Source organism: Sorangiineae bacterium MSr11954, assembly GCA_037157815.1.
In the GTDB taxonomy this organism is placed as follows: domain Bacteria; phylum Myxococcota_A; class Polyangia; order Polyangiales; family Polyangiaceae; genus Pendulispora; species Pendulispora albinea.
In genome coordinates, this window is the sequence record CP089984.1 from 10,827,793 (window position 1) to 10,885,463 (window position 57,671).

Annotated in this window: 45 protein-coding genes (2 of these 45 only partly in view); 13 read left to right on the forward strand and 32 right to left on the reverse strand. The window is 67.4% G+C overall.

Annotated elements, in window-relative coordinates:
* Positions 1-1,201: the 5' portion of a radical SAM protein gene (locus LZC94_42420; protein WXB14468.1), read on the reverse strand. Its footprint begins 662 nt before the window's first position; the window shows 1,201 of its 1,863 coding nt (coding positions 1-1,201); it begins with the start codon at positions 1,199-1,201; its stop codon lies off the left edge, out of view.
* 131 nt (positions 1,202-1,332) lie between these two features.
* Here LZC94_42420 and LZC94_42425 point away from each other — a divergent pair, with 131 nt between their 5' ends.
* Together LZC94_42425 and LZC94_42430 are read left to right on the forward strand one after the other, a co-directional pair.
* Positions 1,333-1,746, forward strand: coding sequence for a secondary thiamine-phosphate synthase enzyme YjbQ (locus LZC94_42425; protein WXB14469.1), 414 nt, complete (start codon positions 1,333-1,335; stop codon positions 1,744-1,746).
* Positions 1,743-3,149 (forward strand): hypothetical protein, encoded by a 1,407-nt coding sequence (locus tag LZC94_42430; GenBank protein WXB14470.1) that lies wholly within the window; start codon positions 1,743-1,745, stop codon positions 3,147-3,149. The genes LZC94_42425 and LZC94_42430 overlap by 4 nt, the downstream gene beginning before the upstream one ends.
* 1 nt (position 3,150) lies before the next feature.
* Here the strand turns inward: LZC94_42430 and LZC94_42435 are convergent, their stop codons facing one another.
* From LZC94_42435 to LZC94_42515, 17 genes are all read right to left on the reverse strand, one after another.
* The gene (locus tag LZC94_42435; protein WXB14471.1) at positions 3,151-4,215 is read right to left on the reverse strand and encodes a branched-chain amino acid aminotransferase; all 1,065 of its coding nucleotides are present in this window, start codon (positions 4,213-4,215) and stop codon (positions 3,151-3,153) included.
* A gap of 55 nt (positions 4,216-4,270) precedes the next feature.
* On the reverse strand, positions 4,271-4,693 hold the full coding sequence (locus LZC94_42440) for a nuclear transport factor 2 family protein (protein ID WXB14472.1): 423 nt from the start codon (positions 4,691-4,693) through the stop codon (positions 4,271-4,273).
* A 10-nt stretch (positions 4,694-4,703) separates the two neighbouring features.
* Positions 4,704-5,645 carry an MBL fold metallo-hydrolase gene (locus tag LZC94_42445; GenBank protein WXB14473.1) on the reverse strand — a complete coding sequence of 314 codons (942 nt, stop codon included), beginning with the start codon at positions 5,643-5,645 and terminating at the stop codon, positions 4,704-4,706.
* A 2-nt stretch (positions 5,646-5,647) separates the two neighbouring features.
* Positions 5,648-6,895, reverse strand: a complete 1,248-nt coding sequence (fabF, locus tag LZC94_42450) for a beta-ketoacyl-ACP synthase II (protein ID WXB14474.1) — start codon at positions 6,893-6,895, stop codon at positions 5,648-5,650.
* Between the two features lie 13 nt (positions 6,896-6,908).
* Entirely contained in the window at positions 6,909-7,163 is a 255-nt protein-coding gene (gene acpP / locus LZC94_42455) for an acyl carrier protein (protein ID WXB14475.1), read from the reverse strand.
* Positions 7,164-7,194: 31 nt separating this feature from the next.
* Positions 7,195-8,628 (reverse strand): thiolase family protein, encoded by a 1,434-nt coding sequence (locus tag LZC94_42460; protein ID WXB14476.1) that lies wholly within the window; start codon positions 8,626-8,628, stop codon positions 7,195-7,197.
* A gap of 7 nt (positions 8,629-8,635) precedes the next feature.
* Positions 8,636-9,235, reverse strand: a complete 600-nt coding sequence (locus LZC94_42465) for a hypothetical protein (GenBank protein ID WXB14477.1) — start codon at positions 9,233-9,235, stop codon at positions 8,636-8,638.
* Positions 9,236-9,396: 161 nt separating this feature from the next.
* A complete protein-coding gene (locus LZC94_42470) occupies positions 9,397-10,632 on the reverse strand; it encodes a hypothetical protein (protein ID WXB14478.1) in 1,236 nt (411 codons plus the stop codon).
* Complete coding sequence (locus LZC94_42475) at positions 10,629-11,339, reverse strand: phenylacetate-CoA oxygenase subunit PaaI (GenBank protein ID WXB14479.1); 711 nt, start codon at positions 11,337-11,339, stop codon at positions 10,629-10,631. The genes LZC94_42470 and LZC94_42475 overlap by 4 nt, the downstream gene beginning before the upstream one ends.
* 173 nt (positions 11,340-11,512) lie before the next feature.
* Positions 11,513-11,884, reverse strand: a complete 372-nt coding sequence (locus tag LZC94_42480; GenBank protein WXB14480.1) for a hypothetical protein — start codon at positions 11,882-11,884, stop codon at positions 11,513-11,515.
* A gap of 428 nt (positions 11,885-12,312) precedes the next feature.
* Positions 12,313-13,362 (reverse strand): DUF4340 domain-containing protein, encoded by a 1,050-nt coding sequence (locus LZC94_42485; protein WXB14481.1) that lies wholly within the window; start codon positions 13,360-13,362, stop codon positions 12,313-12,315.
* Between the two features lie 20 nt (positions 13,363-13,382).
* On the reverse strand, positions 13,383-15,221 hold the full coding sequence (locus tag LZC94_42490; protein ID WXB14482.1) for a GldG family protein: 1,839 nt from the start codon (positions 15,219-15,221) through the stop codon (positions 13,383-13,385).
* 26 nt (positions 15,222-15,247) lie between these two features.
* Positions 15,248-16,213 carry an ABC transporter permease subunit gene (locus LZC94_42495; GenBank protein ID WXB14483.1) on the reverse strand — a complete coding sequence of 322 codons (966 nt, stop codon included), beginning with the start codon at positions 16,211-16,213 and terminating at the stop codon, positions 15,248-15,250.
* Positions 16,210-17,331: an ATP-binding cassette domain-containing protein gene (locus LZC94_42500; GenBank protein WXB14484.1), complete on the reverse strand. Its 1,122-nt coding sequence runs from the start codon at positions 17,329-17,331 to the stop codon at positions 16,210-16,212. Before LZC94_42500 ends, LZC94_42495 begins: the two co-directional genes overlap by 4 nt.
* 529 nt (positions 17,332-17,860) lie before the next feature.
* Complete coding sequence (locus LZC94_42505; GenBank protein WXB14485.1) at positions 17,861-18,931, reverse strand: YiiG family protein; 1,071 nt, start codon at positions 18,929-18,931, stop codon at positions 17,861-17,863.
* A 158-nt stretch (positions 18,932-19,089) separates the two neighbouring features.
* The gene (locus LZC94_42510) at positions 19,090-19,713 is read right to left on the reverse strand and encodes a nitroreductase (protein ID WXB14486.1); all 624 of its coding nucleotides are present in this window, start codon (positions 19,711-19,713) and stop codon (positions 19,090-19,092) included.
* A gap of 67 nt (positions 19,714-19,780) precedes the next feature.
* Positions 19,781-21,763, reverse strand: a complete 1,983-nt coding sequence (locus tag LZC94_42515) for an ABC transporter substrate-binding protein (protein WXB14487.1) — start codon at positions 21,761-21,763, stop codon at positions 19,781-19,783.
* Between the two features lie 49 nt (positions 21,764-21,812).
* Between LZC94_42515 and sdhA the strand changes: the two genes are divergently transcribed.
* The 5 genes from sdhA to LZC94_42540 are packed head-to-tail and all read left to right on the forward strand — an operon-like array spanning position 21,813 to position 26,281.
* A complete protein-coding gene (gene sdhA / locus LZC94_42520; protein ID WXB14488.1) occupies positions 21,813-23,852 on the forward strand; it encodes a succinate dehydrogenase flavoprotein subunit in 2,040 nt (679 codons plus the stop codon).
* Positions 23,853-23,901: 49 nt separating this feature from the next.
* Positions 23,902-24,699, forward strand: coding sequence for a succinate dehydrogenase iron-sulfur subunit (sdhB, locus tag LZC94_42525; protein WXB14489.1), 798 nt, complete (start codon positions 23,902-23,904; stop codon positions 24,697-24,699).
* Between the two features lie 21 nt (positions 24,700-24,720).
* Entirely contained in the window at positions 24,721-25,206 is a 486-nt protein-coding gene (locus tag LZC94_42530; GenBank protein WXB14490.1) for a hypothetical protein, read from the forward strand.
* The gene (locus tag LZC94_42535) at positions 25,203-25,445 is read left to right on the forward strand and encodes a hypothetical protein (protein WXB14491.1); all 243 of its coding nucleotides are present in this window, start codon (positions 25,203-25,205) and stop codon (positions 25,443-25,445) included. The genes LZC94_42530 and LZC94_42535 overlap by 4 nt, the downstream gene beginning before the upstream one ends.
* Positions 25,446-25,447: 2 nt before the next feature.
* Positions 25,448-26,281: a hypothetical protein gene (locus LZC94_42540; protein WXB14492.1), complete on the forward strand. Its 834-nt coding sequence runs from the start codon at positions 25,448-25,450 to the stop codon at positions 26,279-26,281.
* Between the two features lie 60 nt (positions 26,282-26,341).
* On the opposite strand, the gene LZC94_42545 is transcribed toward LZC94_42540, so the two are convergent.
* The 6 genes from LZC94_42545 to LZC94_42570 form a co-directional block, all read right to left on the reverse strand.
* Positions 26,342-27,355 carry a hypothetical protein gene (locus tag LZC94_42545; protein WXB14493.1) on the reverse strand — a complete coding sequence of 338 codons (1,014 nt, stop codon included), beginning with the start codon at positions 27,353-27,355 and terminating at the stop codon, positions 26,342-26,344.
* A gap of 25 nt (positions 27,356-27,380) precedes the next feature.
* On the reverse strand, positions 27,381-28,367 hold the full coding sequence (locus tag LZC94_42550) for a GNAT family N-acetyltransferase (protein ID WXB14494.1): 987 nt from the start codon (positions 28,365-28,367) through the stop codon (positions 27,381-27,383).
* A gap of 2 nt (positions 28,368-28,369) precedes the next feature.
* Complete coding sequence (locus LZC94_42555) at positions 28,370-30,463, reverse strand: beta-galactosidase (protein WXB14495.1); 2,094 nt, start codon at positions 30,461-30,463, stop codon at positions 28,370-28,372.
* A 47-nt stretch (positions 30,464-30,510) separates the two neighbouring features.
* Complete coding sequence (locus LZC94_42560; GenBank protein ID WXB14496.1) at positions 30,511-32,388, reverse strand: ABC-F family ATP-binding cassette domain-containing protein; 1,878 nt, start codon at positions 32,386-32,388, stop codon at positions 30,511-30,513.
* A gap of 15 nt (positions 32,389-32,403) precedes the next feature.
* Positions 32,404-33,588, reverse strand: coding sequence for an STAS domain-containing protein (locus LZC94_42565; GenBank protein ID WXB14497.1), 1,185 nt, complete (start codon positions 33,586-33,588; stop codon positions 32,404-32,406).
* Between the two features lie 154 nt (positions 33,589-33,742).
* Positions 33,743-34,792 carry a phosphotransferase gene (locus LZC94_42570; GenBank protein ID WXB14498.1) on the reverse strand — a complete coding sequence of 350 codons (1,050 nt, stop codon included), beginning with the start codon at positions 34,790-34,792 and terminating at the stop codon, positions 33,743-33,745.
* 97 nt (positions 34,793-34,889) lie between these two features.
* Here LZC94_42570 and LZC94_42575 point away from each other — a divergent pair, with 97 nt between their 5' ends.
* Positions 34,890-35,492 (forward strand): 16S rRNA (guanine(527)-N(7))-methyltransferase RsmG, encoded by a 603-nt coding sequence (locus tag LZC94_42575; GenBank protein WXB14499.1) that lies wholly within the window; start codon positions 34,890-34,892, stop codon positions 35,490-35,492.
* Here LZC94_42575 and LZC94_42580 read toward each other — a convergent pair.
* The 3 genes from LZC94_42580 to LZC94_42590 all read right to left on the reverse strand — a co-directional run bounded on the left by LZC94_42580 (position 35,422) and on the right by LZC94_42590 (position 40,643).
* Positions 35,422-38,580: an efflux RND transporter permease subunit gene (locus LZC94_42580; protein WXB14500.1), complete on the reverse strand. Its 3,159-nt coding sequence runs from the start codon at positions 38,578-38,580 to the stop codon at positions 35,422-35,424. The two genes, LZC94_42575 and LZC94_42580, sit on opposite strands and share 71 nt — an antisense overlap.
* 10 nt (positions 38,581-38,590) lie before the next feature.
* Positions 38,591-39,832, reverse strand: coding sequence for an efflux RND transporter periplasmic adaptor subunit (locus tag LZC94_42585; GenBank protein ID WXB14501.1), 1,242 nt, complete (start codon positions 39,830-39,832; stop codon positions 38,591-38,593).
* Positions 39,833-39,923: 91 nt separating this feature from the next.
* Entirely contained in the window at positions 39,924-40,643 is a 720-nt protein-coding gene (locus LZC94_42590) for a TetR/AcrR family transcriptional regulator (GenBank protein ID WXB14502.1), read from the reverse strand.
* 1,256 nt (positions 40,644-41,899) lie between these two features.
* Here LZC94_42590 and LZC94_42595 point away from each other — a divergent pair.
* On the forward strand, positions 41,900-43,510 hold the full coding sequence (locus tag LZC94_42595) for an ATP-dependent Clp protease ATP-binding subunit (GenBank protein ID WXB20320.1): 1,611 nt from the start codon (positions 41,900-41,902) through the stop codon (positions 43,508-43,510).
* A 93-nt stretch (positions 43,511-43,603) separates the two neighbouring features.
* Here LZC94_42595 and LZC94_42600 read toward each other — a convergent pair whose 3' ends face one another.
* The 5 genes from LZC94_42600 to LZC94_42620 form a co-directional block, all read right to left on the reverse strand.
* Positions 43,604-44,491: a nucleotidyl transferase AbiEii/AbiGii toxin family protein gene (locus tag LZC94_42600; protein ID WXB14503.1), complete on the reverse strand. Its 888-nt coding sequence runs from the start codon at positions 44,489-44,491 to the stop codon at positions 43,604-43,606.
* Positions 44,488-45,051 (reverse strand): type IV toxin-antitoxin system AbiEi family antitoxin domain-containing protein, encoded by a 564-nt coding sequence (locus tag LZC94_42605; GenBank protein WXB14504.1) that lies wholly within the window; start codon positions 45,049-45,051, stop codon positions 44,488-44,490. Before LZC94_42605 ends, LZC94_42600 begins: the two co-directional genes overlap by 4 nt.
* A 142-nt stretch (positions 45,052-45,193) precedes the next feature.
* Positions 45,194-47,854 (reverse strand): hypothetical protein, encoded by a 2,661-nt coding sequence (locus LZC94_42610; GenBank protein ID WXB14505.1) that lies wholly within the window; start codon positions 47,852-47,854, stop codon positions 45,194-45,196.
* Between the two features lie 210 nt (positions 47,855-48,064).
* A complete protein-coding gene (ppk1, locus tag LZC94_42615) occupies positions 48,065-50,263 on the reverse strand; it encodes a polyphosphate kinase 1 (protein ID WXB14506.1) in 2,199 nt (732 codons plus the stop codon).
* Between the two features lie 311 nt (positions 50,264-50,574).
* Positions 50,575-52,272 carry a hypothetical protein gene (locus LZC94_42620; GenBank protein WXB14507.1) on the reverse strand — a complete coding sequence of 566 codons (1,698 nt, stop codon included), beginning with the start codon at positions 52,270-52,272 and terminating at the stop codon, positions 50,575-50,577.
* Between the two features lie 299 nt (positions 52,273-52,571).
* Here LZC94_42620 and LZC94_42625 point away from each other — a divergent pair, with 299 nt between their 5' ends.
* The 4 genes from LZC94_42625 to LZC94_42640 all read left to right on the forward strand — a co-directional run.
* Positions 52,572-53,768, forward strand: coding sequence for a DHH family phosphoesterase (locus LZC94_42625; GenBank protein ID WXB14508.1), 1,197 nt, complete (start codon positions 52,572-52,574; stop codon positions 53,766-53,768).
* Between the two features lie 165 nt (positions 53,769-53,933).
* The gene (locus LZC94_42630; protein WXB14509.1) at positions 53,934-54,671 is read left to right on the forward strand and encodes a hypothetical protein; all 738 of its coding nucleotides are present in this window, start codon (positions 53,934-53,936) and stop codon (positions 54,669-54,671) included.
* Positions 54,672-54,810: 139 nt separating this feature from the next.
* Entirely contained in the window at positions 54,811-55,848 is a 1,038-nt protein-coding gene (locus tag LZC94_42635; protein WXB14510.1) for a PilZ domain-containing protein, read from the forward strand.
* A gap of 126 nt (positions 55,849-55,974) precedes the next feature.
* Positions 55,975-57,671: the 5' portion of a hypothetical protein gene (locus LZC94_42640; GenBank protein WXB14511.1), read on the forward strand. Its footprint extends 1,273 nt past the window's final position; only the first 1,697 of its 2,970 coding nucleotides appear in the window; its start codon is at positions 55,975-55,977; its stop codon lies off the right edge, out of view.

A 57,671-nucleotide genomic window follows, 5' to 3' on the forward strand; every position in this document is an offset into this window, starting at 1 on the left:
GCGCGCCGAAGTCCGACTGATCGCCCATGAGAAGGTCGGTCAGATCGCTGAACGGCCCCATGGCCGAGAGCGGGAACCAGTCGCGCAATGGCTCGGTGGCGCCGGTCTGCGCTTTCACGTCGCGGGCGAGGTGGCTCAACGTGTAGCGCTGCGCGATGCGCGTCTCGTCGCTCACGTCTTCGTCGCGGCCGGTGAAGCTCACGGGCTGAAAGCTGATGACCGTGATCTTATCGGCGTTGGCGATGGCAAAGTCGACGATGGGACCCACCTGGTCGTTATTCACGCCGTTGACCACCGTGACCACGAGCACCACGTCGATGCCGGCGGCGTGCAGGTTCTCGATGGCGCGCAGCTTCACGTCGAACAGGTTGCCCACCTTGCGGTGCGAGTTGGCCTCGTTGGTCACCCCGTCGAACTGCAGGTAGGCGAGCCGCATGCCCGCCTCTTTGGCCTGCCGCGCGAACTCGGGATCCTGCGCGAACTTGACCCCATTGGTCGCAGCTTGCACACAAAAATAGCCGACCTCGCGCGCGTAGCGGATGGCGCGCAGGAAGTGCGGGCTCAAGGTGGGCTCCCCACCCGAGAACTGCACGCTCATCTGGCGGCGCGGCTGGATGTCGAGGGAGTCGTCGAGGATCTTCTTCGTCTCTTCCCAGGAGAGCTCGTGCACGTAGCCCACCTGGTTGGCGTCCATGAAGCAGGGATCGCACATCATGTTGCAGCGGTTGGTGAGATCCACCGTGAGCACCGAGCCGCGGCCGTACTTGACGCTGGAGCTGCCGTGGTCGCGAAGCTTGGTGAGCGGCGCCAGGTAGTCGCGCCCGGGGTAGAGCTTCTCGATGCGGCGCAGGAACGCGGCGTCGACCGCCATCACGTCCTCGAAGCGGCCGTGGGTGGGGCACTCCTTGGTCATGAGCACCTGCCCGTCGCGCTCGATGATCTCGGCCTTGATCTCGCCCGGCTTGCCGTCGATCAAGGTGCGCAGATCGCGCTGCCCGGAGAGGATCTCGGTGCGCACTTCTTTGACGCACTTGGGGCAGAGCGAGTCGGTGGTGCGCGGGAAACCGAGCTGGGGATAGGACCGCTCGCGGCGCTTCAAGAGCGGGGCAGGCGCCCACTTGGGGCGCTTTCCAGGCCGCTCGATGGCACGATTGAGCTTCTGCACATGGGGCCAGGCGGAGCGAGCCGCGTGCGCGAGCACCCGCTCGGCCTGTCGTACCGCCCGATCGAGAAACCTTGTAGAAGTGGAGGAAGCGACCGAAAACGACGTGGCGTATTTCATGCCGATGGATGGTGAGGGTAGTACACCTTTCGCGAAGCGGGGAGATCACGATGAAGTCGTTCACCGAGTACATGACCATGCACACGCGCAACCGGCGCGAGCTGGTGCACTTGACGCCCACGCTGAAGACCATCCTCGACCGGACCGATATCAGCGAGGGGTTCATGCTCGTTAGCGCCATGCACATCACCGCAGGTGTCTTCGTGAATGACAACGAGCCCGGGCTGCACCACGATATCTGGAAGTGGCTGCAGGATCTGGCGCCCGCCGGCCCCGACTACGAGCACCACCGAACGGGCGAGGACAACGGCGATGCCCACCTGAAATCGCTGCTCATCCACCACGAGGTGACCTTGCCCATCACCAAGAAGAAGCTCGACTTGGGGCCGTGGCAGGAGGTCTTCTACGCGGAGTTCGACGGTCAGCGGGACAAGCGGGTCATCGTGAAAGTGCTGGGATTTTGAGGTTCACGCGTGCGGTCTCCGCGGTTGCCGCTGCCCACGCCCTGGGCCTCGCGGCTCTGGCCATGCTCGATACCGGGTGCGCCGCGCGGGCGCCTTCCCGAACCCCCGCGGCCGCTACCGAGCCCGGAAGCGAAAACACCGAGCGATTCGCGCGCGACGAGGAGGCGATCCTCGGCGAGCTCTCGGCCCTCGACGCGCGGCTGGCACGGCGCACGGGCATCGCGGCCAAGGAGGCCGACGTGCGCAAGAACGTGATGGGCGCCATTTTGGCGGAGGATTCGACCTTGAAGGTGGGCGACGAGGGCGCGCTCGACCTGTTCTCCTTCGAGGCCCGCGCCCGCGGCTTGTCGGGCGCCTCGCAGCGCGCGCGGGAGTGGTCGTATCCGCTCACCCGGGGCAGCGAGCTGGAACGGCGGCTCTTGGTGCGGCTCATCGACGAGGAAATGGCGCGGGTCGCGGAGGAGCGGGCGCTCCCGCGCTCGGCGAGCGAGCTCGTTCGCGGCATGGTCGCGTGCTGGGTGCAGCCGGCGACCCCCGAGGCGACCAAGGAGCGGGACAAATGGCTCGCGCGCCGCCTGAACGATGTGCGCGGCAGCTTGCGGGACGGGGCGCTGACGAAGTTCGAGGCCAACGAGTTGGACGACTCGCTCGATGCGCTGGAGCATCTCACCACAGGCTACATGGAGAGCGCGGCGGCCATCGCTCGCCTTCGGGTCGCGCTCGACCAGGCCAAGCCGGCCAAAGATCCGCCCCACGACGGCGACAAGGTGCAGCGCGCGGCGGCGGCGCACCTGGGGCTCACCACCGACAGCGAGCTGTTCACCCGCATGGAGCGCGCGGAAAAAGAGCTGCGGCAAGCGATCTCCACCGCAAATGCAGCGCGCTCCGAGGCCGAGATGCACGCCATTGAAGCCGACGCGATGGACCGGGTGCTCGTGGAAGGCCGCTGCGAGGGCACCGGCTCACGCCTGCGCTCGCGCAACCCACCGCCCGAGCGCGCCTACCTCTGCGGCACCCTGCGTCGTCTCTCCGAGGCCGACGCGCCGCGCGCGCAAATGGCCTCCTTGATGGCGCTGCACGCGGAGCTGGTCATCGCCCTCTGGACCTCTCCGATTCACTTCGGACAAGACGCGCCCTACCGCGCCGCCACCAAGCTGCGCCCCTTGATGCCGATCCCCCCCGAGCGCGAGGTGCGCCTCTTGCGCGTGGCCGCCGTGCGTCCCGTGGCCGCCCTGGCCGTGGGCTGGGCGGCCACCTTGCTGACCCGCGGCGGGGTCGAGGGCATTCGTCCGCGCGCCACCCGCTGGCTGAGGTTCGGCGATGCCCCGCTGGACATCGTGGAACGGGCGGACATGTGGGACGCGTTTGCCCCGGCGCCTCCACGAAGCACCGCGGCGAAGTAGCTCAGTCGATGGGGACGAGCCAGCCGCGCGTGTCGGGGATGCGCGCCTGCTGAATGCCGGTGAGCTCTTCGAAGACGCGCTGCGACACGGGGCCGGGCTTGCGGTCGTTGATGCTCAAGCGCTTGTCCTTGTGTCCCAGCTCTCCCACGGGCGAGATGACGGCGCCGGTGCCGCAGCCGAAGATTTCGTTCAGCCGGCCCTGGGTGTGCGCCTCTTGAATCTCGTCGATGGAAAGGCGTCGCTCGACGACCTCGTAGTTCCAGTCGCGAAGGAGCGTGATGATCGAGTTGCGCGTGACGCCCTCGAGGATGCTCCCCTCGAGCGGCGGCGTGATGAACGTGCCGTCGATGCCGACGAACAGGTTCATGGTGCCCACCTCCTCGAGGTACTTGTGCTCGGCCGCGTCCAGCCAGAGGACCTGCGAGTACCCGTGCTTCTTGGCCCGCTCGGCCGCATACAGGCTGGCCGCGTAATTGGCGCCGGCCTTCACCGCGCCGAGCCCGCCACGAGCCGCGCGCACGCACTCCTGCTCGACCCAGATGCTCACCGGGTTGAACCCCTCGGCGTAGTACGCGCCAACGGGCGAGCCGATGATGAAGAACGTGTACGTGCGCGAAGGACGCACGCCCAAGAAGGGCTCCGTCCCGATGAGCGTGGGACGCAAGTAGAGCGCCGCGTTGCGCTGCGAGGGCACCCAGTCTTGGTCGACGCGCACGAACTCCAAGACGGCCTGCAGCATCGCATCTGTGGGCACCGGCGGGATGCACATGCGCACGGAGCCCTCCGCCAGGCGCGCGCAGTGCCGATCCGGACGAAAAAGGCGGACCTTGTCGTCCTCACCGCGGATGGCCTTGAAGCCGTCGAACAGCTCCTGCGCGTAGTGAAGCACGGCCGCCGCCGGATCGATGGTCAGCGGACCATAGGGCTCGATCCGCGGGTTGTGCCAACCGCGCCCGGGCTCGTAGTCCATGAGGAACATGTGATCGGTGAAGTACTGCCCCCAGCCGAGATCCGAGGCCGGCGGGCGAGGCTTCTTTTGGGTCGTACGGCGGATCGAAATATCCATTGCAGCCGCTCCTCCAAAGGGAATGGAACACGTATGAAGGGCCTGGAGGTGACGGTCAAGCGCTACGTGGCCCGTGGTAGGCGCTGGCGATCACGATCCTTCCGCGTGCATCCACTTCGTGTACTTCGACCACCAGCCGCTTCTCGATGCCAATATAGTGAAGCGCATGACTGCGCACGCCACCGAAGGCTTGGATCGGGGTGAAGTGCAGATCGGGATAGGCCCGCAGCCCGGCCTCGAAAAGCTGCCGTAGCAACGCGATGCCTTTGACGGAGCCGCTGGGGTCGAAGCCCAATGCCTTCACGGCGTTGGACGTGAACACGACATCCTCGGCGTAGTGCGCGAGAATGCCCTCCAGATCGTGACGGTTCCAAGCATCGAGCCACGATCGCCACGCGGACAGCAGCTGTTCTGTTTCGCCTGTTTTGCCGGTTTCGCCGAGTTGACCCGTTTGACTCGCTTCGAGAGGGTGCGCCATGGGAGTGCCTTCACGCGTGGAGCGTGCTGGTGAGGGTGCCGTCTTCATGCGCGCACAAGACGCGCCGGGTGAGCAGATCGTCGAGGAGGCCGTCGAGCAGCGCGATCGCGCCATCGTCGGGGAAGAAGCGCGCGGCTTGCTCGCGAAACCAGGGCGAGCGTGCGCACCGCGCCACGAAGTCGCGCCGCATCACGCGCTCCTCGACGAGGACGTGCATGACGATGAAGGCCTTGAGCGACGTGGTGGCCCAACGGTCGCGCCGCGAGCGTAAAAAGCGGATGGTCTCGATGGTGCGATCGATGCCCTCGCGCACGGCCTCGCGCCCCACGATGGGGGGACCGTGGCCGGGGATCGCGATGTCGACGTCGAGCGTCTTCAGCCCCGTGAGCGATCGCTCGTGGCGCGCAAGGCCCGCCACGCCTTCCACGAGGGGAACGACATTGCTGAAGCCTGCTTGCCAGAGCAGATCGCCGCAGATCAGCAGCTTGTGGCGCGGTGCGTAGAAGCTCACCTCGCCCGCGGAGTGACCCGAGCCATCGACCACCGTGAACTCCACCCCGCCAAAGGCGAGCGTCTCCCCCGGGCGAACGGTGCGCGACGGTTGAAAAGCCGGGCAGCGGAGGTCGGCCCAGTCCCGCATCAAGGTCACGGGGTCGCCGCTCTCCACGAGCATGCCGTCGATCTCGCTGGTCACGATGTCGCAGCCCGATCGCTCCTGCAGGTACGCATTGCCGCCCGTGTGATCGGGGTGCACGTGCGTGTTGACGATCAGCGCGAGGTCGCCGAGGGTGCGCCCGGTGCGCTCGAGGATGGTGCGCTCGAGGGCCGGTGCACCGGTGTAGTAGCCGGTGTCGAACAGCACGAACGACGTGTCGTCGTGGACGAGGATGCTGTTGCTATGGAGCACGCCCCGCTGCAGAAACGTGATGTTCGAGGGCAGCTCCGCGTTCACGTTCACCCCTCGAAGGCCGCAAATAGCAAGGTGGCATTGTGGCCGCCGAAGCCGAAGGAGTTGGACAGCGCGACGCGCACCTTGCGGTCGCGGCCCTCGTTGGCCACGTAGTCGAGATCGCACTCGGGATCGGGGGTGCGCAGGTTGATCGTCGGGTGCACCTTGCTGCGCGCGATCGTCTGAATGCACACGATGGCCTCCACGGCGCCCGCCGCCCCGAGGAGGTGCCCGATCATCGACTTGGTGGAGGAGATCCAGAGCTTGCGCGAGGTGGCGTGCTCCTTGAACACGGCCTTGAGGGCGTTCGTCTCCATGCGGTCGCCCAGCGGGGTCGCGGTGCCGTGCGCGTTGACGTAGTCGACCTCCTCCGGGTGGATCTTGGCGCGGGCGATCGCGGCCTGCATCGCGCGCTTGGCGCCGTCGCCGCTCTGCTCGGGCGCGGTGACGTGGTGCGCGTCGTCGGTGAGGCCGTAGCCGCGGAGCTCGGCGAGGATGGTCGCGCCGCGCTTGCGGGCGTGCTCCAGCTCCTCGAGCACCAGGATGCCGGCGCCCTCGCCCATGACGAAGCCGTCGCGTTCGCGATCGAAGGGGCGGCTGGCCTCCTCGGGGCGGTCGTTGCGCGTGCTGAGGGCGTTGGCCGCGCAGAATCCGGCGACCAGGAGCGGGGTGGTTCCGGCCTCGGAGCCGCCCGCCAGCATGACGTCGGCGTCGCCGCGCGCGATCACGTGCCCGGCCTCGCCAATGGCGTGGGTGCCGGTGGCGCAGGCCGTGGAGACATGCACATTGGGGCCCTTCAGGCCGTAGCGGATGGCCAGGTGGCCGGGCGCCAAGTTGCCGAGGAACATCGGGATCAGGTACGGGCTGACAGCCCGCGGGCCGCGCGCGAGCAAGGTGCGCTGCTGCGCCTCGATGACCTGCAAGCCGCCCACCCCCGTGCCGATGACGGCGCCCGCGCGCTCGCGATCCACGGCGTCGAGCGAAAGGCCGCTGTCGGCGATGGCCATGTCGGCCGCCGCGATCGCAAAGTGGACGAAGGTGTCCATGTGCTTGGCGGCCTTGCGCGAGGGCACGTACTGGGAAATATCGAACCCGCGCACCTCTCCCGCGATTTGCGAGAGATGATCCTTGGGGTCGAAGTGGGTGATGGGGCCGATGCCCGATTGCCCCTCGAGCAGCCTCGTAAAGGTGGTGTCGGCGTCGTTTCCGAGGGGGGACACACAGCCGAGACCCGTTACGACCACGCGGCGCATGGGATCGCGCGCCTCAGGCCGAGTCTCGAAGCGAGGCCGCCGTGCGGGACTCGACGTACTCGATCGCGCTCCGCGCCGTGCGGATCTGGCGCGCGTCCTCGGGCGAGATGCGGATCTTGAATGTCTGCTCGAAGGCGATGACGAGCTCGGAGAGGTCGAGCGAATCGACGCCCAAGTCCTGCACGAACGACGCATCGAGCGCGAGCTCGTCCGCGCTCACCGCCAGGTGCTCGGCGATGATTTCCTTCACACGATCCGCTGTCGACATTCGCATCCTCCAACGCAAAAAGACCTACGACCTACGAAACCTCGACCAACCCCGCCGCGCCGATCCCCCCGCCCACGCACATCGCCACCACACCCCTGCCCCCGCCGCGCCGGCGCAGCTCCCGCACCGCGTGGCCCACGAGGCGCGCGCCGGTCATCCCAAAGGGGTGCCCCAAGCCGATCGCCCCGCCATTGACATTCACCCGCGCCTCGTCCAAGCCGAGGGTGCGGATGCAGTAGAGGATCTGCGCGGCGAACACCTCGTTGATCTCGAACAGGTCGATCTCGTGCAAGGCCATGCGGTGCGCGGCGAGCAGCTTGGCGATCGCGCGCACCGCGCCCTCGGCCATGAGCTCGGGCGCGCAGCCCACCGTCGCGTAGCCCTTGAACCATCCGAGGACGTCGAGCTTCTCGCGCTCGGCGACGTCCGGGGTCGCCAGGAGCATGCACGATGCGCCGTCGGCGCCCGGCGCGGCGTTGCCCGCGGTCACCGAGCCGCCCGGGCGAAACGCGGGGTCGAGGCCCGCGAGCACCTCGACGGTGGTGTCGGGGCGGTTGCACTCGTCGCGATCGACGAGAACCGGCGCGACCGCTACGCCGGTGGCGTGGTGGGCATTCGCCGCATCGGCGGCGCCCGCAGCGCCGAAACTCGCCGCGCCTGCGCCCCCAGCGCCGAAACTCGCCGCGCCCGTCGCACCCGCAGCGCCTGCGCCCGTCGCGCCGAAACTCGCCGCGCCCGTCGCACCCGCAGCGCCTGCACCCGCAGCGCCGAAACTCGCCGCGCCCGCGCCCGCTGCGTTCCACCCGTCATGTTCGACCGGCACGGTCGCCGTGAGCGGCACGATCTCGTCGCGCATGAGCCCGCGCTCCTGCGCGGCGGCGATGCGCATCTGGCTTTGCCACGCGTAGCGGTCTTGCTCGGCGCGCGTAATTTTTCCATGGTGGGCGATCACCTCGGCGGTCTCGCCCATGGAGCGAAACGCCCGCTTCCAGAAGGGAACCGTGGGGACGCCATAGCTCATCTTCAGGTACGTCTGCGGCGAGCGCGCGTAGATGGCCGGGTTGAGCACGTGGGTGGCGTTGACCGACTTCATGGTCATCGAGATCGACTCGGCCCCGCCGGCCACGAGCATCGTCGCCTGACCGCTGGCGATGCGCCCCGCCGCGTGGGCCACCGCATCGAGGCCCGACGCGCAGTACCGGCTGATGGTCAGCCCCGCCGTGTCCTGATGGAGCCGCGAGAGCACGGCCGCGTTGCGCCCGAGGTTCATCCCCTGGGGACCTTCCGGAAAGGCGCAGCCGATCACGCAGTCGTCGATCCACTCCAGCGCCACCCGCGGGTTGCGGGCGAGGAGCGCATCGATGCAGTGTGCAGCCATATCGTCGGGGCGCGTCGCGCGCAGGTGCCCTTGAAAGGCGCGCCCGATCCCCGTCCTGACGCTGTCGACGATGGCCGCGCGCATCATGGTCCGCTCATTCCGGAGCCACGAGCCCCAGCCCCGAGAGCTCGTCGCGAACCGCCTGCACGAAGCCCCCGCGCGACCTGCCCGTGCCGAGCAACGCCAGCGCCGCAGACCACGCGCGGCGCACCGCGGCCTGCGCCTCCGCGCGGCCATCCTCCGACGCGCACATCGCGCGCAAAAGACGGAGCCCGTGCGCCGCATGGCGCTCCACCCGCGGCGTGGCAAAGTTCGCCATGGCCGCCGTAGCCGGGTGCCCGCTCGTGGCGAGCTCCCGCAGCACGAAGGTCACGGCGCGCTCGAAGAGGGCCGAGAACACGGCGCGCTCCGTCCAGTTGGCGGTGGTCGCCAGGGTGCCCACTCCATCGAGCCCGCGCTCGGTGAGCGGACGCTCCGTGAGGTTGCCGAGGTCGACGCCCAGCCCGCGCAAGGTCTCGGTCGCCGCGATGTAGTGCGCCATCTGCTCGCCGCCGTGAACGCAGCAGATCATCTTCTCGTCCGCGTCCTTGGTCATCGGGTAGAAGGCCTTCGCGTAGCGGTCGGCGCAAATGCTGGACGCCGCCGCATAGGCCGCGAGCCGCCGCGGATCGACGGTTTGCGTAATCGTATCCATGGATCCTTCCGTGCTCTCCTCGCTAAACCTGCGCTGCTCCTGCACCGAACCTGCGCCACATCGCGCAAGCGGTGCTGCGCTCATACGCCCCTGCGCTCGTACGCCCCTGCGCTCATACGCCCCTGCGCTCGTACACAGGCACGCTCACACTCCGCCCGCGCTCACGTCCCGCCGGCGAGCAGCGGAAGGGCGACGCGCTTGCCCGCCGGGCGGCCGGCCTCGTGCGAAGCCGCCGTCAGACGACCGAGGTCCTGCCCCGCTGCCGTGCTGCGCGTGTCGTAAGGCGCCCAGCAGAATTGCTTCCAGTAGCTCTCGCTGATCTCGATCCACGTCTTCAAGCTCTCGCCGCTCTCGCGGAAGCGCTCGAGGCTCACGAGGATCCAGCTGAGGACCGCCTGGCTGTCGCGGCAGTCTTCGCAGTGGCCCGAGGTGCAGCAAAAATTGACGGTGTTGCAGTCGGCCGCCCACGCGTTGAAGCGCGGGAGGACCGGGTTGCCGTTGGCGAGCCGCGCGGCGTGGGACGGATGGTCGACGCTGAGGCTCGGGCATACGTCGTAGCCGAAGGTGCCCCAATGAGACTCGCCGGTGACGATGGTGCGAATGACGTACGGCACCGTGAGCAAGGTGTTCGGATAGAGCTCCTTCACCCGAAGCGCCTCGTCCACCAGGCGCGGCGCGTTCTGCATGCGCAGCGGCTCGTCGCGGTGGTACTTGCTGTAAAAGTTGAGGCTCACCCGGTTCCCGTTCTCGTGGATGCGGCGAACCGTGGGCTCGATGTGGTCGATGCCATCTTCGGTGATGGCGAACACGAAGCAGGCGCGCCGATCGCCTTCGTAGTTGCGAAGCGCCGTGTCGAAGAGGCCCGTAAAGCGCTTGCCGCCGGGCTTGATCGCGCGCAGCTTGTCGTCGAGCTCACCGCCGCCGAAGAGCGAAATTTGCACCGCCACGTTCTCGAAGCCCTCCACCGGGAGGGGCTTCAAGCCGTTGGTGGAGATGGTCACGTAGTCCATCACCGAGATGAAGGCCGCGATGCGATCGGGGATGAGCGCCGGCTCGCCGCCGATGATGATGGCGTAGTTGACCCCGCGCGCCCGCTCCTTCTCCGCGAAGGCGCGGATGCCCTCGATGGACTTGAGCTCGGTGGTGGTTTTGTCGAAGTCGTACTCGAAGAACCAACAGCCTTCACATCGGATGTTGCAGGCGTTGGTGAGCAAGTACTCCGACGAGCGCACCTGGCGCGAGAGCGTCGTGACCTTTCGGAAGCGATCCAAGTAGCCGACGTCGCCGCCGAGCAGCTCGAGAATGGCCTTGTCCGCCGTGGTAAAGCGCCGCGGCGAGGCCTCGCTCATGCGGATGACCCCGGGCCCGTTGGGGCCGATGACCGGACCGTGGCTCATAAGAACCGTCGATTCTCGTGGTTGTCGGGCACCTCGAGGCCGAGCTGCCGGAGCTTGGGCGCCGTCGCCTCGATGAAGCGGTCGCGCGCTTGCTCGTTCGTGTACTTTCGCAGCCGCCATTTGACATAGAGCTGCGAGCGCTTCGATCCGCTGCGGCCGAAGACGTCGAGAGCCACGGGCCACCAGCGGCGGAGCGCGGTCTGGGCCTGCGCCTTGCCCTCCGGCGTTTGGCACAAGCCGCGGATGATGCGCAGGCCGTGCGCCACGTGCACCCGCTCCTCGCGGATGACCCCCGGACACATCTCCGCGATGGGTTTGTAGCTGCTCTCGGACATCTCCAAAAGAATGTCGAAGACGGCCGCTTCGCCGAGGAGCGAGAAGAAGCCGCGCTCGGGCCAGCTGTCGATGCGCTTGACGGCCTCGGTGGCGTAGAGGCTTCGATCTTGGAGCGGAACGTCCATCATGAAGGCGGCGTCGTGCCCGATGTCGGAGAGCACCTTCGCGCCCTTGCGGTAATGGTCGACCTCCTCGCCACCTCGCTCGCAACAGACCTTCTTCTCGAAGGGGTCTTGCGTCATCGGATAAAAGAGCTCGAGGTAGTCGTCGGCGCCCGAGAGCTCGCCCTCGGTGTGCGCCATCATCTGGTGGACCACGAGCTCTTTGTATTCGTCGGGCATCCGGTGAAACTGCTCCGGGCCTTCGACCATCCGTGCAGGGTCCGACTGCACACGTTCGGCTAGAACTTTATCGTGCATCGCTCTCGTTCGCGCGCGTTCGCGCTCGTTCAGTGTGAAGTGCCGGTTCGGCTTTCACCTTGCGATTTAGAACGCTCGTGTCAACGCAGCCGGCGGAGGTGGCGCGCCGATTGAGAGACAGTCTCTCAGGCGGCAGACCGTTTTCTGTTCCGCCGAATTCGCGCGGCCAGATCGCGTACGGAGAGCCTCTCGGCGACGATCTGGTTCGCCAGGCGCAAACGCGCTTCCCGGCCGCGCACCAACGCCAGCATCTCGAAGTGCGACCATGTCACCACGAGCCCGCGCGCATCGCGCAACGCCAGGACCGCTTCGAATTCGTCGGCCGTGAACACCTCGGTGACGCGCGCACATCGACGGAGGGCGCTCGGATGCATGCCAAAGATGCGACCCAATCCCTCGAACGCATCGAAGGGAATGTCCTCCATCGCATCATAACGAACGCGATGTAGAAACTGCCCCAGCTCGTAGCGGCCTCGCAGCTCGTCGACGGCACACACCGTCAAGCGCTCGACGAATGGGGCCGCGAGCGCGGGCAAACAGGAGCGGGTCAGCTCCCGCTCGAACCAATCGTCCTTCGACGCGCTCCGCGAATCGTCCTTCGACGTGTCCCGCGATCCATCTCGCGGTCCATCCTCAATTCTCTCTTCACCTACCTGACGTTCTCGCCGCTTTCGCGTTTCGTTTCCCAAGGCGCACCACTCCCAAAGCGATTCGAACGCGTGGTGCAAACCACATCTCGAATCGATTCATCCCCGTGAGCCCCTCCCTGGGCAACGCAAGCGTTGCGACGGGACCAATAAGTCCACTTGCGCCAACTCCGTCAAGCGGCTGACGCCCACAAAACGATTCGCGCCGGGCCTCCCCGAGACCCGGCGCGTCGATTCGTTCGGCTGCGCTTTTGCGCGTGTTGTCTTATGTACTCGCCTTACTTGGCCTGCTTGGAATCTTTCGGCGCGCCTGCATCGACGGGCTGCTGGAACTTCGAGATATCGGACGTGATCCACTCGGAGGCCGCGCTGGGGAGGACATAAACGGTATCACTCCCGTCCTTGGACGCGTAGCGCTCGGAGCCCGTGGAGGTCTTGCCCACCTTGAGCACGTACTTGCCCGCGTTGTCCTTGAGGGTGATGGTGACCGTCGCCTGCGGCTTATCGAGACCGGTCACATCGGGGCCCTTGCCGTCACCGAAGTCGTCCGCGTTGAGCGCCTTGAAGATGCGCAGCGCGTCCTTCACCTTCTCCTCGTCGAAGCGCGCGATGGCTTGGCCGTTCCACGTGCCCGCCCACTTGTCACCTTTAGCGTCTCCTCCCTTGGTGAACGAGAGGGTGCCCGCGGTCTTCTTGGGCGCCCCCGCGTCGGCGGTCGATCCGGCGGAGAGCTCGTTCGTCTTCTCGACCACGAACGAGATGACGTTGGCGTCGTCGAACTTGAGGATCTCCGTGTCGCGCCAGCCCTTCACCTCGCGCGCGTACAGGTAGCTCGAGTAGCCGCTGGCCGAGTAGACGGCCGGCTTGTCGCCGACCATCACCATTTGCCCGCGGCCGCCCGACTTGCCGAAGACGTCGTCGACCTTCTTGTCCGCGCCCTTGTACGCGACCACGTGGACCGCGTGGGCCGGATCGAGCTGGTACGACTTCTTGATGTCCTCGGAGGCGTTGGCCTCGATGACGTCGGTCGTCTTCAGCTCCTTCAGGTTGTCCAGGAGCGACTTGACGTTCGCCTGGTTCGCGGGGAACGCGACGGGCTTGGTCAGCTCCCACTTGTCCCCCTTCTTCTCGAGCACCACCTCGCCCTTGTCGGCGTTGGTGATGACGACCTTGTCCAAGTCGTCGCTGCCCTTGATGTCGGGCAGCTCGGACGACTTCTCCTTGCTCACGGCGCCGAGCGACTGATCCTTCTGCGACTGCGCGTACACCGCGTAGCCCAGCACGGCCAGGACGGCCACGCCGATTCCGATCTTCTGCGTTCCGGTCATTTTCCGACGAACTCCTACACTCAGGCCAAGGACACGTTTTCACGCGCGGCGAGGCGCGAACGCCAGCGGTACACGCCATAGAGGGAGAAGAGCAGCGGGATGCCCAGGATGAGCAGCCACTGCACCTTGTTCTGCGTCGTCTTGCGCGCGGCCTTCATCTCCTCGTCGCGCTTCTTGAGCTGTTCTTCGGTCTCGTTCTCGAAGTCGATGTTCGGCTTCGATACCTCGCCGTAGACCAGGGGAGCCTCGTTGAGGATCTTCGCCGACACCGCCAGTAGCTCGCTGTCGCCACCGAGCCAGTCGAGGGTGTTCTTGAACGAGAGGATCGTCTGCGTGATGGCCTGCTGCGCGTACGGCTGCGCGAGCTGCTGCAGCTGCTCGTCGCCGCCCATCTGCGGCATCATCATGCCCATCTGGCCCATGTCCGGCGCGTTGCCGGCGCGGGCGAAGGGGTTGGCCAAGAACTGCGAGGAGGCCAGGATGAAGAGGCGGGCCGGCTTGGCGCTCTTCTCGGGGGTCTCGATGCCCTGCTTGTCGCCGCTGGGGAACGCCGTCTTCAAGGTCCCCTCGACCGAGGCCGCGATCGCGTACTGCGCGAGGGCGCCCTTCTTGCGCAAGGTGGCCCAGTTCTGGAACGGCTTCAGGTCCACGCTGTCGCCGCCCACCGCGTTGGCGTTCGGCGAGGAGCGGGCGATGGCGCGCACGGTGGCGTCGGGCTGCTTGTCGGCGTGGAGCACCAGCGGCGAGGCGAAGGGCACGGCGAGATCCGTCATGCGGAAGAACGCCGGGAACGACGCGTCGAGCAGGGCCTCGTCGCCGGTGAAGCGTGGATCGTCTTGCACGGTGAGCAGCTGCGGGAAGCGCTTGGCCGCGATGCCGCCCTGGGTGAGCATGTTCACGGTGAAGGCGCGGCCGAAGTCGAGCACCACTTCCTTCTTCAGCTCGATGCCGTAGCCCTCGAGCAGCTTCTCGAGGCCGTGGGTCGCGAGGGTCGCGTTCATCGACGCGTCGTTCGCCTTCACGTTGACGGCGGAGGCGAAGATGGCGAGCGACTTGCCCTTGAGCAAGAACTCGTCGATGCGGCGGAGCTCCTTCTCGGAGAGATCCTTGCCCGGCTGCGTGATGACCAGGCCATCGAGCGACTCGTCGATCGCGTTGTCGCCGTTCTTCAGGTCGACGTCTTGGAACGAGTAGAAGGGGAAGTTCTTGACGAGGATGTCCTGCATCGACGGCTTGCCCAGCTGCGCGGGCACCAGGTTCGCCTCGGTGAGCTTCATCTCGTCGTGGCCCGTGAGGACGCCGACCTTGTGCTTGATGTCGTCGGCCTTGTCGCGGATTTCGCGGATCTTGTTGGTGATCCAGAACTCGAGGCCGCTGGTGTTGCTCGGGTCGAGGTACGGCAGGGTGTCCTTCTCCGAGCCGTACTTGAGGACGAGGCCCATGAAGCCCATGGTGACCGCGGCCTTCTCCTCGGTGGCGCTGGCCTCGCCGAAGGGGGTCTCGCGGAGGCCGGCCTCTTTGGCCGCCTTCTTCTGCTCTTCGTCCTTGGCCTCGATGATCGTGTAGTCGAACTTGCCGCCGCTCGCGTCCTTGTACTCCTGGAGCAGGTCGCGGAGATCGCGCACGAAGGCGTCGAGCTTGGGCAGACCCTTGGTGACATAGAAGTCCACCTTCATGGTCTGCTTCATGTCGTGGACGAGGTTCGCGCTGCCCTTGGACAGCTTGAAGCGCTCGGCCTTGGTGAGGTCGAAGCGCTTGTAGACTCCGAGCGCGGAGAGGGCATTCAGGGCGACGAGGATGCCCGCGATGACCAGGAGCAGGACGCCGCTCTCGGCGGCCGCACGTGCTTTGCGTTCCATGATGTCAGATCATTTCCGGTTGAAAATCAGGACCACTTGCGGCTTTCCAAGGACCGGAACGCCACGAGCAAGCAGATAACGCCAATCGACACGAAGTAGATGATGGCCCGTGTGTCGAGCAGACCCCGCGCGAACGGCGCGAAACGCGATTGGAAGCTGACGAAGGCGATGACGTCGCCCAGCGCGCCCGGGAGCGTCTCGACCACCAGGCCGAGCGCCTGCATGACGACCAAGAGGAACGCCGTCAGGAAGAACGCGATGATCTGGCTCTCGGTGAGCGCCGAGAAGAGCATGCCCACGGCCACGCCGGCGCCCGAGAAGAGGAGCAGCCCGAGGTAGCCGGTCCACACCGGACCCCAGTCGAGCGATCCGAGGCGCCACGGCCACACGAACATGGCCACCGGGTAGATGAAGGTGGTGAGCAGCAGGATCAGGCACATGAACACCGCGGCGAAGTACTTGCCGAGGATCACTTCGCTGTCGCGCACGGGGAGCGTGATGAGGAGCTCCAAGGTGCCCGAGCGCTTCTCGTCGGCGATCGCGCGCATGGTGGTGAGCGGGATGACCAGCACCGCCAGCATCCACGGCAAGAACTCGAACAGGCGCGTCATGGAGGCGCGGTCGACTTGCCAGAAGCCGCCTGCCTGCACGAGGAAGAAGTAAATCCCGAGCGCCAAGGTGCTCCCGCCGATGACCACGTAGGCGGTCAGCGAGTCGAAGTACGACTTGGTCTCGCGGCGGGCGATGGTGAGGGTGTTGCGCAAGATGCTGAGGCCCGGGCCTTCGGCGGCCACGGCGGAGGCGGCGTCGGCTTGCAACGCCGGACGGACCGAGGCCGGCGCCAAAACGCTCGCCTTGGTGGGCTCGTCCTTGTCTTCGTCGTCCTCGTCGCGGGCGGCGGCCTTGGCCCTCGGAGCATCGTCCGAGTCGTCGGCTGCAGCGGGGGCCGGCTTGGTGTCCTTCTCTTCTCGCTCGTTTTCCAAAGTGCTCATCGCTTGCTGCCCTTCTTCGGCGCCTCTTCGTCCTCGTCCTCGTCTTCTTCCTCGTCCTCTTCGTCCTCTTCCTCCTCCTCTTCGGCTTCTTCTTCTTCGGCCGCCGAGGTCCCGAGGGTGCGGTTGCGGCGTGCGTCGCCCACCGTCAGGTTGCGGAAGACGTCCTCCAAGGTCTGCGTGTCGCGGTGCAGCTCGAGGATGACCCACCCCTTGTCCGCGATGAGGCGGAACAACTCGGGGCGCAGATCGAGCTCTTGCTCGCTCGACAGCTCGAACGAGTGCGCGCGATCGTCGGTGGGCAGCTCCACCACCCGCGTAACGCCTTTGATCTTCGCCAGCGCGCTCTCCACCTCCGACTTGCGGGGCGGGGCGCCGGTGCCGCGGTACGGGTCCTTGCCCGCCGACTCTTGCACCGAAACGACGTAACGAACCTTGCCGCTCTTGGCGCGGATCTCGTCGAGCGGGCCGTCGGCCACGATGCGGCCGCGCGAGACGATGATGGCCCGCGCACACGCGGCCTCGACCTCGGACAGGTTGTGGGTCGAGAGCAGAACGGTGCGCTCCTCGCCGATGCGCTTCAAGTAATCGAGGAACTCCGCCTTCTCGTTGGGGTCGAGATCGCTCGTGGGCTCGTCCAAGATGAGGATGGGCGGGTCGTGGATGAGGGCTTGCGCCAGGCCGACGCGCTGCCGGTAGCCGTGCGACAGATAGCGGATCTCTTTCCCCAACACCTTGGCGAGGCCGCACACCTCGACCACCCGGCGCGCGCGCTCCTTGAAGCCCGCCTTGTCGAGCTGGCGCAGGTCCGACGCGAAGCGCAGGTATTCGAGCACGCTCATTTCGAGGTAGAGCGGCGCGCGCTGCGGGAGGTATCCCAAGCTCCGCCGCACCTCGAGGGGGTTTTCGAAGACGTCGAACCCGCGGATCCGCGCGCTCCCATCGGTGGGGGCGATGAAGCAGGTGAGGATGCGCATCGTCGTGGATTTGCCCGCTCCGTTGGGCCCGAGAAATCCGACGACCTCCCCTTTTCGAACTTCGAAATTGATCTTATCGACCGCACGGAACGTCCCGAAGCGTTTGCTCAGGTCGTTCGCGTAAATCATCACATCGGTTGCCATCGTGGTTTGCTCGTTCGCTTTTTTGCCGGGGTAGCGGGTCAGTCACTAGAAGCGCGGAACGCTGGGAAAACTAGGAAAGACCGGGGGAGGGACGAAAGAACAGTCGGAAAGAGCAGCGAGAAGGCGGGATTGCTGGCGCCCTTTGGCTTTCGGAGTGAAAGGCGCAAAGGGCATGAATTTGCGAGAAAATGCCCTATGGCGCCCCCGCGCGGCGCATCCTACTGACCGGGGGAGACCTGTCAACTGCTCGGATCGGGTCATCTCAGGCGCCGACGACGACATGGCTGCGGGCGCTAGAACCGCCGGGACGCGAGATCATTCCGCGCGCCGACGCAGATCCTGCGGCGGGGGGATGCGGGGCGGGGCGCTCCTACCGTGGGCGCGCTGTACGGGCGATGCACCGCTTGGACGATGCTCGGCGCTCGGGGACGGTCGCGGTTCGCAGCGCGAACGGCGTGGGGCGCGGCTTCGGCGCCCTTACCCCCAAACCCTCCCCCTGGGGGGAGGGGGGCAAATCGGCTCTGCTCCGTTATGGGCGGCGGTGGATCGAGTTGGAGCGGCTTACGAGGCTGTTGTAGGCCTTGACGAGCTTTCCGGGGGAGCCTTCAACCATCCATTCGCTCGAGCCTCCGAGGTGCATCTTTTCACCGGAGGAGTAAGGCACCTTGTCGCGGACGCGGCGCATGAGCTCTTTGGCCGCCACGAGGAAGCTCTTCGCTTCGCTGGCCAGCGCCGTGATCATCATGAACTTGTCGGCTTCGTCCTTGTGCGCGCCAATGTAGTTGTTCAACTCGTTCACGGCCTTCTCGTACTCGTCGATTTTGGCCGTGAGCTTCGGCAGATCGACTTTGTCGAGCGGGTGCGAGTCACCCAATTTGACGACGTCTTCGGCCACGAGCATCGTGTACGATCGCCAATACGCGAGCTTCTTTCCCTCGGTCTTTTCCAGCTTGGCGAGGGTGCGCTCTTTCACTTGGCGATTGAGCGTATCGACTTGTGCCCGCAGCGCCTTGTCGGCTTTGTCGAAGCCTTCGAACGCGGACACCAGCTGCGGGTGCAGGGCGCGGCCCTTGGCCATCTTGTCGTCTTTGTAATTCTTTTGATCGTAATAATCGTTGGCGTCCTTCAGCACCGGAAAGCCGCTGGTCACCGCCGCGGCGTACGCGGTCCCCGCCGCCTCCAGCTCGGGGATGGAAGGCTTCATCGTTTTGGCCTTCTCGATCCCCGCCGCGCACTTGGCCGGATCGCTGATGGTGTAGAGCCCATAAATGACCCGCTCCTTGCCGGTGGGGCCCTTCTCCGGATCGGCCCACGAGAAGTAGCGCTGGCCCGAGTCGTGGAATCGATCGGAGATCGAGTTGATGCAATCGATGTAGGCGTTCAGCTTCTCGCCGATGGCCTCCTCCTCGGAGACCTCTTCGGCCGCGGACGCGCTGCTCGCCTCGGTCTCCTCCCCGCCGGCCGCTCCGGCGTCCCCCTTGGCCGCGGTCGCCGCAGCCTTCCCGAGGGCTCTCACGATGCGCTTGCACCCGGTCATGGCCGGGAGCGCTACGAGCAAGGAAGCGAGTGTCAGAACGAGCAGAGGTTTACGCGTATCCAAATGGGCCTCTCCTTTCGGAAGTGGGGCGCTCGCAGGTCGCGAAGACGCCGCGGGTCGAAGTCGAGCTTCAGCCAAATGGATTTATGATGACGTACTTGGAACGCGAAAGAAAGGCCCCGACCGCCTGAAAATGCGCAAATAACGCCTGCGAAATACGCTCAAAGCTCGAAGGGGAGGATGGTCTTTTCGTCCAGGACGGCGGCGACGGCTTTGAGATCGATGTCGGGTCGCTCCTCGCTGTCGAGCGGGCGCGCGGGGCGGCCTACGTTGACCCAGCCAAGGAGGCGCTCGTTTGGCGCCATGGCGAGCAAGGAGCGCAGATCCGCGCCGTCGCTATAGGGCGAGGTCTTCCAGATGGCGCCGAGGCCCAACGTGTGCGCCGTGAGGAGGATCGCGTAGCCCGTGCACGAGGCCGCAGCGACCTGCTCCCACTCGGGGATGTTCGCGCTGGCGCGGGGCGATGCGATCAAGGCAATCAAGGTCGGGGCGACGAAAGCTTTTCGCTTCACTTTCTCGAGCACGGCCGGCGAAAGGTCCGAGCGCTGCTCGGCCGCGGCTGCGGCGAGCGCATCACCGAAGCGATCGCGCCCGTTGCCGCGCACGACCACGAAACGATACGGACGAAGCTGCCCATGGTCCGGCACGCTCACGGCGGCGCGCAGCAGGGTGGTGAGCTGCTCGGGGCTCGGCCCTGGCTCGGTGAGCGCGGAGACACTCCGTCGGGTCAAAATGATGTGACGGACAAGGTCCTTTGGGTCGTTGGAGTCGCGCGTACCGATCATGATGTGCGTCATAGAAAGTGGAGCACTGAACGCGAAGTTCAAGACTGAACAAAGTCGCTCGGCGACTTTAATGCAGCTCGACGACTTTGACGGTCCGCTTCACCGTATGTTCACTCGAACCCGCGGCCTCGCCGCCGCTCGAGAAGCCCGACTCCTCGCTGGTCCAGAGCGGTGCGCGCGCACCCTCGAGCGCTTTTCGCGCCGTTTCGCGGCGCGCGGTGACATCGTCGGCGCGGCTCGTCGCGTCCGTTGGCAAACTGACGACAGCTCGGCGCGCGAGCACCGCCGCGTCGCGTGACAGCGCAGTGAACCACGTGGGCTTCGCGCTGAAGCTGATCATGAACCGTTGGATGTCCGGGTCGATGGCGCCGCCAGCATGCACGGCACCCGATGGTCCCGCATCGTGGGACGATGTGCCACGATTTTCGGCCCCGCGGCGCGTGGGAGCTGCCTCCTGGCGCACGGGAAGCGATCCCGCCGCCGCGCTCAACACTTTCGCCGCCGCGGCGCGCTCGTACGCGCCGATGCCCTCGAGGGTGAGCGCCACGAGCGCACCGCGAAGCTCGCCCACCTCGTGAAGCACGTCGCGCGCGCACGGCTCGGGGCCCGCCACCAGCCATGTGCGAACCCCTGCTTTTTCCCATGCGGGGAGCGGAAATCGAGGACCGCTCGCCGCGGGCGCGCCGAGCTCGCACGGCGCGGGCTGAAAGAAGGCGAGCTTGGGACGCGTCGGCACCACGCGCGCGACATCGACGACCGTGGTCACGTCGGTGACCAGCGCGACCTTGGTTTCGCGGCGCGCGAGGAGCGCATCGCTCAGCACCTCGATCGAGGACGACGGAGGCTCGCCCACGACGAAGCCGAATCGCCCGGGGTACGCGCTGCGCGGGGCCGCCAAGGTGATGACGGGCACGCCGTTCGTCTCCGCCCATCGCAACGCACGGTCCGCCGAATCCGGATCGAAGCCGGCGAGGATCACCGCCGCGCCATCGCTCGCCAGATCGTCGAGGACCAACTCGATGCGATCGGCGCGGCCGCCATCGTCGCGGGTCACCAGGATCGACTTGTCGCCGGAGTCCTTCGCGGCGCGCGGCAAATCGAGGGCCCACGCGGCCCCGCGGGCGGCGTCGGCGGCGCTGTCGCGCAGGGACGACGAACCGGTCGGCAGCACGAGCCCGATGGTTCGCCCGCTCACGGCGCGCGTGCTTCGATTGCGCGTGGCCAGCTCGCTCACCAGCACGCCCGCGTCGCTCGCCAGCACGGGGGCGCCGGCGTCGGGATCCGTGAGCCACTGCGCGAGCCGCGCGTCGCCCGTCTCCACCGCGTAGCCCGCGAGCTGCGACGCCACGAAGCGCTGCATTTCGACGCTGTAGCCGCCGGCGCCGGGCCCGCGCGCGGCCGTCGCCCGCATCGCGCGAAGGGACGCTTCGAGCACCTGGGGGGACATGGTCGCGAGCGCCTCGGGGATCTTGCGGCGGGCCTCCTCGCGCTCCTCTTCGTCGCCGTGGCGGAGCCACGAGTCCATGTAGGCGATGGCCTCGTAATCGCGGTGCGCCGCGACCGCATCGAGGGTGATTTCCTCTTGAAAGAGCTCCAGCGCGTGCCGGTCGACCATTTTCCCGGCGAGCGGCGCCAGGAGCTCCAGGGCCTCCTTGGCGCGCCCGGTCAGCCGAAGGAGCCGGGCCCGGGCCACCGTCGAAAAATCGCGGGTGGCGCCCATGGGGATGGTCTCGAGAAAATCGAGCTGCGCCTTGGCCTCGGAGAAATCGCCATCGCTGAGCAGGATGAAGGTCAGGTAGGTGCGGGCCAGCGGTGTGGCCCCGTCGTTGGGGTACTTGGCCAGAAACTGCCGGATGCGGACGCGCAGCGCTTCCCGATCGCGGCCTTCGAGATCTCCCCACATCCGGCGAATCTCGTTCATCTCGAGGGCCGCGTTGGGTGTATTGGAGAGCAAAGGAACGGGCCTTCGCCACCTTCCCGCCCCTCCGCAGGCGGCCAAGACGGCGAGCGCGAGAACGAGCCCGGTGGAAAGCGCACGCAGCCTCAGCATCGATCGCTATCCATTTACTCGAAATTGGCTCTATGTAAGGCACAACTCTATGGCAACGAAGAGCATCCTCAAGAGTGAATCGAACAAAGTGCGGCGGGTCATCGTCGTCGGGGGCGGTCTGGCCGGCCTGATGACGGTCATCAAGCTGTGCGAAGCGGGCGTCCCCGTCGACCTTTTCTCGCTGGTGCCCGTCAAGCGCTCCCACTCGGTGTGCGCCCAGGGCGGCATCAACGCCAGCGTGAACACCAAGGGTGAAGGCGACTCGCCCCAGGTTCACTTGGAGGAGACGGTCTACGGCGGCGACTTCCTCGCCAACCAGCCCCCCGTCAAGGGCATGGCCGAGGCCGCGCCCGGCATCGTCTTCATGCTCGATCGCATGGGCGTTCCGTTCAACCGCACGCCCGAGGGCCTGCTCGACTTCCGCCGCTTCGGAGGCACCCTCTTCCACCGCACCGCCTTCGCCGGCGCCACCACCGGCCAGCAGCTCCTCTACGCGCTCGACGAGCAGGTCCGCCGCTTCGAGACCATCGACGTGGAGGACGAGCGCGGCGTGGTCGTGCGCGGCGAGAAGATGGTGCGCAAGTTCGAGTGGTACGACTTCCTCTCGGTGGTGCTCGACGATGCGGGCATCGCGCGCGGCATCATCGCGCAGGACGTGAAGACCATGCACATCGAGGCCTTCCGCGGCGACGCCGTGTGCCTCGCCACCGGCGGCCCGGGCATCGTGTTCGGCCGCTCGACCAACAGCGTGATCAACACCGGCACGGCGGCCAGCGCGGTCTACCAGCAAGGCGCCTGCTACGCGAACGGTGAGTTCATCCAGGTGCACCCCACCGCCATCCCCGGCGCCGACAAGCTGCGCCTCATCTCGGAGAGCGCGCGCGGCGAGGGCGGTCGCGTCTGGGTCCCGCGCGACCCGAACGAAAAGCGCCGCGGGCGCGACGTGCCCGAGAAGGATCGCGAGTACTTCCTCGAGGAGAAGTACCCCGGCTACGGCAACCTGGTGCCGCGCGACATCGCCAGCCGCGAGCTCTTTCTCAAGTGCTTCCACGAGAAGCGCGGCATCTTCAACGCGAACAGCAAGCGCAACGAGAACGAGGTCTACCTCGACCTGACGCACCTGCCGCGCGAGACCTTGGAGAAGAAGCTCTCCGGCATCCTCGAGATCTACGAGAAGTTCGTGGGCGAGGATCCCTACTCGAACCCGATGCGCGTCTTTCCCGCCGTGCACTACTCGATGGGCGGCCTGTGGGTCGACTTCGAGCGCTCGGCCAGCGGCTCGTTGGTGCTCGGGTCTCCGCGCAACCAAGCCACGAGCATCGAAGGTCTCTACGCGGCCGGCGAGGTCGATTACCAGTACCACGGCGCCAACCGCCTGGGCGCCAACTCGCTTTTGAGCTGCATCTACGGCGGCATGGTGGCCGGGCCGGCCCTCGCGTCGTACCGAAAGGGCCTGGCCAAGAGCTCCTTCGATCTCCCCGAAGCGGTCTTCGAGCGCGCCCGCAAGCGCGAACAAGATCGCTACGACGCCATCCTGAAGATGAGCGGCCCCGAGAACCCGTACCGTCTGCACGAGGAGCTGGGGGAGATGATGCTGCGCGACGTGACCATCGAGCGCCACAACCCCACCTTGGACGGGGTCATCGCCAAGATCGACGAGCTCGAGGAGCGCGCGCGCCGCTCGGGCGTGACCGACACCGCGGGCCACGCCAACCAAGGCGCGCCGTTCATCCGGCACCTGTTCAACATGATCGTGCTGGCGCGCGTGATGGCCATCGGCGCACGCCGCCGCGACGAGTCGCGCGGCGCGCACTTCAAGCCGGCCTTCCGCGACCGCAACGACGCCGACTGGCTCAAGACCACGTTCGCGCTCCACCGCGAGGGCGCGCCGGGCCAGAACCACGGCGTGGAGTACCCGTCCACCATCGACTATTCGATCAACGGCAAAGCGATGCAGGCGACCGGCCAGGTCGACACCAGCCTGGTAAAGCCGCGCGCGCGCAAATACGAGACGGCAGGCGCCGCGGCGGCCACCGCGACGGCGGGGGCGGCGGCGAAGGCTGGAAAGGCCGAGGAGGCCACCCGGTGAGTGAGGCGACCCAGGTGACGAGGCGACGAACGAAACGAGGAGCTCGAGCGTGACGAACGGCGTTCAGGAAAAGCAGGACACGAAATCGACGAAGCGGGTGAAGCTGCGCATCTTGCGGCAGGACGGCCCCGACCGAGCCGCCAGCAAGCGCTGGGAGGAGTTCGAGGTCACCTGGAAGCCGCAGATGAACATCATCAGCGCGCTCATGGAGATCCGCAAAGATCCCGTCACCACGGAGGGCAAGCCCACCACGCCGGTGGTCTGGGAATCGGTGTGCCTGGAGGAGGTCTGCGGCTCGTGCACCATGGTGGTGAACGGGCGCGTGCGGCAGGCGTGCACCGCGCTGGTCGACAACCTGGCCCCGGGCGGCGAGACGATCACGTTGGAGCCGATGACCAAGTTCCCGCTGGTGCGCGATCTCTTGGTCGACCGCTCGCGCATGTTCAACGACTTGAAGAAGGTCAAAGCCTGGGTCCTCCTCGATGGAACCCACGAGCTCGGGCCCGGCCCGCGCCAATCGCAAGAGACGCAAGAAGAGGCCTACCCGCTCTCGCGCTGCATGACGTGCGGCTGCTGCCTCGAAGCGTGCCCGCAGGTGAATGACTCGTCGGACTTCATCGGCCCGGCGGCCATCAATCAAGTGCGGCTCTTCAATTTGCATCCCAGCGGGAAAATGCACTCCGCCGAGCGCATCGAGGCCCTCATGGGCCCCGACGGGGTCGCCGGCTGCGGCAAGGCGCAAAATTGCGTCGAGGTCTGCCCCAAGGAAATTCCGCTGGTGGACTCGATCGCCGTCGTGTCGCGGCAGGCGACGAAGCACATGCTCTTCCGGTGGCTGCTCAAGTAGCGGGCTGATACACTTCGTGGCATGCACAACGCGGAACTCGACGAAGCCGAGTTCTTCGAAGGGCTCCACGCGAGCGGCGCGCGCGTTCTCCTCATCGGACGGCGCGCGCTGGTGGCGCTCGGCCTCCCGGTCCTGACCGCGGACTACGATTTGTGGCTCCACATCGACGACATCGAGATCGTCAATGGAGTCGCCGAGCGGCTCGAGCATTTTCCGGACGTGCCATCGGAGGAGGCGCGACGGCGTGGCCGTTACGTCCTCGAAAACGGTGACCGCGTCGACGTCATCGTGGCACCTAGCCCGACGACCCAAGACGGAGACGTCGTCCGATTCGAGGACGTTTGGGGACGGCGGCAGCACCTCGCATTTGGCACCGGCGGTGCGTTCGTGACGCTCCCGGCCATCTCCGATCTCATTCGGACCAAGCGCTGGTCGATGCGACCAAGGGATCTCATCGAGATTGACGCGCTCGAGGCGCTCGAACAGTCTAAGGTTGGAAGATCGTGAGCCGCGAAGTCCTATCGCCCGAGATCGAGAAGCTCTGGCTCGAACCCCTCGAGCCGGCCGAGTTCGATCGTCGTCTCGCGGAGTTTCGGCGCTCACGGGAAAGCGACGATTCGTGGTTCGAGCTCATTCGCTGGTTTCGGCAACGTTACCCCACGGCGAAAGAACGACTCGCCTACGTCCGAAGAAAATACGCGCAGGTCGCGCGCACGCGGGCCACCACGTCACCGTCGGATCGCTGATCGTGCCCTTCGCGAAGCTCGTTCTCCCCGTCGGCATCGTGATGCTCGCGTCATCGCCTGCCGTTGCCGCGGGCACCGTGAGCGCCCCGCCGGCGAGCGTGAGCGCGCAGGCGCAAGCCGCAGGCGGGAGCGCGCAGGCACAAGCCGCGGGCGGGAGCGCGCAGGCACAAGCCGCGGGCGGGAGCGCAAACGCAACGGATACGCCCGCGGCGGACCCCACCGCTCCCTCTTCCCCAGGCGGAGGGTTGGGGTTGGGAGGAGCCACCCCCGCAGACGCCACGGAACGCGACATCAACGAAGCCCCCCCGCCCCTGCCGCGCAAAAAAGGCGTCGTCCTCGACTCGTCCCTCGGCGCGCACGGCTTCGCCGGAGAATTCGGAAAGGTCGCGCCGCCAGGATTCTGGCTCCACACCCAGCTCGGATATGAGCTCCTCCGCTGGCTGATGCTCTTCGCCGAAGGAGACCTCTACTTCACCGACACCTCGCGCGGCCAAGACGACTCGAAGGCGCGCGCATTCCCCATCTTCGGCTTCGGCGCCGGCCCCCGCTTCACGGCGCACATCACGGAGCGCGTGGCCATCTACGCGCAAGGAAGCGCAGGCTTCGGCAAGGCCGATATCGCCACCAACGCCCTCAAGATCCTCGGCTTCCCCGACGCGGAGAAGCTCGGCTTCTACTTCGGCGGGCGAATCGGCATCGAGTACTACCAAGTCAACCGCCACCTGGCGCTCGGCCTCCGCTTCGGCATGCGCGACGCGACGAACTTCAAGAAGAGCGTCGGAAGCGATCTCCCCCTGTCCTGGGACGCCGGCGTCGCCCTCCGCTACACGTTCTGACCCGCCCCGAGCCCCGGTCATCACCGCGACGACGCCACCGTCGCCGTGACGACGCCACGATCAATCATCGTGACGAGGAATCGCCTCCAACTTGTACTTCTTCAGCAACCGATACAACTCGTAGCGCGTCCTCAACCCCAGAAGCCGCGCCGCCTTGGCCACACTCCCATGGCACGACTCGAGCGCCTCGCGCACCCGTTCGCACGTGGGGTCGACGATCGGCAAGGTCTCCGACCGCGGCCCAGTGGGAAACGAGCGCGGCTCCGGACTGTGCGCGATGGTGTCGTCGACGCTCTCCGAGATGGCCGCCCATAAAATGCGCTCGATGTGCGGCATCGAATGCGCGATGGCACCGCGGAGCAAGCTCGCGACCAGACCGCCATCGATGCGCACCTCGCCCCGCTCCGTGATGAAGCGCGAAAGAAAATTCGGATTGGTCCGCGCCAGATCGCGCAGCACGTGACGCATCACCAGCGGCACGTCCTCACGCCGGCTCTGAAGGTCATCGGCCATGGGCGCAGCATGCGCTGCCACAGGAGCCGCAGTTTCCACGGAAGCCGCTGGCGCCGCCGGGGCGGTGCGATCCGCCCGCGACGCGGCCTCGCGCAAATCCCAGGCCGCGGGGCTCTCCCCCACGATGCCGAAGCGATCGATTTCGCCGAAGCGCGGCATGTCCGAAAAGGAAAACTCCGTGAGCTTGCGGAACACGCGCGGACGGTTCACCACGAAGAAGAGCACATTGCTCGGAAGGAGCACCGCGTCGCCCGCCTCGACGCGCACACGATCGGTGCGCTCGCCATTGACGAGCATCGGGCAGCGACCGATCCGCTCGATCTCGAGCCCTTCGCCCGACGGCCGCAGGCGGAGCTGCTGCCGTGAGATACCATCGCCCTCGAGCGGCGGACGAAGCGCGATCGACCCCGGCCTCTGTCGCACGAACATGAGATCGTCGCGGCCGCGGCCGAAGGTGACGTCTTTGGCTCCCTCGGGGACGAAGGCGACCTCGCCGACCCGGTGCGGCTCCACCGCGGACCACGCGAGAACGAGGGCGGGCGATGCGGACAGCGACCCCACGCCCTCATTCTAATGGAGATTGGATTTAGAACCAGCGCGTATGCTCGCTCACCAACTTCACGGGCGTCCGATCGAAATCGAACTTGAATTGCGCGATGTTACGGCGCTTCTCATCCGTATCGCCCGGCATCGGAATACCGCCGAGGTCGAAGGTGGCACACCCCTCGTCGCGCGCCCACCGAATGGCCGCGAGGAACGGGAGCGCCATCTTCGAAAAGGTTCGATGGGAGCGGTCCGTGGCGCCAATCACGAACGTGGCCACGGCTCCGTGGCGAACGATGAGCGCCGCGGCGACGGTCTCGCCCTCGTGCTCACACAAGAAGAGCGCCGCGGGCCCCTTCGGCGCCAAACGCTCGGCCAGGCGTGAAAAGTAGAGCGGCGTCTTGGTGTTCATCGACTGCTCCGACATCAGCTCACCATAGAGCCGGGCCAGGATGGGCATGTCGGCCGAGGTCCCCATGCGGGCGCGTGCACCCGCCTTCTCGGCTTGCTTGAGCTTGCGGCGCAAGGTCGCGCGATCGCCGCCGGCCAGGATCTCGGCGTCGCTTCGATCGCCAAGCGGAAGACGGAGCGTATTGATGTGGGCACCGTCGGCTTTCTGCGTATTCGTAAACCGATCGCGGGCCAGCGCACGCTCGACCGCCTCGGCGTCGGTGTCGCTCCAATAAGGCATGATCGAGAGCCGCGCGATGCCGTGCAGCCGCGTCGTATGGACCAGCGCGCGCACCACATGGCTCATCCGCTCCGGATCGGCGCACACTGGACCGCGATCCATGTGCGCGACCGGCGCCACGATGAGACGGGCCGCGCGCGGGCGGAGCAAGAGCCCCGCCCCCACGACCTTCCCGCCGTCTTGGGCGAGGAACCACCTCTTGGCGAGCGGACGGCCCGCCGTCACGATTTCGCTCCAGACCCGGGTCTGCGAATAGTGACCGCCCTGCGCTTCGTCGATGAAACGGTCATAGAGCTCCGCCTGCTCCGGCGAGAGCTTCTCTTCGAGCATGACGCGCATACTCACCCCTCGATAGCCATCATACGTACGGTGCGCGCGGGCACCGTCAAATCGAATCCACCGGCGCTGCGCGTCACGCGCGACCAGCGATGGTGCGGCGGCAGCAAGTCGACCAACGTGGTGGCGCCCGGGAGCGCGACCCGCGCGGTCACCTCCACGGCGGTGGGGTTCATGAAAAACGCGACCTTGGCCGTGCCCCGCTCGTCCTCGTGAACGGAGACGAAAATATCGTCGGGCGCGTGCGGGTACGTCGGCAAGCCCAGCTCCTCGATCCGGCGCGCCACCAAGGCGTCGGCCTTCGACATTTCCTCGAGCGGCTCCAGCTCGATGCAGCCCCGCTCGTACGGCGCGTCCAGCTTGCGCAAGCTGCCGTCGCGATCGGGCACGCGCGGGCCCACGGTGACCCGCGTCCCATTGTTCGCCGCGTCGGACAGGGCCGTCCAGAGCTCGCGCTTCACCCCGCCCGCCGTCGCGCAAATGAGCCAGCGCGCGTCGCGCGTGCTCACGTCGAACGTCTCGCCGCCCGCGTACGCGAAGGGCACACCGCGCGCGGCCAGCGCCCGCTCGAACGCGCGCAGATATGCCTCGCCCGTCAAGGTCGGCGCGCCGCCGCCCAGGCCGAAGTCGTCCTCCAGGCAGCTCTCACGGAACCCCGCGCCAATGACGTGGAACATCGCGGGCGTCATGGGCCCGAACGCGTGCGTGGCGCGCGCGAGCCGCCGGAGCGCGCGCGGAACGACCAGCCGCACCGGGGCGCGGCGGGTCAAGGTGTGAAAGCGCGTCTCGGTGAGCGCGCGCGAGAGCGCCTCGTAGCGGGCCGCGAAGGGACGGGGGCGGCCCTGCGGATCGATGGGCGCGCCCACCCAGCGATCGCGCTCCACCGCCATGTACAAATTGTAGCCGCGCAGGCCGTAGGCGAGCGCGGACATCAACGTGTAGAGCGAGTCGTCCTCCTGCAGCGGCGAGAAGAACGGCGGAAACCCTGCCCCCACCTCGGCGCCATAGGCGGGCGCGCGCAGGCCCGCGCAGCGCGAGACGAGCTCGCTGGTGCGGCGCAAGATGGCCGTGTGATCCTGCGGCGTGGCGCGGTGGTAGTAGTCGAGGCCGATCAGATCGAGCTCGATGCGCCCGGCGTTGAGCGGGGTCACCGCCTCGGCGAGCGGGAAGTTGTGCATGGTGGGGATGCCATCGAGCCCGCAAGCCGCCAGGGTGCGCGCCATGCGCTGCATCGCCTCGGCGAGCAGGTGCTCGTGGAACTCCATCCAGTCCATGTGCCGCACCAGATCGTCGGCCGTCTCCGCCTCGAACTTCACCGGCGGCGTCACCGTGGTGAACGACACGTCGGCCTTGCTCCAAGCGGCGCGGAGCTCGCGCGGCGTGCGGTATTTGGCGCGCAGAAAGCGCCGGAACAGGATCACGGCGTCGGGGTGGTAGTCCTGATCGTAGGCGCCGTCGCGGAAATAGAGCGCGCCCTCGTTGTCGACCTGGAGCAGCACGATCGGCCCCTCGGGGTGCCGCAGCGGCGCGAGCTCCTGGGCCACCCGCTCGAACCAGCGCTCCACCTCGGCGTGAAAGACGCGGCTCGCGTAGCTGGGCACCGGAAACGCCACCGGCACGATCGGCAGCATCACCGGGTTGTCGCGCGGCGTGCGCGCTTGGCACGCGCGGTTCCACACGATCCACTCCGGCAAGCCGAAGTACGTGAGCTCCGCGTTGATGTGCGGCCCCGGACGAACCACCGCGCGGAGCCCGCGCTCGTGCGCCATGCGAAGAAAGCGCACCACGTCGAGCCGCGGATCCTTGGCGCCGAAGTCGAACTTCCCCGGCTCGGTCTCGTGCACGCCCCAAGGCACGTACGTGTCGACCAGCAGGAGCCCCATCGCGCGCATGGCGTCGAGCCCCGCGCCCCACGCCTGCGGGTGGTGCCGCCAGTAGTGCATCGACCCCGCGTAGAGCGGCAGGATCGCTTCGCCGCTGGCGCGCAGATCGAGACCGTGCGGGTGGAGCAGGACGCGCGGGGCGGCCACCTGGGGAGAAGGATCGGGTGCGATCTTGAGGCGGCGTGCACGCGGTGTGCGCGTGCGGCTTTCGGGCATTGGAACCTCGCAGGTGCTAGCTGCTAGCACATGTTCCGTGCAGCGCTCTACTTTTGGACGGCGCTGCGGCTCTCCAAATCTTCCCACCGCGCCGTGAGCCGTTCGACCTCGGCGCGCGCCGCATCGAGCAGCCCTTGCGTCTCCTTGGCCTCGTCGGGCGACTTCGCCCAGAGCGAGCCGTCGGCCAGCTTGGCTTCGAGCGCGGAAAGACGCACTTCTGCCTCCGCAATGACATCGAGGATCTTCTCCAGCTCGAGCCGCTCGGCGTAGGTAAGCTTCTTCTTTTCGGGTGCCGCTGGCGTGTTGGACGGAGCGGCCTCCCCCACCCCAACCTTCCCTTTTTGGGGAATGGAGCTCGCCCCCTTCGTCGCCGATGCCGATTCGATCGCGGCCGCGCGGTTCTGGGCCAGGCGTTCGCGGTAGCTCGACCAGTTGCCGCCGTACAAGGTCACCTTGCCGTCGCCCTCGAAGGCGAGGATCGAGGTCGCCACCCGATCCAGAAACCAGCGATCGTGCGACACCACGATGGCGCAGCCGGGCCACGATTCGAGGAGCTCTTCCACGGCCGACAAGGTGACGATGTCGAGATCGTTGGTCGGCTCGTCCAAGAGCAGCACGTTGGCGCCCGTCTTGAGCGAGAGCGCCAGGGCCACCCGCGCGCGCTCACCCCCGGAGAGGGCCGAGACCTTGCGGCGCGACGATTGCCCGTCGAACATGAAGAGCTCCAGGTACGTGCGCACGTCCATGGTGCGATCGCCGATGGACACCGTGCCCGCGCCGGTCCGCTCGGCGCCTTCGCGCTCGGCCACGTTGTCGAGGACGCTCCAATCGTCGCGCAGCATCGCCCGCGACTGATCGAACAGCGCGATGCGCGTCTGCGTCCCGCGCTTCACGGTGCCGCGCAGCGGCTCCACCTCACCGTTCACCACGCGCAGCAAGCTCGTTTTGCCCGCCCCGTTCGGCCCCACCACCCCGATGCGCTCACCGCGCACGATGTTCAACGTCAGATCGCGCACCAAGGTGCGGTCGCCGATGGCCACCGTCACGTTCTCGAGATCGAGGATGGTCCCGCCGAGCTGCCCCGCGCCCTCCTCCAGCCCGGCGAAATCCACGCGCGCCCGCTGCACCAACCCGGGCTCCGCGATCTTCGCGTTGGCCCGCTCGATGCGCGCCTTTTGCTTGGTGCTGCGCGCCTTCGGACCTCGGCGCAGCCACTCGATCTCGCGCCGCAACAGGTTCTGCCGATTGCGCTCGACCCGCTCTTCTTGTGCGTCGCGCTCGGCGCGCTGCTCCAGGTAGTCGGCGTAGGCGCCCAGGTGATCGCTCCGCTTGGTGAACTCCGTCAGGCGACCGGCGTCGAGCTCGAACACGCGCGTCGCCACGGCGTCGAGCACGTAACGGTCGTGGGTCACCATCAGCACCGCGCCGGGGAACGTGTCGCGCAGGTAGGTCTCGAGCCAGGCGATGGTGTCGGCGTCGAGGTGGTTCGTCGGCTCGTCGAGCAGCGCCAAGTCGGGGCGGGCCACGAAGAGCCGGGCCAGCGCCACCCGCCGGCGCTCGCCGCCGCTCAAGGTGGCGACCGGGCGATCGCGGTCGATGACGCCGAGCCGATCGAGCATCTCGTCGACCTCGTGCTCGCCGCTCCATTGCCCGAGCTTCTCCGACACGAGCTCGCGCGCGTTGCGGGCGCCGTCGAGCACCGGCTCCTGCGAGAGGTACAGCATCGAGGCGTCGCGCCGCCGGTCGATGAGGCCCGAGTCGGCGGGCTCGATGCCGGCGAGCAGGCGCAGCAAGGTCGACTTGCCGGTGCCGTTCGGCCCGAGCAAAGCCGCCTTTTCGCCTCGTTTCAGGGTGAAGGTCGCGTCCGTCAGCAGTGGCCGGGCGCCGTAGGCTTTGTGGAGTCCACGGGCCGAAAGAATGGGCATGGCCCGGCTTGTATACTACGTCGGCGGCTTGGGGCCGCCGTTGCTCTGGGCCTGGGGCTGCGGCCGCGCGATTCCCTGCCTCGCCTGCTCGGTCCGCAAGGCGAAGCGAAGGGCGGCCTCCAAGGTGCTGAAGGCCGTGAGCTCCGTCAAATCGAGCTCCAGCCCCACGATGGTCTGCGCCATGTGCGGAGAAATGCCCGAGACCACGCAGCGGGTGCCCAAGAGCGACGCCGCCCGCACCACCTTGAGCAGGTGGTCGGCCGCGCTGGTGTCGATCTCGTCCACCCCCGTGAGATCCAAAATGGTGAAGCGCGCCTGCGTGCGCACGATGCGGTCGAGCAGGCTCTCCAGCATTTGATTGGCGCGGCGGCTATCGACCCTCCCGATGACGGGCAGGGCCAGGATGCCTTGCCATAGCTGCAAGATGGGGGTCGACATCGCGCGGATGGACTCTTCTTGCCGGCGGATGATCTCGATCTTGTCGAGCAAGAGCTGCTCGGTTTGTTTTCGATCGTGGATCTCCTGTTTCAGCCGCTCCTCGGCCTGTTTGCGCTCGTGCACCTCCTGCTTCAAGCGCTCCAGCGCGGCGTCGAGATCGGCCCGCGTGGCCTTGTCGTTGGAGATGAGCTGATCGAGCTGCCCGGCGATGGTGCGCGTGGAGGGGCGCACCAGAAACTCGTCGTACTCGTCGCCGCGCGCCAAAAACGCCGTCTGCTCCGCCCAACAATTGGTGCCGAACAGGATGCTGCAGAACCCCGCGAACCGCCCCGCGAGCGAGCTCGTTCCCCAGCAGACCCCGAGCGCGCGCTGATAGAGCGCCTCCCAACTGTTGCGCACCTGAAAGCGCGCCTCTTTCTTTTCGCGATTCAGGTACGTGAGCTGCCAGTGCCCCAGGCCCACCAAGTTGGCCGCGGCCCCGATGCGCCGCACGCCAGCCTCGAAGGTGGGCTCGGGCTTGAAGAACACGTTCCACTCGTTCTCGACGACCTCTTCCCCCGCGCCGTACAGCGCCAGCTGAAAGCGCTCGGTGCCGACCATCTTGTGGATGCCGGCCATGAAGCTCGCCATCGTGGTCTCGACCGTCATGGCGACCAACGGGATCCCTTCGCACAAGAGCAGTCCCCGGCCCTGATCCCATTCGAAACGCAGAGGCCCTACCATGTACTGCGGATTCTCGATCCCGGGCGTGCTGGTCGCCATACGTCCTCCGTGAGTGACTACTCCGATCCCCCATCGTGCCATGCCGACGCCGCACGTTGGTCCCCCGTCGATCGCAGAGTACTCAGACGGCAGTTTTACACGTTTGCGCCCGCAAACCTAGATCAAACCTAGACCCGAGTGGCGCCGTGATGACCTAGGTCGCGTCTTGGGGTATAGCGCGCGCGAGCACGGCCTCGAGTGCGCGCATGTCTTCATCGTGCGGTGCCAAACGCGCCAAGGAGGCGCGAATCCTGCCGAGGGTAGGTCCCACGAACTTCAGGAACGAGGAGTTCCCATTCACGCGGTCGATGAAGACGAACCGGCCGGCGTCCTTGAGTTTTCGCTGCACCGTCACCCAATCGAACTGCCGGCCCAGCTCGTAGCGCTCCTCGGCCCCGAGCCGCCGGGCCTTCGCGTACTCGTCGAGCCTCGCCTCCACGAAGGGGCGGTCGAAGTCCTGATGGCTGTCCGTGAGGAGCGCCACCAGATCGTAGACGCGCGGACCGAGCATGGCGTCCTGGAAGTCGATCCACACCAGCTCGGGCTCCGCGACCCCCTTGGTGTGCACCATCAAGTTGCGCGACTGGTAGTCGCGGTGGGTAAAGCTGCGCGGAAAGCCGGCGATGCGCTCCGCCATGCGCTCGGCGATCCGCTCGAACGTCTCGCGGTCGCTGGGGCTCAAATGGTGACCGCGGGCCTCGAGCACCCACTCGCGGAAGTGATCGATCTCGCCCTTGATGAGCTCTTCGTCGTACGCCCGCGAGCGCACGATGCAGTCCTCCGCCAGGGTCGTCAGCTTCTCTTGCGCGAGGGCCAGGTCGTGCACCGCTTTGGTGTAGAACGCATCCCTTTTGTCGGGGTGGCGCAGCAGGTAGTGGGCGAGCGTGTCGTCGCCGAGATCCTCGATGAGGAGCCAGCCGCGATCGGTGGCATCGCCCAGCACCTCGGGCACGCGGATGCCTTGCGCGCGAAGGAGCTCGGCCACCTCGAGGAAGGGCCAGCGACGGAGGCTCACGGTCTTCTGGATCTCGTCGGTCTTCACCCCTTGCGGGAAAAACATGGCCACCGCGGTGCGTCCGCCGGCCAAGGTGACGCGGAAATACTTTCGAGTGGAGGCGCCCCCGACCATGGTCTGGAGGCTGACCTTTTGCGTGCCGAGGCGAGCAAGAAGCGCATCGAGTGCGGCGAAGTCATGCGCGAGCATCGTAGCCCGCGTGCTATCACATGCCGTACGCATGGGCGAATTGGGCTCCAGTCTACGTGCCAAAGGAGTGAAGGAAGGTGGATGGGACCTCAAGTCCATGAGCGCCCACTTCAGTGTTTCCAACGCGGCGGAGGTCGACATGCGGCTCGGTACCTGGCTCGATCTTCTCGTCACCTGGAACGCGAAACACGATTTGACGGCGGCGCGCTCGGAGGGTGAGCTCCTCGATTTGATGCTGGCAGATGCGTACGCGTTGTCCGCGCATCTCCCCGAGGGCGCACGGGTGGTGGACATCGGCTCCGGGGCCGGCGCACCGGGCCTCCCGCTCGCCTTGATCCGGCCCGATCTGAAGGTCACCCTCGTCGAGCCGCTGGCCAAGCGCGTCAGTTTTCTACGCACGGTCGTGGGCGCCGTCGGGCGAATCGATATCCAACTTCATCGCGGAAAAGCCGCCGACGTCGCGTCTTCACCTACGAAGTGGGATATCGCCCTATCACGCGCCACATTCTCCCCGGCCGAGTGGCTCGCATGCGGAAAGACCCTGGTCGATCCCGACCAAGGGAGCATCTGGGTGCTTCTCGCGCGCGAGGAGCCTCCCGTGCTCGAGGGCGTGGAGCTTCGCGACACGCTCACATACGAGTGGCCGAACCAGGGTCGAGCACGGCGTGCGGTGCGCTACGCTCCGGTGAAGGCGGCGTAGACTTCGCCGTGCGCGCCTCGCCTCCGAACCAGCGAGCGACCCGCGCCTTGAGCCCCTCGATGAGCAGGTAGACCGCGGGCACGACCACCAGCGAAAGCAGGGTCGAGCTCACGACCCCACCGATGACCGCGATGCCCATGGGCGCGCGGAACTCGCTCCCTTCGCCGCGCGAGATGGCCGTCGGGAGCATGCCCAGGATCATGGCGGCGCTGGTCATCAAGATGGGCCGCAGCCGCTCGGGCCCCGCCTCGAGGATGGCTTGCAGCGGGGTCTCGCCGTGCTCGCGCACCCGCACGATGGCGCGGTCGAGCAGCAGGATGGCGTTCTTGGTCACGAGCCCCATGAGCAGGATGATGCCGATGAGCGAGCCCATGGCCACCGAGTTGCCGCTCATGAACAAGGCCACGATGGCCCCGATGATGGCCAGCGGCAACGTGAGCATGATGGTGAGCGGGTGGATGAAGCTCTCGAACTGCGAAGCGAGCACGATGTAGATGAAGACGATGGCCAGCAAGAGCGCGAGCCCCATGGAGCTGTTCGACTCGTTCATCTGCTTGATCTGACCGTCGAGCCGGTAGCTCGCCCCCGGCGGCATCGGGATCTTCCCGAACGCCGCCTTCATCTCCGGCACGATCTCACCGAGCGAGCGCCCCAGCGGCGAGGCCCAAATCTGAATCTGCCGCTCGCGATCCTGCCGCTCGATCACGTTGGGCCCCTCGCCGCGCTCCACCGTCGCCAGATCCTGCAGCGCCATCGGGCCCTTGGGCGACCACACCGTCATGCGCATCACGTCGTCCACCGAGGCGCGATCGTTCTCACCGAGGCGCACCAAGATGGGCACCTCGTCCTTGCCCTGACGGAGCTTGCTCCCTTCTTGCCCCTCGATCGACGCCCGCAAGGTGGCCGCCAGCTGCGAGACCGGCACCTGCGCGCGCGCCGCCTTGTCGCGGTCGATCCCCACCTTGAGCTCCGGCCGCCCGGGGGTGTACTTCATCTGCGGATCCTGCACGCCCGGGATGGACTTGAGCGCCGCGCGGAACTGGCGCGCCAGCGGCTCGAGCTCCTCGTAGCTGGGCGCGCGCACCAGCACCATGATGGGCGCCTGCGTCCCCGCGCCCTCGACGAAGGCGGGATCGGTGACCGAGACCTTCACGTCGGGCGCGATTGAGTACGCGATCGTGCGCACGCGCTCCTTGAGCACCTGGATGCCCACGTCGCGCGCGTGCTTGGGCACGGTGACGATGCGCCAGTTGATCTTGTTGCTCTCGCCGTTGGGCCCCAAGGTGGAGAACACGGTGACGAAGCGCGGATCCTCGAGCACCTTCTTCTCCAGAGCCTCCGACAGCCGCGCGGTCTCGTCCAGCGAGGTGCCGGCGGGGAGCTCCACCTCGGTGACGAACTGACCGCGGTCCTCCGCGTTGACGAAGTCGCTGCCCATCAAGCCGGCGATGAAGATCATCCCCACGAAGGCGGCGAACGAGAGCCCGAGCACCGTCCACCTGTGGGTCACGCTCCACCCGAGCACCGCGCGGTACACCGACTCGGTGCCTTGGTGCACCGACTCGATGGGCGCCTTGATCCACGCGAAGCGATCGCGCGCGCCGGGCACGTGGGCCTTGGAGAAGCGGCTCGAGAGCATGGGGTCGAGGGTGAAGGCCACGAAGAGGCTGACGAGCACCGACGCCACGATGGTGAGCCCGAACTGCCGGAAGAACTGCCCCACGATGCCGGACATGAAGGCGACGGGGAGGAACACCGCCACCACGGTCATGGTGGTGGCGAGCACGCTCAGCGCGATCTCCTTCGTGCCCTCCAAGGCCGCGGTCTTGGGATCGGCGCCGCGCTCGAGGTGCTTGGTGATGTTCTCGCGCACGACCACGGCGTCGTCGATGAGCAGACCGATGGCCAAGCTCAGACCGAGCAAGGTCATCATGTTCAAGGTGAAGCCGAGCAGGTACATGAGGAAGAACGTCGACACCACGCTGGTCGGCAGCGCCAGGGCGCTGATCAAGGTCGAGCGCAGATCGAGCATGAAGACGAGGATGACCAGGATGGCCATGGCGCCGCCGAACACGATGGACATCTGCACGTCGTCGGCGTTCTCGCGGATGAACTTGGACTGGTCGATGATCGGGTTCGCCCGCACGCCCGCGGGCAAGGTGGCCTGTAGCTTGGCGAGCTTCGCCTTGATGCCGTCCGAGACGGCCACCGTGTTGCGCCCGGACTGCTTGACGATCTCGAACGACACCGCCGGCACGCCGTTGGAGCGGATGCGCGTCTTCAGCTCTTTGTAGCCGTCCTCCACCTCGGCGATGTCCGAGAGGCGAACGCCCGAGCCATCGGGCGTGTTGGCGACGATGACATGGCGGATGTCGTCGACATTGCGAAACTCGCCGATGGTGCGCACGGCGACCTCGCGCGGGCCTTCGTCGAAGTGGCCGGCGGGCACCGTGATGTTCTCGGCCTTGAGCTGCGCCAGGATGGCGGCCGGCGAGAGCTTGAGGGCGTCGATCTTGGCGAGGTTCAAATCGACGTGCACCTCGCGCTCGGCGCCGCCGTTCACGTTCACGGCCGCCACGCCCTCGACCTGCTCGAGCGCGGGCTTGATCACGTCGCGCGCGAGCTGGCCCGTCTCGGGGAGCGAGCGCCCGCCGCCGCTCAAGGTGTAGGTGAGAACGGGGGTGGCGCCGACGTCCAGGCGGCTGATGGCCGGCTCTTTTACCTCGTCGGGCAGCTTGAAGCGGGTCTGCGCCACGCGCTCGCGCACCTGGGTGGCCGCTTCTTGCAAGTCCGTGCCGAGCTTGAAGATGACGATGGTGGTCGATAGGCCTTCGCGCGAGAGGCTGCGCACGGTGTCGAGGCCGTTGAGCGAGACGACGGCGTCTTCGATTTGCTTGGTGACCAGGGTCTCGACCTCGGTGGGCGAGGCGCCCGGGTAGGCGATGTTCACCGAGACGACGGGGAAGTCGACGTCCGGAAACAAGTCCGTGCCGAGGCGAGAGAGGCCCATGAGCCCGAAGACCATGAGCGCGAAGGTCACCATCACGGTGAAGACGGGTCGCTTGATGGCGATGGCCGAGAGGTTCAACGTGCGCTCCTTACTTGGCCGATCCGGCGGTCTCGGGCTTGACGTCCGCCGTCCGCGTCGGGTCCGCGGGCTTTGCGGTGGACGGGCCTTCGAGGAGGACCGATTCGCCTTCCTTGACGTCCGCGCTCGGATCGAGGAGCACCATGTCGGTGGCCGCCAGGCCTTCGCGCACGAGCCACGTTCCATCGGGCGCGGTGGTGGCGATGACGCGCGTGATGTGCGCGCGCCCATCGCGCACCGTAACCAGTTCGCTCTGCGATCCGGGGCGGCGCGCGTTTCCCGGGACGCGCAGGGCATCGACGTCGCGGCCCGCGTCGATGGTGGCGCGGACGAAGCTCCAGGCGAGCAGCTTGGCGTCGTTCTTCACCTCGATCTCGATGGGCGCGCGGCGCGTGGCTTGGTCGAGCGAAGGAACGAGGGTCGTCACCCGCCCGGTCACCGTGCGATCGCGCGTGGAGACCTGCACCTCGGTGCCGGGCCGCACGAGCAGCGCGTCGTCCTCGGAGACGGTGGCGCTCAGCCGAAAGCGCGAGAGATCCTCGATGCGCACGAGGGGCACGCCCGCTTGCACCACGCCGCCGGCCGCCGTCGGCGCCTTGGTCACCAGGCCCGGAAAGGGCGCGACGATGGTGTGATCGCCCTTGCCGGTCCGCGCGAGGCGCTGGGTGGCGCGCGCCGCTTCGAGCTGCGCTTTGGCGAGCGCCACTTGTTGCCGCGCTTGCTCGGCTTGCGCCTCGGGGATCGACTTGGCGTTGGAGAGGGCCTCGGTGCGCCGGAGCGCATCTTGCGCGAGCGCCAGGTTGGCTTGCGACGCGCGGGTCTTGGCCTCCGCCTCGCTCAACTGCGCGCCGGCGCGGCTGGCGTCCAGCACGGCGAGGACGGTCTTTTCCTTCACCTGATCACCGGTGGCGACGTTCACCTTCACGAGGCGGCCCGCCAGCTCGAACCCCACATCGGCGTCGCGCCACGGTCGGAGGGTGCCGGTGATCTCGATGCGCGGGCGAAAGCGCGCGGGCTCGGGGTACACGGCCCGCGAGGGCGCCTTTTGCGCGGCCATGGCCTGCGCGGCCACGCGCTCCTCGGCGACGTGGTGCTTCTTGGCGACGGCTTGCTTCACGCGCGCGCCGAGCACGCCCAGAAACCCGAGGGTCAAGAGGACCCCGAGCGCGATGGTGACCCTCGTGCTCCTGGACGTGCCGGACTTCGGCAGCCCAGAAACGGGAGATTCGGCGGAACGAACGTTCAATGACATGGACGGACCCAGATGGTTCGGGCGGTTCGGAGACGACATACGGCGGCGCGAAGGGCCGCACTTCACGAGGCCGAATGGCCGTAAATTTTCTTCAGGAGCGCACGCGGCGCCTGCGTTCGCTATCAATGACCGGCCGGTCAATGAAACGGGTCACCGACCGATCCAGCAATTCGTGGGCGGATCGGCGCTCGTTGGCCACCAGGGCGTCGACCAGGGCAGGTGTCCCCAACCCACGCACCAAGATGCCTTGCACTTGCTCCATCAGCTCGTGAAACACGGGCTTTTGCTGCAAGTGCATCATCTGCTGCACCAGCTCGTTCCACGCGCCTTGAACCACGGCCGCCGCCACGCGGCTGTCCAGTTCTTCGCGTACGAGCTTGGCCTTCTGGCAGATCTCGATCCAGTCGATGCAGTTTTGCTGGATCGAGCTCCGGAAGGTCTCGAACAGGTACTTTTGCTCGCCCTGACACGTCGGCAAAATACGAACGATTCCGCGGTTTTGCCAAAGAAACTCCATGATTTCCACGTCCTTCTCCTGCCAGTGCGCCAGGACTTGGGCGGGCTCGTTCATGGAGCTCGGGATCGGCTTCGGCACCGTGCACATGACCATGCACCGCGCGAGGAACGCCTCGACGACCTGCCGAAACGCGCCTTCTTTGCTCTCGAAGTGCAGATAAAACGCGCCCTTGGACAGGCCGGCGCGGGCGGTGATGTCCTGTACTTTTGCGGCGGCGAGGCCCTTTTCCGCGAACACTTCTTCCGCGGCGCGGAGGAGCGAGATCTTGGCGGTGGGATCGGCGGTGCGCGACATTTCTGACTCGCGGGTCAGTATAGGCGAAAACGGTCCCTTCGCCAAGGCCGCCAGGCGCGTTCGGGCGTTGAATCGAGACCGGCCGCGCGCGAGGTGCGCCACTTATTTGGCCCGCGCCACCTCGGTGTGCGAACGCTCGATGGTTCATGACGACGCGCGACAAGGCGACTTCGAACGGTGGTGGAGGGCGCGGAGCCAAGAGCGGGCGCTTTCACGAAGGGGAGCTCGTGGCGCTTCGCAAGTTGGCGGAGGAGCTCGCGCGCAAACGCAAAGAGCGGGTCACCACCGGGCACCTCCTCGCGGCCATCGCCGACCGTCGAAGCGTAGCCGCCGATCTGCTCAAGGATCGCCTGCTCGACGTGGACGTTCTTTTGAAAGCGGCGCGCGTGGTCACCGACGATGCGCCCGACGCGATCGGGCGCGCAGTGCAGCGGGCGCGCGAGTTCGCGGCGCGCTCCACCTTTCCGGAGCCGTCGGGGATCCATCTTCTGTATGCGCTCTGCCAGGATCGTACGTGCGCCGCGCACCGCGCGATCACACAATGCGGAACCGACGTGACCAAGCTGCGCACATCGGCGCTTCAATTGGCGACGGGGATCGCGATGCCGCGCCGGGTCTCGGCGCTGTCGCAAATGGCGCCGGCGCCGATGAGCCCGATGGTGTCGAAGGCGGCGCCCCTCGTCCCGCTGCTTCCGAATGCGAAGCCTGTTGCGCCGCGGGTTCGTCCGCCGAGCGCGCCGCGCCCCTCCGTTCCGCCCCCGGCGATGTCGTCTCCGTTGGTACCTCCGGCGACAACGCCGCCGCCGTCCGTTCCGCCTCCTGCAATGCCTTCGGCGGGGACGCCTTCGGCGGCACCGCCTTTGGCGATGTCGCCGCCCGCGGCGCCGCCCATGACGATGCAGCCGCCCGCAACGCACGGACATCGGCGGCGAACGCGGCCCGCGCCGCACGCGCCGCTTTCGACGCCGCGAACGGTGCACGCGCCCCATCTCCCCAAGTCGGGATCGTCGCCGATGGACGCGGCCATGCGCAGCGGAAACGGGGCGGCGCGGTTTGCGCTCGATCCGAAGGCGTTCCCGCTGCTCACGCAAATCGGAGCGAATTTGACATTGGCGGCCGCGCTCGGACAGCTCGATCCGGCCATCGGTCGCGAGGCCGAAATCGAGCGCACCTTGGACGTCTTGGCCAAACGGCACGCGAACAGCGCATGCCTCGTCGGGGAACCCGGCGTCGGCAAGACGAGCATCGTGCGCGGCATGGCGCGGCGGATCGCGGCGGGCGAACGGGTGTCGTCGCTCGACGATCGCGTCCTGATCGCCATCGAGCCGCCGGTTCTTCTCGCGGGCACCGGCATGCGCGGGCAGCTGGCCGAGCGCATGTCGCAGCTCTTGAACGAGGTCAAAAAGAGCGAGGGCCGCATCGTGCTCGTGTTCGAGGAGATTCACACCTTGTTCGCGTCGACGAACGACGGGGGCGAGGAGGGCATCTCCGAGCTGAAGTCGGCGCTCGCCTCGGGCCAGGTGAACTGCATCGGCACCAGCACCCCGAAAGAATACCGCCGGGTCATCGAGGCCGATGGCGCCCTGTCGCGGCGCTTCAGCGTGGTCGAGGTGGAGGAGCCCGGGAGCGAGCAGGCGCTGGCCATCATGGAGAGCGTCATCCCTCTGTTCGAAGGGCACCACCGCGCGCGCTATTCCAAGGAGGCGCTGGAGGCATCGCTCCGGTGGAGCGTGCGGTACCTCCCCGGGCGCGCGCTGCCCGACAAGTCGATCGGCGTGCTCGATCTGGCCGGCGCCCGCAGCCGGCGGCGCAACCTCGACGAGGTGGGGCCCGCGCAGGTGGCCGAGGTGGTCGCGGAGCTCGCGGGCGTCCCTGCGGAGCGGCTGCTCGAGACGGACGCCGATCGCATGCTGCGCTTCGAGTCGCTCTTGGCCAAGCGCATCGTGGGCCACTCCGACGCGCTCGCGCGGATCGCCGCGGTGCTGCGTCGCAACGCCTCCGGCTTTCGGTCGCGGCGTCCGATCGGGTCGTTTTTGCTGCTCGGTCCCACCGGTGTCGGCAAAACGGAGACCGCGAAGGCCATCGCCGAGCTGCTCTTCCACTCCGATAGCGCGATGACCCGTCTCGATCTCTCCGAGTACGCGGAGCCGCACGCGGTCTCGCGTTTGGTGGGCGCGCCGCCCGGCTACATCGGGCACGAAGCGGGGGGGTTCTTGACCGAGGCCGTCCGCCGGCGCCCGTACCAAGTGGTGCTCCTCGACGAGATCGAAAAGGCGCACCGGGACGTGCTCGAAGCGTTTCTCCAAGTCTTCGACGACGGCCGCCTCACCGATGGACGCGGCCGCACCGTCGACTTCACGAACACCGTGATCCTGCTCACCTCGAACCTCGGCGCCGACGTCGCGCGCCCGCGCACCTCGAACCGCCGCATCGGCTTCGCGTCCGACGCGGAGGCCGACGCCAGCGCCCGCCGCGAGGCCACGGCCTACGCCGACGCCATCGTCGCCGCCGCACGCGCCGCGCTGCCGCCCGAGCTCTACAACCGCCTCGACGAGGTGATGGCCTTCGCGCCGCTCACGCGCGCCGACGTGGCGGAGGTGGCCCGGCGCATGCTCGCGGCCCTCGCCGCGGAGCTCGACAAGACCCGCGGGATCCGCCTGGACGCCAGCGAACAGGCCATCGCGGCGCTCCTGGATCTGGGCGGCTACGATCCCGAGCTCGGCGCCCGCCCCATGCGCCGCACCATCGCCCGTTGCGTGGAGGCGCCCATCGCCGAAATGCTCCTGCGCGCCGAGCTCCGACGCGGCGATGTTGCCACCGTCGATGTCGAAGAGGGCGCGCTCGTGGTCGACGCCGTCACGCCGTAGCGGGTTGGTTCTCCCGCTCGATGCTTCCGAGCCGCCTTTTTCACCTTGTGCCATCCCGCGGACCGTGCGGAACGCGTTCATCGCCGATGAAAACTACCTCCACGACCAGTAACTCGGACGCCAGGTGCGCACCTCGCCTGCGAGCGCCGGATTCAGGAACGTCTCGACCGCCTGGACCAGTGCAGAGATGTCCGGCCAGCGCAGCTCGTCCTCGATGACCATCCGCGCGTAAACCGCCGCCCACGATCGGGGTGGCTCCGGCAGCACGCTCGGGAGCGCGTGTGTCTTGCGGGAGGAGAAGGTTTGCTCGAAGGCGGCACGCAGGCCCGCGCCGTCGATCTCCCGCACCCCGGCGAGCAGCGCGATGTCGGGGAGATCCTTGACGCGCGAGTTCGGGCGCGCGCGCGGGAGCGTGTACGCGTGGAGCTTCTCGGCGATGTGCGTCTCGAGCGGGTAGACGCGGAGCGACGGCGGTGCGACACCCGCGAAGCCCAAGATGTTGTTCGCGACGACGATGTCAGGCTCGCCGAAGATGGGATCCGCGAAGGCGACATCGAGTCCGAACGGCTGCCCGTACGGCTTGCCCGCGAGCTTGCACGTTACGCGGTAGCGCTGCCCTTCGTAGACCATCCCCTCATTCGTGATTTCCGGATGCGCGGCGTCGGGGTTGACGTTGAAGATCATGAAGTCGCCGAGCTCGAAGGCTGCGGCCGTCTTCAGGCGATCGAGTACACCGACGGGCGAGCCCCCGAGGCGCAGATCGATGTCCTTCGTGGTGCGCCCGCGTTCGACGCGGAGCTCGACGACGACGCCACCCTTGAGAATGACTCGGTCGCCAAGCTCCCGCACGACGCGGGCGAGGAACCGGTGGAACACAAGGAGCTGACGACGACGCGCGAAGTCCGCGCCGCTCGAAGAGGACGACCGCAGTCGCGCTTCCAGCGCCTGTTTGAACGCCGCCGACGACGCGTATCGAGTCACGCGTCCCTCGCATGCGCTCGGATCGCCTTCTGGTCACGCTCGTCGAGCAGTTTACGTGCGGTCGCCTGCCGAAGCGCGGCGTCGATGTGCTCGAACGACACGTGGGCGTCGATGCAGTCGATCAAGGTACGGCGCACGTTCGTGACTGGGATGGCCCCAATGTCGCCCTGGTCGTCCTTCTCGATGTCGTCGTAGTGGAGAAGAACCCCCTCCGGGACGCGAAGGCGGCGCTTGGCCCAGTCCTGAGGGAGCGTCATGTTCACCTTGCGCGGCAGGACGTCGGAGAGCTCGTGGAGCATGAGCGCGGTCTCGTGCGAGAAGACGCCGGCCTTCTCCGACCAGAGCCAAAGCGTTGCGAGATCCTCGTGCTCGCCCGCGGGAAAATGGACGATGCGGTAGACCCCGCGGCGCACGCGAACGACCCGCCCGTTTTTGAGGTACTTCGCGAGGAGCTGAGGCGAGTAGCCGGCCTCCGCTGCCTGCTGCGTCGTGAAGTGCCCCTCCTGGCCGATCGCCGCCTCGAAGAGGCGATCCCAGTTTGGCGCCTGAACAGCTGTCATATCATGCACACAACTTAACCCAGGGTTTAGTTTTGTGCAATTGGCCGGCGCGGCTCGGCTCGTTACATTGTAACGCTTGCTGGTCACCTTTCTTGATGCGTCTTGCGACGAAAACGCGTCTCGCGGTGAACGGCTCGCGCGGTCACGCGCCGGGCGCTCCATCAATCGCGCGCCGGTAGCGTTCGCGGCGCGCGCCATCGCGTAGAATTTCGTACGCCTCTTCGAGCACCTCGACGATTTTGTTTACGTCGGGGGCGAGATCGAGCAGCCGCGGCGAGAGCAAACGCGCCGGCTCGAAGGCGCGGCGAAGCTCGAGGAACGCGCGGCGGACCTCGTAGCCCGTGGCGTTGCGCGGCACGCCGAGGATGGCGAAGTAATCGCCTTCGTCGACGAGCTGAAGGCGCGTGCGAACGCGGGCGCGGATGGCGTCGACGTCGAGCGCGTCGATTTCGGCGGCGGGCGCCTCTTCGTGACGGGAGGTGCCGATGGAGCGCGCCACGCTGATCACGCCGAGGAGCGAGAGCGCGTAGAGCACGGAGCCCATGTCCGTGTCGGCGTGCGTCTCGAGCGCGTCCTCGATGGAGACCCCGCGCCCCTCTTCGACGATCGCCAGCTCCGCCGCGCCGAGGGCGCACTCGGTCAAGAGCTGCGGCTTGGGGCCTTCGCCGATGCGCGAGCGCACGCCGCCCATGCGCAAAATCGCGTCCTCCGGCGCGACCACGCGGCGGAGCACCTCCACGAACACCTCGGCGCCCGTGGACCCGCCGAACACGCTGGGCTCACCGCGCAGCCGCCCCGGCGGCTCCGGCTCGATGACCGCGGTGCCGTCCTTGAGCAAGAGGGCGCGCCCCAGGATCCACTCGGCGTGCCCCCGAAGCACGGGCCACAGCTGGTCCTGCCGCAGATACCCTTGCGCCACCAGCGCCGCCCCCGCGTGCCGCCCGAAGGTGGCAAACCGCCCCGCGACTTGGTTCAGCTTTTCGCGCGGAAGATCGCCCCGCGCCACCAGGTACGCGATGAGGCTCTCGTCGTCCACGCCCGACGCGCACGTCACCAGATCCCCTTCGCGCAGCACCACGCGGCGAACGCCGTCCTTCGACTCGAAGCACAACGTGCCCGTCACCCGCGACGCGATCGCCCGCGCGAGCGCCACCGGCGCGTCCGCCTCCCCGAGCACGCTCGGCGGAAGATGCGGCGGGCTGGTCACCCGCGCCGCCGGCAACGGCGGAGCAGGCGGCGGCGGAGCAGGCGGCAACGGCGAGTGCCCGGGCGCGAGCGGCGGCGGCAACGGCGAGTGCCCCGGCACCACCGGGGGCGGCGGCGGCGAAAACGAAGGCAACGGCGCGGGCGGCGGCGGGTGCGCGTCGAACGAATCCATCAACGCATCGCTCGCGAGCGCCCGACCGAAAATCGGCGGCGTTCGCGCCGCCTCCCGCTCCGGCGCCGCCGGAGGCCGCGACGACGCCAGCGCCGCCCCCGGAGGCCGCGACGGTGCAGGCACAGGAACCGGGGGCCGCGACGGCACGGGCGCAGGAACCGGAGGCCGCGACGGCGAAGACGCCAGCACCGGCACGGGCCGAGCCGACGGTGGCGGCGGCGGCACCGCAGGGTGCGTATGATGATCGCGCGCCTCGTGCTCCTCGTACCGGGGCGCCGCGAGCCCGCCCGACGCCGCCGCGAGCCCGCTCGACGCCGCCGCGAGCCCGCCCGACGCCGCCGCGAGCCCGCTCGACGTCGTCGGACGGCGAATGCCCGTCGTATGCTTACCCCCACCCGCCGATGTCGTCGCGCGCGGCCCTTCGTTGCTCTCGGACAGCTCGTGCTCCGCGTCGTCGACCAGCGGCTCGTCGAGGGCGGCCAGGATCTCCTCGGGCAGCACCGCCTCGAGCTCCTCGTCCGGCGAGGGCGGGCTCGATTCGTGCGCGTTGGTGTACCCCACGCGCTCCTCCGCCTCCGCCAACAACTCCGACAGCTCGCTGCTGAGGTGCCCCGGCACGCTCGCCATCCGCCGCGTCGCGAGCGCGTTGCGCACGGCCACGCCCCCGTGCAGATGCGACGCCGACGCCAGCGCCGGGAGCGATCCCATCGAAGGAGGCGGCTGGCTCGGTCGCTCCGCGCGCATGCTCGGCGGCGGCAAAATGGCCCCGCCGCGGTTGGACGAGGGGCCGGACGACGGCGGAGGGCTGCTCCGCATCGACGGCGGCGCCTCCGGGGTGCGCGCGGCGACCACGGACACGTCGGGCGCCTGCCACCCCGAGGGCACCTTGTCCTCGGCGTCCTCGGACTCCTCCCCCTCGAAGCCGGGGGTGAGCGACTTGTGCTCCGCCGAGACCTCGAGCGCCCGCTGATTCAACGCTTCCACCTTGCGAACCAGCGCGTGAATGTCGACGGGCCGCGACACGAAGCCCGTCGAGCCGTGCGGCTCGCCCTCGGCGTCGAACGCCGGGCGCGGCAGCACGCGCACCTCCGGGTCCGACGTTTGGCGCGACGGCCCCTTCGCCTCGGGGTTCGATGGCCGCGACCCGCGCCCCTCCAACGCGTAACCCGGCTCGATGGGAGCACGACCAATGTAGAGCACATCGATTGAATCGCCGTCCGGGAGCTCGCGCATCCGCGCCACCACCTCGAGGGCGCCGTCGGCGTCGGCGTCGACCAGCACCACCCGAGGCCGCTGAACGGCGACGCGCGCGACCAACATGGACAAGGGCACGTCCACCACCGTGTAGCCCTCGCCGCGCAAGGTCTGCGAAACGCGCTCCGCCTCCACGGAGGGATCGCTCACGAATACGGTGGCCTTGTTCATTTTTGGCCTCTCCGCATCCTGCGGTCGCACGCTGCCCGCGCTCATTGCCCTCGAGGATCCCTCCCCAGGCCCTGACCGATGATCTGCACGAGGCGCGGCAGCAGCCCGGCGCCGTACACCAGCGCAAAAATGAAGAGAACCAGGGCGATCTCGCCCCTTGTCATCCCGAAGATCACGATCCGTGGATGATATCGCGGAACGGCGCGCCGGCTACTTCTTTACCGGCGGAGCCTCACGCCGTCTGCGCGTGCGCACCCCCTGCCCTTCGAGCTGACGCGCCTGCATCGGCGGCAGATGGAACCGCGAGGGCCTCCCGGCCACCTCCGACGCTTTGACCCGATCCCGCGCGAGCTCCATGAACCTTTGCTGCGCGCGCACCGCGGCTTGCCCGGCCGCGGGCGGCGCCACCCGCGCGTAGCTCCCATCGGACCGCAAAAACCACGATTTCACGTTGTCGGCGCACTGCACGTGCAGCACTTCGATGAGGCGCATCCGCATTGCAGCGTCCTCGATGGGCACCATCACCTCCACCCGCCGGTGGAAATTTCTTGGCATCCAGTCCGCGCTGGCGATGAAGACCTCCTCTTTACCGCCGTTGGCGAAGTACAAAATCCGCCCGTGCTCGAGGAAGCGATCGACGATGGCCCGCACCTCGATGGTGTCGCTCACGCGCGCCACCCCCGGCCGCAAGCAGCAGATGCCGCGCACCAACAAGGTGATCGACACGCCCGCTTGCGAAGCGCGGTAGAGCGCCTCGATCACGTCCTCGTCGACCAGGGCGTTCATCTTGGCGATGATGCGCGCCGGCCGCCCTGCCCGCGCGTGCTCCGTCTCGCGCTGGATGAGCCCCAGCACCGCCTCGTGGAGCCCGAGGGGCGCCACGATGAACGAGTTCCACTTGGGCGGCGCGCTGTATCCGGTGAGCAAATTGAAGAGCGACGAGGCGTCCTCGCCGATGTGCGGCTTCGACGTGAAGAGCGAGATGTCCGTGTACATCCTCGCCGTGGTCGGGTTGTAGTTGCCGGTTGCAAGATGCACGTATCGGCGGAGCTTGCCCTTCTCGCGCCGCACCACCAACAAGCACTTGGCGTGCGTCTTCAGGCCCAGGAGGCCGTACACCACGTTCACGCCCGCCTGCTCCAAGGTCCGCGCCCAGACGATGTTCGACTCCTCGTCGAAGCGCGCCTTGAGCTCCACGATGGCGGTCACCTGCTTGCCCGCCTCCGCCGCGCGCATGAGCGCCTTGATGATCGGCGAGTCGCCGCCGGCGCGGTAGAGCGTCTGCTTGATCGCCAGCACGTCGGGGTCGTCGGCCGCGCGCGTGATGAAGTCCACGATGGTGTCGTACGAATCGTACGGGTGCTGCAGCACGATGTCGCCTTCGCGCAGGACCGCGAACAGATCCTCGGCGTCGCGCAGCGGCGGGGCCACATAGCCCGCGAAGGACTCGTCGCGCAGCTCACGCCGCTCGTCGCGCGACACGATGCGCATCAAGTCGGCGACGTTGAGCATCCCCGTGGCGCGGTACACGTCGCGCTCGGGATCGAGCTTCAGCGCCTTGATCAATTTGGTCAGCGAGGCCTGCGTGGGCTCCCCCGCGACCTCCAGGCGCACGGCGTTGCCGCGCTCGCGCCTGCGGAGCTCCTGCTGGATGGTCTGCAGAAGATCGTCGGCCTCTTCCTCGTCGATCTCGAGGTCGAAGTTGCGGGTCACGCGGAAGACGTAGACCCCCTTGGGCCGAACCCCCGGAAAGATGGTCCCCACGTGCCGCGCGATCAGCGCCTCGACCAGGACGAACGCATGCTTCGCCAAGGTGCCGTCGGACAAGCGCACGCCGCCCACCTCGATGAGGCGCGGGAGCATCATCGGCACCTGCACCACGCCAAAGCCCGACTCGTGCCCCTCCTCGCGCGCAAACATGATCCCGAGGTTCAGGCTCTTGTTGCGGAGGTGCGGAAACGGATGCCCCGGATCGACGGCGATCGGCGTCAGGATCGGGAAGATCTCGTTGTGGAACATGCCGTCGAGCTGCGCCAGCTGCTCGGCGGACAGTTGCTCCGGGGTGATGATGAGGGTGCCCTGCTCGGCCAATCGGGGCAAAAGTTGCGTTTCGAGCGCGATCGACTGCTGCGCCACCAGCGCATGAACCCTGGCGGAGATGGCCGCAAGTTGCTCGGAGGGCGTCATTCCGTCGGGCGGGAGCTCGCCCACTTCACCGGTCAGCTGCTGCTTGAGACCGGCGACGCGCACCATGAAAAACTCGTCGAGGTTCGACGCAAAGATCGCGTGGAACTTGAGGCGCTCGAGCAGCGGCACCGCCTCGTTTTCGGCCTCGGCCAGCACCCGCGCATTGAACTCGAGCCACGAAAGCTCACGGTTCAGGTACAGGTACGGCGACCGCAAATCCAAGGTGCCATCGCTCTGGGTTAGCTGCGATGCGCTGTGCGGGGGCGTTCCATTCAAGCTGCCCGACGATGCGGGCCCTATGGGAACGGAAGATACGGGTCCCGCAGCGGGAGTCTGGGAAGCTTGTAAGGTGGCAAGCTCGGAAATATTGATGGATTCTTCCATGTGGGAGACCGAATCGCCCATTCAGCGTAGCCCACTTTAGGCTTCGTTCCGGCGACGATTCACGTACACGTGAGGCTCAACATGGCCAATTTATAACGGTTCCGTCGCTTTTAGGTGTCGTTCGTGTGACATTGGGCCCGACCGATGACTCAGTTCGAGACGGGCGCAGCGGCGATTCGTTCGGCCACATCGTTTCGCATCCACACGCGATCTTCGCCAAACACGGCGGTCTCGCGGTAGCGCTCGCGCACCCACGCGGCGCTCTCGGGGCAGTGCTCGGTGAAGTCGACCACCGCGCTCTCGTTCGAGGTCAGCGGCGACTTGTCGAAGAAGACGAACGCCGCGGGCGGTGCCAGCTTGAGCCGATCGAGCATGTCGCGCTCATGCGCGTCGCGCATCTTCACGATGACGTCGGCTTGTTTCGGGTTGGGCCGCACGCCATCGGGCATCCACGAACCGCCGAGCGCAGCGTCCACGTTGAGATCGTACACATAGATGTACGGCGTCGCGCTCATCCGCCCGGCCAAGAAGAGCAGGTACGGGTCCATGCCGTAGATCTGGACGCGTTCGTCCGGGCGCGTGTGCTCCTGCAGGTAGCGCGCGGTCTGGCGCATCTCCCACGGGAAGAAATCCTTGTCGCGAAAGTAGATCAAGTAGTCGTGGCTCTCGCGATCCACCCGGTCGCGCGCCTTGCCGAGGATCCACAGATCCTGCACGTGCGGCGACGATGGAAGCACCACCCCCAGCTTCATGGCCAGCGCCGTCCCCGCCGCATATGGAACGAGGCGCGCGAGAGGACGCGTGCGCGGCGCGCGGCCGAACTTCTCCCAGAGCCACACGATGAGCAGGAGCCACTGCATGTGCATGCCCGCGGTCACCGGGTGAAAGTGGTACCCGAAGCCTTTGGCCTGCGCGAGGACGCTCACGAGCCCCGCCAGCGGCACCAACGCCACGCCGATGGTCCGGCGCGGGAGGTGCCCCTCGGCGATGAGCCCGAGGTGCACGACCATGGTCGTGATGGCGATGGCGGCCGCGGTGCCTCCCCACTGCGGTGAAAGGATCTCCACCGGCGTGCGCGGGAGCATGAAGCGGTACATCGCCGGCACGTCCACGAAGTAAATCCGCAAGAACGCGCCCACGTCCGCGTACGCGACCAAAAAGGCCAGCTGCGTCGCCGCGCCCACCGCCGCGCCCAGCGCGAACACCCCGAGGCGCTGCTTCTGCGAGAGCCCGAGCTCGCGATCGACCACCAGCGCCACCAGCTGCACCACCGTGAACACCACGTACGTCGGCTTGCCGAACCACGTGATCGCGCCGAGCCCCGCCGCCAGCGCGATCGGCCACGCGCGCGCCACGATGCTCGCGGCCCCCCGCGGCGGGAGAGCTCCAGGCCCACCCCCGACCGCCGCTCCCCGCGCGAGCCCCCGCTGCGCGGCGAGCTGCAGCGCCACGGCGCTCAGCATGAACCAGTCGAAGAAGCTCTCGCGCTGCGCGAGATCCCAGTACAGGTACATCACGTGCTGGCCGCTCAGAACGACCCACCCCGCGAAGGCCCACGCTGCGCGATCGAGCCAGGTGACCTTCTTCTTGATGACGCCGGGGAGGCAGGCGCCGGCGAACGCAAAGCCGATGCCGGTGATGGTCAGATCGAGGACACGGAACCGATGTTCATCGGCGCCACCGAACGCGAGGAGGACCATGTGCACGAGATGGGTCAGCGGACCGTTCACGTCGCGCACGTCGCGGTAGTCGACGGCGCCTTGTTTCAGCGCCCACGCCACATACTGAAAGATGCCCTGATCCCGGCCTAGCGTGGTCAGCGACGCGCGGCTGGTCGCGTCGATCACCCAAAAGAGCGGCGGCAGCGCGATGATGAGCGGAAGGACGAGCGCACGCCGAATCGCGACGCATATTCTCCTCGAGCTTTTCGAGCTCCTCTTTCTTCTCCACCAGCTCGGCGATGCACCTTTCGATGAAGCTATCTGCACGGGGGTCCTTATACGTGGAATCGACGCGCCACCTGGAGAGCCAGTTGAAGCACATGGCCCGACTCAACAAGCCGAAGAAGATGTGATAGCTACCTCATGCCGAACCGGCGTGCAGGTAGCACGGCGGTCTCCATGGCCTTCGGCTCGAAGGTTTGGGCATGCGAATTGGAATTCGGAGTAGAATTGGTATGGTTTCCGCCTTGACCCCGAAACCCAGCCCGAGTCAAAAAATGTCCGATCCGGTCCGACGTTTACCCGTTCCGACCGCTGCGGCTGCCGTCGCCCCACCCGAGCGTGCACGGGCGTTTGCCGACGCGTTGGCCGAGGCAAAAGGCAAGCATGTGCTCATTGCACTGCGCGGTCACCCCGATCCCGACGGGATCGCCTCCGCCATGGCGCAAGTGCACATTGGCCAGCGCTGTGGCGTCGGCAAGATGACCATCGGCTACTGCCATGAGCTGAGTCATCGCGAGAACCGCGCCCTGGTGAAGCTGCTCGGCGTGGAGCTGCGAAAGATCAAGAGCGTCAAGGAGGTAGGGAACGTCGACTTCCTCTCCTTCGTCGACGCCTACGACGTGGACCCCGACCTGGCCGATGTCGAAGGGCTGGAGGTGCTCACCATCGTCGACCACCACCGCGCCCCCGTGCCGCCCACGGCGCGCTTCGTCGATCTGCGGCCCGATGTCGGGGCCACCGCTACCATCTTCGTCGAGTACCTGGAGCAGCTGGCGCCGCTCGACAGCGAAAACGAAGACGACCGCCACATCGCCACCGCGCTGATGCACGGCCTCGCCACCGACACCGACGACTTCATGCTGGCGCGCGCAGGAGATTTCCGTGCCGCCTCCGAGATCATCGAGGTGTGCGATCGCGATCTGCTGGCCGATCTGAGCCGCCGCCTGATCGCGCCAAGCGCGATGGATGTGATGGCGCGCGCCCTCGCCTCGTTGGTCGTGCGGCGCAATTTCGCCATGGCCGGCATTGGGTTCGTCTCCGAAGGCGACCGGGACACCATCGCGCAGGCCGCGGATTTTCTGGTCCGTCGCGAGGACATCGACACCGTGGTCGTCTACGGCGTCGTGGGCGATCGCTTCATCGAGGGCTCGCTGCGCACCCACTCGCCGAGCGTGGATCCGTCGGCTTGGCTCGAACAAGCCTTCGGCTACGACGACAAAGGCCGTCCGTACGGCGGCGGCCGCCGCGACAAGGGAGGCTTCCGCATCCCCATCGGCTTCCTCGGGCGCTCCACCGATCGCGCGCAGCTCTGGACGTTGGTCGAGCACGCGATGCGCTCGGCGCTCTTGCGCATGGTGGGCGACGAGCCCGCAACGGGCGTCCTCGTCCAGACCGTGTAGCCGCGAGCGAGCGAGGCAGCCCTGCGCATCTTCTTCTGTGGTCTGCCGCTCGGTGCGCTCCTGCTCGAGCGCGATGGTCACGAGATCGCGCTCGCCGCCATCAGCCGAACCGATGCACTCGGCCTCCGCCGGCTCACCCGGCGGCTCGGACGCGAGCGCGTCCTCATGAAGCCAAACCTCGACGAGCTGGCGCCGCGCGTTCGGGCGCTGCGGCCGGATCTGGTGGTGAGCTGGTTTTGGACCAACCGCATCCCCCGGCCCATCTTCGAGGCGGCCCCGTTCGGCGGCTTGAATGTGCACCCCTCGCTGCTCCCGCGCCACCGCGGCGCCGATCCGTACTTCTGGACCATCGACAGCGGCGATCCGATCACCGGCGTCACCGCGCACCGCATCGACGAGCACTACGACACCGGCGCGATTTACGCGCAGCGCGAGATGCCCGTCGACCCCTCATGGAGCGCGTGGACCCTGGCGCGCAAGCTCGATCGCCCCTCGCTGGCGCTCTTGCGCGAAACGGTGGCGCGCTTCGCTCGGGGCGAGCCCCCCACGGCGGTGCCGCAAGACGAATCGCGCGCCACCGACGCCCCCGCGCCCAGCGACGACGATCTGGTCGTGCAGTGGAAGGACACCTCCGATCGCATCGCGCGCCGCATCCGCGCCGCCTCACCGTGGCCCGGCATGTGGGCGGAAATCGGCCATCACCCGGTGCTGATCACCCGCGCCGAGCCCACCGATGACGTACCGCGCGCGCTCATGCCCACCGAGGCCGCCGTGGTGAACGGCTCGGTCGTGGTGCGCACTGGAGACCGCGGACTGCGGCTGATTTCAGGGCGCGACGTGGACACCGACCTCGAGCTCGGAACCAAGGAGCTCGCATCCTTGATCACATTGGCGCTTGGCTGATGGTGATTTCACTGCATTCGTCGACCCTGTAGCATTCTCCAAAACCGAGGAGATGACCGTGCCCGATCCCGCTTCAACCGCTCGTATTGCCCGAGAGTCCCTGTCGCGCGGCCTTCAAGCTTTGCAATCGGATCCCACGGTGCCGCCTTCCCTGCTCGATCTGGCCGCCGTGATCGCGCAATCCATGGGGGCGCTGCACCAAATCGAGCGCTCGAACGGGACGCAGCTCCATCCTTACGCCGGAATCGCGCTGGAAAATGTGCGCAAGGTGCTGAGCCAACTCCAGGGCCTCCACGCCGCGCACCCCGCCGTGAGCGTGGCGACGGAGTCGGTCGCCTCCTCCTTGAGCTTGGTCCACGCGCTCAACCAGCTCGCCACCGCCGGTGCCCCGCTGGCAGCACCACCTCCGCCGCAGGCGCCCATCGCCCCGCCGCAGCAAGCCGCGCCCATTCCCCTGGTGCACCAGGCCTCCAGCTCGCAGCCCGCGTACCCGGCGTATGCGCCCCCCGCCGGCGCGCCCTCGTATTTGCAGCAGCAGCCCGCCGGTTACCCGCAGCCGGCCCCTGCATTTCCGCAGCCGGCGCCGGCGTTCCCGCAGCAGGCCCCTGCGTTCCCGCAGCAGGCGGCCCAGCCTGCCCCGTATCCGCAGGCCGCATACCATGCGCCGACCCAGCCGCAGACCGCCGTCTTTCAGCCGCCGTCGCAGCCCGTTCAGCAGCCTGCCCCGGCTTACGCCTACACGCCGCCGCCCGCGCCGCCGCATGTGCAGCAGCAGTCCGCGTCGCACTCGGCGGCCGCGCACCCCGGCGCGGGGGCCCATTCGCCCTCGGGCTCGAGCTCGGGGGAGCTCCCCGTGGTGAGCGCCGACTTGGGCGCGCACAGCGCGAGCAATTTTTACAAGGGGCTATCGGGCAACGACATCATCGATCACGGCGGTCTGTTCGTGCAGACCTACATGATCCCGAAGCTGGGCACGCCCGTGCGGCTCAAAGTATCCCTGCCCGGCGGCTATGAGTTCGAGGCCAACGGAATCGTGCGCTGGGCTCGGGAGCAGTCCGATGGGAGCGACGCACCGCCCGGATTCGGCGCGCAGTTCACGCAAATCACGCAGGAAGCGCGGCAGCTCGTCTACCGGTACGTGCGCAATCGCGAGCCCCTCTTCCACGACGATTTGTGAGCGCGCATGACGTTTCGTGAGCGCGGCACCCGGGACGTGTAAACTCCCGCGGAGCTCTCGTCTCGCGCGTCTCCGCGCCCGCGCGGATCCCGCACAACCCCTCCGCGCCCGGCGGATTGCACGCGTTTGCATCGCTTCTTCCTTTTCGCCTCCCTGGTTCTCGTCCTCTTCGGAGCGCTCTCGGCCCTCCCGAGAGCCGCGCGCGCCGCGAACGATCCGAACCTGGTCTGGAAGACGATCACCACGCCGCATTTCCGCATCTCGTATTACTCGGGCGAGGAAGAGCTCGCCAAGCGCTTGGCCGACCAGGCCGAGGCGATCCACTACCGCCTCTCGCCCGTGATCAACTGGTCGCCCGCGGAAAAAGTCGAGGTGGCGATCTTCGACCAGACCGACAGCGCCAACGGCTTCACCTCGATCATCCCGTACAACGCCATTCGCCTCTTCGTCACCGCGCCCGACGATCTGTCGCCGCTCTCGGACTACGACGATTGGTTCGAGACGCTCTTCACGCACGAGTACACGCACACCCTGCACATCGATCAGATCCGCGGCCTGCCCGCCCTGGGCAACGCGCTGCTCGGCAAGCGCTTCTCGCCCAATCAAGTGCAGCCGCGCTGGTTCATCGAGGGGCTCGCGGTCTACGAAGAGTCGAAGCGCACCAGCGGAGGGCGCCTGCGCTCCTCGCAGTGGCAGATGTTCATGCGCGCCGACGTCCTGGAGAACAACGTGGCGCCGCTCGACGTGTTCTCCAACACGCCGCGCCGCTGGCCGCAGGGCAACATCTGGTACCTGTACGGCTCCTTCTTCCTGAAGTGGATCCAAGAGCAGTACGGCGAGGGCGTCATCCGCGAGGTCATCGATGACTTCGGCCAACAAGTGATCCCGCTGTCCGTCAATCGCTCCCTGCGCCGCGCCATCGGCAAGACGTACGAAGATCTGTACCCGCAGTGGATCGCGTCGCTCCAGCGGGACTTCGGCGCGCAGCGCGACGCCATCCGCGCCCGCGGCCTTCGCGAGGGCGTGCGCCTCACGTACGGCGGCAACTCCGCGCAGCACCCGGTGTGGATCCCCGCGAACAGCTGGCCCGATCACCAAGGCGGCCTCGTTTACTTTCGCGACGACGGGCACTCGACCCCGGGCCTCTACGCCATCGACCTCACGCGCGATCCCCAAGGCGCCGTGGTCTCGGCCGACGACAAAGGGCGCGAGCTGGTGGTGCGCACCAACGGCGTGGCCCACGCGAGCTTCGCCCCCGACGGCACGGTCGTCTTCGAGTCGCAGGCGCCATTTCGACGCATCTTCGGCTTCGGCGATCTGTTCCAGCTCGGCGCGGGCGAAAAGAGCCCGAGCGGCATCGATGGCAAGCGGACCCGCTTGACCCAGGGCTTCCGCGCCGCCGACCCTTCCGTCTCGCCCGATGGCCGCCGGGTCGTGTTCACCACCAACCACCGCGGCACGCGCTACGTGCAGATCGCCGATCGCGCGGACGACACGGTCACCCACGTTCGCGCGCTGGTTCGGAGCAGCAGCTTCGAGCAGGCCTTCGCGCCCGAGTGGTCCCCCGACAACCGTCACGTCGCCTACTCCGTGTGGACCGAGGGCGGCTACCGCGACATCCGCTATGTGGACACGGCCGACGGCTCGTACGTGGAGATCGCGCACGATCGCGCGCAAGAGGGCGGCCCCTCGTTCTCACCCGACGGCCGCTGGCTCTTCTTCCACTCGGACCGCTCGGGGGTCAGCAACGTGTACGCGTGGAACGTGCAGACCCACGAGCTGAAACAGGTCACCAACGTGGTGAACGGCGCCTACCAGCCCGC

Bases quoted from the DNA above. Each gene is read 5' to 3' on its own strand.
- LZC94_42555 (WXB14495.1), bottom strand. From the start codon at position 30,463: ATGCCCGAAAGCCGCACGCGCACACCGCGTGCACGCCGCCTCAAGATC.
- LZC94_42565 (WXB14497.1), bottom strand. From the start codon at position 33,588: ATGGCGACCAGCACGCCCGGGATCGAGAATCCGCAGTACATGGTAGGG.
- LZC94_42440 (WXB14472.1), bottom strand. From the start codon at position 4,693: ATGGCGCACCCTCTCGAAGCGAGTCAAACGGGTCAACTCGGCGAAACC.
- LZC94_42465 (WXB14477.1), bottom strand. From the start codon at position 9,235: ATGGATACGATTACGCAAACCGTCGATCCGCGGCGGCTCGCGGCCTAT.
- LZC94_42625 (WXB14508.1), top strand. From the start codon at position 52,572: ATGCGAATTGGAATTCGGAGTAGAATTGGTATGGTTTCCGCCTTGACC.
- acpP (WXB14475.1), bottom strand. From the start codon at position 7,163: ATGTCGACAGCGGATCGTGTGAAGGAAATCATCGCCGAGCACCTGGCG.
- LZC94_42500 (WXB14484.1), bottom strand. From the start codon at position 17,331: ATGGCAACCGATGTGATGATTTACGCGAACGACCTGAGCAAACGCTTC.
- LZC94_42610 (WXB14505.1), bottom strand. From the start codon at position 47,854: ATGAACAAGGCCACCGTATTCGTGAGCGATCCCTCCGTGGAGGCGGAG.
- LZC94_42435 (WXB14471.1), bottom strand. From the start codon at position 4,215: ATGGATATTTCGATCCGCCGTACGACCCAAAAGAAGCCTCGCCCGCCG.
- fabF (WXB14474.1), bottom strand. From the start codon at position 6,895: ATGCGCCGCGTGGTCGTAACGGGTCTCGGCTGTGTGTCCCCCCTCGGA.
- LZC94_42485 (WXB14481.1), bottom strand. From the start codon at position 13,362: ATGACCGGAACGCAGAAGATCGGAATCGGCGTGGCCGTCCTGGCCGTG.
- LZC94_42590 (WXB14502.1), bottom strand. From the start codon at position 40,643: ATGTCGCGCACCGCCGATCCCACCGCCAAGATCTCGCTCCTCCGCGCC.
- LZC94_42530 (WXB14490.1), top strand. From the start codon at position 24,721: ATGCACAACGCGGAACTCGACGAAGCCGAGTTCTTCGAAGGGCTCCAC.
- LZC94_42575 (WXB14499.1), top strand. From the start codon at position 34,890: ATGAGCGCCCACTTCAGTGTTTCCAACGCGGCGGAGGTCGACATGCGG.
- LZC94_42425 (WXB14469.1), top strand. From the start codon at position 1,333: ATGAAGTCGTTCACCGAGTACATGACCATGCACACGCGCAACCGGCGC.
- LZC94_42475 (WXB14479.1), bottom strand. From the start codon at position 11,339: ATGGTCGAAGGCCCGGAGCAGTTTCACCGGATGCCCGACGAATACAAA.
- LZC94_42630 (WXB14509.1), top strand. From the start codon at position 53,934: ATGAAGCCAAACCTCGACGAGCTGGCGCCGCGCGTTCGGGCGCTGCGG.
- LZC94_42605 (WXB14504.1), bottom strand. From the start codon at position 45,051: ATGACAGCTGTTCAGGCGCCAAACTGGGATCGCCTCTTCGAGGCGGCG.
- LZC94_42495 (WXB14483.1), bottom strand. From the start codon at position 16,213: ATGAGCACTTTGGAAAACGAGCGAGAAGAGAAGGACACCAAGCCGGCC.
- LZC94_42550 (WXB14494.1), bottom strand. From the start codon at position 28,367: ATGCGCGTCATGCTCGAAGAGAAGCTCTCGCCGGAGCAGGCGGAGCTC.
- LZC94_42460 (WXB14476.1), bottom strand. From the start codon at position 8,628: ATGATGCGCGCGGCCATCGTCGACAGCGTCAGGACGGGGATCGGGCGC.
- LZC94_42510 (WXB14486.1), bottom strand. From the start codon at position 19,713: ATGATCGGTACGCGCGACTCCAACGACCCAAAGGACCTTGTCCGTCAC.
- LZC94_42490 (WXB14482.1), bottom strand. From the start codon at position 15,221: ATGGAACGCAAAGCACGTGCGGCCGCCGAGAGCGGCGTCCTGCTCCTG.
- LZC94_42470 (WXB14478.1), bottom strand. From the start codon at position 10,632: ATGAGCCACGGTCCGGTCATCGGCCCCAACGGGCCCGGGGTCATCCGC.
- LZC94_42560 (WXB14496.1), bottom strand. From the start codon at position 32,388: ATGCCCATTCTTTCGGCCCGTGGACTCCACAAAGCCTACGGCGCCCGG.
- LZC94_42595 (WXB20320.1), top strand. From the start codon at position 41,900: ATGGCGCGGCGGATCGCGGCGGGCGAACGGGTGTCGTCGCTCGACGAT.
- LZC94_42570 (WXB14498.1), bottom strand. From the start codon at position 34,792: ATGCTCGCGCATGACTTCGCCGCACTCGATGCGCTTCTTGCTCGCCTC.
- sdhA (WXB14488.1), top strand. From the start codon at position 21,813: ATGGCAACGAAGAGCATCCTCAAGAGTGAATCGAACAAAGTGCGGCGG.
- LZC94_42515 (WXB14487.1), bottom strand. From the start codon at position 21,763: ATGCTGAGGCTGCGTGCGCTTTCCACCGGGCTCGTTCTCGCGCTCGCC.
- LZC94_42585 (WXB14501.1), bottom strand. From the start codon at position 39,832: ATGTCATTGAACGTTCGTTCCGCCGAATCTCCCGTTTCTGGGCTGCCG.